The sequence below is a fragment of the Dictyobacter vulcani genome, from assembly GCF_008974265.1.
GTDB lineage: Bacteria > Chloroflexota > Ktedonobacteria > Ktedonobacterales > Ktedonobacteraceae > Dictyobacter > Dictyobacter vulcani.
Genome location: NZ_BKZW01000006.1, coordinates 1 through 57671, shown reverse-complemented (window position 1 = coordinate 57671; position 57671 = coordinate 1). Strand labels below are relative to the sequence as shown.

54 protein-coding genes and 4 pseudogenes are annotated in these 57671 nt (G+C 46.9%); 41 read left to right on the top strand and 17 right to left on the bottom strand.

From position 1 onward, the window contains the following. Positions 1-425: 425 nt before the first annotated feature. Positions 426-1204 (top strand): annotated as a pseudogene (locus KDW_RS31050) (TIGR01458 family HAD-type hydrolase). Positions 1205-1241: 37 nt separating this feature from the next. Here KDW_RS31050 and KDW_RS31040 read toward each other — a convergent pair. Then, positions 1242-1586, bottom strand: coding sequence for a hypothetical protein (locus KDW_RS31040; protein ID WP_151759756.1), 345 nt, complete (start codon positions 1584-1586; stop codon positions 1242-1244). A gap of 290 nt (positions 1587-1876) precedes the next feature. On the opposite strand from KDW_RS31040, the gene KDW_RS31035 reads away from it, so the two are divergent. Next, entirely contained in the window at positions 1877-2860 is a 984-nt protein-coding gene (locus tag KDW_RS31035; protein WP_162005791.1) for an energy-coupling factor transporter transmembrane component T family protein, read from the top strand. A gap of 639 nt (positions 2861-3499) precedes the next feature. Here KDW_RS31035 and KDW_RS31030 read toward each other — a convergent pair. Beyond that, the gene (locus tag KDW_RS31030; RefSeq protein WP_151759754.1) at positions 3500-4891 is read right to left on the bottom strand and encodes a glycoside hydrolase family 32 protein; all 1392 of its coding nucleotides are present in this window, start codon (positions 4889-4891) and stop codon (positions 3500-3502) included. Between the two features lie 466 nt (positions 4892-5357). Here KDW_RS31030 and KDW_RS31025 point away from each other — a divergent pair, with 466 nt between their 5' ends. The 4 genes from KDW_RS31025 (at position 5358) to KDW_RS31010 (ending at position 10523) form a co-directional block, all read left to right on the top strand. Beyond that, positions 5358-6323: a glycosyltransferase family protein gene (locus KDW_RS31025; RefSeq protein WP_151759753.1), complete on the top strand. Its 966-nt coding sequence runs from the start codon at positions 5358-5360 to the stop codon at positions 6321-6323. A gap of 59 nt (positions 6324-6382) precedes the next feature. Continuing rightward, positions 6383-7063 (top strand): hypothetical protein, encoded by a 681-nt coding sequence (locus KDW_RS31020; protein ID WP_151759752.1) that lies wholly within the window; start codon positions 6383-6385, stop codon positions 7061-7063. Between the two features lie 794 nt (positions 7064-7857). Beyond that, positions 7858-9366, top strand: coding sequence for a cache domain-containing protein (locus tag KDW_RS31015; RefSeq protein ID WP_151759751.1), 1509 nt, complete (start codon positions 7858-7860; stop codon positions 9364-9366). A 14-nt stretch (positions 9367-9380) separates the two neighbouring features. Beyond that, positions 9381-10523 carry a sugar ABC transporter substrate-binding protein gene (locus KDW_RS31010; protein ID WP_162005789.1) on the top strand — a complete coding sequence of 381 codons (1143 nt, stop codon included), beginning with the start codon at positions 9381-9383 and terminating at the stop codon, positions 10521-10523. Positions 10524-10578: 55 nt separating this feature from the next. Here the strand turns inward: KDW_RS31010 and KDW_RS32475 are convergent, their stop codons facing one another. Further along, positions 10579-10860, bottom strand: coding sequence for a hypothetical protein (locus KDW_RS32475; RefSeq protein ID WP_170296584.1), 282 nt, complete (start codon positions 10858-10860; stop codon positions 10579-10581). Further along, a pseudogene (locus tag KDW_RS36370) lies at positions 10773-11345 on the bottom strand (alpha/beta hydrolase); the annotation flags it as partial. The gene KDW_RS32475 and the pseudogene KDW_RS36370, both read right to left, overlap by 88 nt. A 1026-nt stretch (positions 11346-12371) precedes the next feature. On the opposite strand from KDW_RS36370, the gene KDW_RS31000 reads away from it, so the two are divergent. Next, positions 12372-13382: a glycosyltransferase family 4 protein gene (locus tag KDW_RS31000; RefSeq protein WP_151759748.1), complete on the top strand. Its 1011-nt coding sequence runs from the start codon at positions 12372-12374 to the stop codon at positions 13380-13382. Positions 13383-13420: 38 nt separating this feature from the next. Then, positions 13421-13624 (top strand): hypothetical protein, encoded by a 204-nt coding sequence (locus KDW_RS30995; RefSeq protein ID WP_162005788.1) that lies wholly within the window; start codon positions 13421-13423, stop codon positions 13622-13624. A gap of 382 nt (positions 13625-14006) precedes the next feature. Here KDW_RS30995 and KDW_RS30990 read toward each other — a convergent pair whose 3' ends face one another. After that, on the bottom strand, positions 14007-14864 hold the full coding sequence (locus KDW_RS30990; protein ID WP_151759746.1) for a DUF72 domain-containing protein: 858 nt from the start codon (positions 14862-14864) through the stop codon (positions 14007-14009). A gap of 416 nt (positions 14865-15280) precedes the next feature. On the opposite strand from KDW_RS30990, the gene KDW_RS30985 reads away from it, so the two are divergent. From KDW_RS30985 to KDW_RS30970, 5 genes are all read left to right on the top strand, one after another. Next, the gene (locus tag KDW_RS30985; protein WP_151759745.1) at positions 15281-15547 is read left to right on the top strand and encodes a hypothetical protein; all 267 of its coding nucleotides are present in this window, start codon (positions 15281-15283) and stop codon (positions 15545-15547) included. A 1003-nt stretch (positions 15548-16550) separates the two neighbouring features. After that, positions 16551-17702 carry a sugar ABC transporter substrate-binding protein gene (locus KDW_RS30980; protein WP_233098051.1) on the top strand — a complete coding sequence of 384 codons (1152 nt, stop codon included), beginning with the start codon at positions 16551-16553 and terminating at the stop codon, positions 17700-17702. Positions 17703-18131: 429 nt separating this feature from the next. Beyond that, a complete protein-coding gene (locus KDW_RS30975; protein WP_151759744.1) occupies positions 18132-18944 on the top strand; it encodes an ATP-binding cassette domain-containing protein in 813 nt (270 codons plus the stop codon). Then, positions 18941-19339: an ABC transporter permease family protein gene (locus tag KDW_RS32120; RefSeq protein ID WP_162005787.1), complete on the top strand. Its 399-nt coding sequence runs from the start codon at positions 18941-18943 to the stop codon at positions 19337-19339. The genes KDW_RS30975 and KDW_RS32120 overlap by 4 nt, the downstream gene beginning before the upstream one ends. Beyond that, positions 19336-20199, top strand: a complete 864-nt coding sequence (locus tag KDW_RS30970; protein ID WP_162005786.1) for an ABC transporter permease subunit — start codon at positions 19336-19338, stop codon at positions 20197-20199. Before KDW_RS32120 ends, KDW_RS30970 begins: the two co-directional genes overlap by 4 nt. A gap of 160 nt (positions 20200-20359) precedes the next feature. Here KDW_RS30970 and KDW_RS30965 read toward each other — a convergent pair whose 3' ends face one another. After that, complete coding sequence (locus KDW_RS30965) at positions 20360-20872, bottom strand: hypothetical protein (RefSeq protein ID WP_151759742.1); 513 nt, start codon at positions 20870-20872, stop codon at positions 20360-20362. A 278-nt stretch (positions 20873-21150) separates the two neighbouring features. On the opposite strand from KDW_RS30965, the gene KDW_RS30960 reads away from it, so the two are divergent. From KDW_RS30960 to KDW_RS30945, 4 genes are all read left to right on the top strand, one after another. After that, complete coding sequence (locus KDW_RS30960; RefSeq protein WP_162005785.1) at positions 21151-22038, top strand: alpha/beta fold hydrolase; 888 nt, start codon at positions 21151-21153, stop codon at positions 22036-22038. Positions 22039-22188: 150 nt separating this feature from the next. Then, positions 22189-23067 (top strand): alpha-amylase family glycosyl hydrolase, encoded by an 879-nt coding sequence (locus tag KDW_RS30955; RefSeq protein ID WP_151759740.1) that lies wholly within the window; start codon positions 22189-22191, stop codon positions 23065-23067. Beyond that, positions 23064-23783, top strand: a complete 720-nt coding sequence (locus KDW_RS30950; RefSeq protein WP_443092594.1) for an alpha-glucosidase C-terminal domain-containing protein — start codon at positions 23064-23066, stop codon at positions 23781-23783. Before KDW_RS30955 ends, KDW_RS30950 begins: the two co-directional genes overlap by 4 nt. A 58-nt stretch (positions 23784-23841) precedes the next feature. Then, the gene (locus KDW_RS30945; RefSeq protein ID WP_151759738.1) at positions 23842-24291 is read left to right on the top strand and encodes a hypothetical protein; all 450 of its coding nucleotides are present in this window, start codon (positions 23842-23844) and stop codon (positions 24289-24291) included. 194 nt (positions 24292-24485) lie between these two features. Here KDW_RS30945 and KDW_RS30935 read toward each other — a convergent pair whose 3' ends face one another. Together KDW_RS30935 and KDW_RS36365 are read right to left on the bottom strand one after the other, a co-directional pair. After that, positions 24486-25352 carry an SDR family oxidoreductase gene (locus KDW_RS30935; RefSeq protein WP_151759736.1) on the bottom strand — a complete coding sequence of 289 codons (867 nt, stop codon included), beginning with the start codon at positions 25350-25352 and terminating at the stop codon, positions 24486-24488. Between the two features lie 211 nt (positions 25353-25563). Then, a pseudogene (locus KDW_RS36365) lies at positions 25564-26243 on the bottom strand (NADPH-dependent F420 reductase). Between the two features lie 258 nt (positions 26244-26501). Between KDW_RS36365 and KDW_RS30925 the strand changes: the two are divergent. From KDW_RS30925 to KDW_RS30900, 6 genes are all read left to right on the top strand, one after another. Beyond that, complete coding sequence (locus KDW_RS30925) at positions 26502-26666, top strand: TetR/AcrR family transcriptional regulator (protein WP_198925726.1); 165 nt, start codon at positions 26502-26504, stop codon at positions 26664-26666. A 92-nt stretch (positions 26667-26758) separates the two neighbouring features. Continuing rightward, the gene (locus KDW_RS30920) at positions 26759-27079 is read left to right on the top strand and encodes a TetR family transcriptional regulator C-terminal domain-containing protein (protein ID WP_162005784.1); all 321 of its coding nucleotides are present in this window, start codon (positions 26759-26761) and stop codon (positions 27077-27079) included. Positions 27080-27177: 98 nt separating this feature from the next. Continuing rightward, on the top strand, positions 27178-27819 hold the full coding sequence (locus tag KDW_RS35535; protein ID WP_198925725.1) for a cellulose binding domain-containing protein: 642 nt from the start codon (positions 27178-27180) through the stop codon (positions 27817-27819). A gap of 109 nt (positions 27820-27928) precedes the next feature. Then, complete coding sequence (locus KDW_RS30910; protein WP_162005783.1) at positions 27929-28312, top strand: glucosaminidase domain-containing protein; 384 nt, start codon at positions 27929-27931, stop codon at positions 28310-28312. Between the two features lie 139 nt (positions 28313-28451). Further along, the gene (locus KDW_RS30905) at positions 28452-29702 is read left to right on the top strand and encodes a serine hydrolase domain-containing protein (protein ID WP_151759733.1); all 1251 of its coding nucleotides are present in this window, start codon (positions 28452-28454) and stop codon (positions 29700-29702) included. Positions 29703-29885: 183 nt separating this feature from the next. Next, the gene (locus tag KDW_RS30900; protein WP_162005782.1) at positions 29886-30449 is read left to right on the top strand and encodes a GNAT family N-acetyltransferase; all 564 of its coding nucleotides are present in this window, start codon (positions 29886-29888) and stop codon (positions 30447-30449) included. Positions 30450-30482: 33 nt separating this feature from the next. Here KDW_RS30900 and KDW_RS30895 read toward each other — a convergent pair whose 3' ends face one another. Then, complete coding sequence (locus KDW_RS30895) at positions 30483-30761, bottom strand: hypothetical protein (RefSeq protein ID WP_162005781.1); 279 nt, start codon at positions 30759-30761, stop codon at positions 30483-30485. 651 nt (positions 30762-31412) lie between these two features. Here KDW_RS30895 and KDW_RS30890 point away from each other — a divergent pair. The 3 genes from KDW_RS30890 to KDW_RS30880 all read left to right on the top strand — a co-directional run bounded on the left by KDW_RS30890 (position 31413) and on the right by KDW_RS30880 (position 33306). After that, complete coding sequence (locus KDW_RS30890; RefSeq protein ID WP_151759730.1) at positions 31413-31868, top strand: DUF4383 domain-containing protein; 456 nt, start codon at positions 31413-31415, stop codon at positions 31866-31868. Positions 31869-32063: 195 nt separating this feature from the next. Further along, positions 32064-32639 carry an enterochelin esterase domain-containing protein gene (locus tag KDW_RS30885; protein ID WP_151759729.1) on the top strand — a complete coding sequence of 192 codons (576 nt, stop codon included), beginning with the start codon at positions 32064-32066 and terminating at the stop codon, positions 32637-32639. Between the two features lie 58 nt (positions 32640-32697). After that, entirely contained in the window at positions 32698-33306 is a 609-nt protein-coding gene (locus tag KDW_RS30880; protein WP_233098050.1) for an alpha/beta hydrolase, read from the top strand. 24 nt (positions 33307-33330) lie between these two features. On the opposite strand, the gene KDW_RS30875 is transcribed toward KDW_RS30880, so the two are convergent. Further along, positions 33331-34215: a tetratricopeptide repeat protein gene (locus KDW_RS30875; RefSeq protein WP_162005780.1), complete on the bottom strand. Its 885-nt coding sequence runs from the start codon at positions 34213-34215 to the stop codon at positions 33331-33333. A gap of 217 nt (positions 34216-34432) precedes the next feature. Between KDW_RS30875 and KDW_RS30870 the strand changes: the two genes are divergently transcribed. After that, on the top strand, positions 34433-34999 hold the full coding sequence (locus KDW_RS30870; RefSeq protein WP_151759726.1) for a TetR/AcrR family transcriptional regulator: 567 nt from the start codon (positions 34433-34435) through the stop codon (positions 34997-34999). 90 nt (positions 35000-35089) lie between these two features. Here the strand turns inward: KDW_RS30870 and KDW_RS30865 are convergent, their stop codons facing one another. Both KDW_RS30865 and KDW_RS30860 read right to left on the bottom strand, forming a co-directional pair. Continuing rightward, on the bottom strand, positions 35090-35650 hold the full coding sequence (locus tag KDW_RS30865; RefSeq protein WP_151759725.1) for a TetR/AcrR family transcriptional regulator: 561 nt from the start codon (positions 35648-35650) through the stop codon (positions 35090-35092). A 3-nt stretch (positions 35651-35653) separates the two neighbouring features. Then, positions 35654-36367, bottom strand: a complete 714-nt coding sequence (locus tag KDW_RS30860; protein ID WP_151759724.1) for an MBL fold metallo-hydrolase — start codon at positions 36365-36367, stop codon at positions 35654-35656. A 201-nt stretch (positions 36368-36568) separates the two neighbouring features. Between KDW_RS30860 and KDW_RS30855 the strand changes: the two genes are divergently transcribed. From KDW_RS30855 to KDW_RS30835, 5 genes are all read left to right on the top strand, one after another. Next, entirely contained in the window at positions 36569-36982 is a 414-nt protein-coding gene (locus tag KDW_RS30855) for a MarR family winged helix-turn-helix transcriptional regulator (protein WP_151759723.1), read from the top strand. A gap of 85 nt (positions 36983-37067) precedes the next feature. After that, the gene (locus tag KDW_RS30850) at positions 37068-38057 is read left to right on the top strand and encodes a ring-cleaving dioxygenase (RefSeq protein WP_151759722.1); all 990 of its coding nucleotides are present in this window, start codon (positions 37068-37070) and stop codon (positions 38055-38057) included. A gap of 263 nt (positions 38058-38320) precedes the next feature. Beyond that, complete coding sequence (locus KDW_RS30845; RefSeq protein WP_151759721.1) at positions 38321-39022, top strand: type II toxin-antitoxin system HicB family antitoxin; 702 nt, start codon at positions 38321-38323, stop codon at positions 39020-39022. A 49-nt stretch (positions 39023-39071) separates the two neighbouring features. After that, the gene (locus KDW_RS30840; protein ID WP_151759720.1) at positions 39072-39905 is read left to right on the top strand and encodes an AraC family transcriptional regulator; all 834 of its coding nucleotides are present in this window, start codon (positions 39072-39074) and stop codon (positions 39903-39905) included. Positions 39906-40074: 169 nt separating this feature from the next. After that, positions 40075-40464 (top strand): VOC family protein, encoded by a 390-nt coding sequence (locus KDW_RS30835; RefSeq protein ID WP_151759719.1) that lies wholly within the window; start codon positions 40075-40077, stop codon positions 40462-40464. A gap of 86 nt (positions 40465-40550) precedes the next feature. On the opposite strand, the gene KDW_RS30830 is transcribed toward KDW_RS30835, so the two are convergent. The 3 genes from KDW_RS30830 to KDW_RS30820 form a co-directional block, all read right to left on the bottom strand. Further along, positions 40551-42107 carry a DNA-3-methyladenine glycosylase 2 gene (locus KDW_RS30830; RefSeq protein WP_151759718.1) on the bottom strand — a complete coding sequence of 519 codons (1557 nt, stop codon included), beginning with the start codon at positions 42105-42107 and terminating at the stop codon, positions 40551-40553. Positions 42108-42200: 93 nt separating this feature from the next. Next, positions 42201-43007: an MFS transporter gene (locus KDW_RS30825; protein WP_162005779.1), complete on the bottom strand. Its 807-nt coding sequence runs from the start codon at positions 43005-43007 to the stop codon at positions 42201-42203. Continuing rightward, entirely contained in the window at positions 43004-43375 is a 372-nt protein-coding gene (locus KDW_RS30820; RefSeq protein ID WP_151759716.1) for an MFS transporter, read from the bottom strand. Before KDW_RS30820 ends, KDW_RS30825 begins: the two co-directional genes overlap by 4 nt. Before the next feature lie 861 nt (positions 43376-44236). Here KDW_RS30820 and KDW_RS30815 point away from each other — a divergent pair. Then, entirely contained in the window at positions 44237-45928 is a 1692-nt protein-coding gene (locus KDW_RS30815; protein WP_162005778.1) for a GxGYxYP domain-containing protein, read from the top strand. A gap of 106 nt (positions 45929-46034) precedes the next feature. After that, the gene (locus KDW_RS30810) at positions 46035-47024 is read left to right on the top strand and encodes an LLM class flavin-dependent oxidoreductase (RefSeq protein ID WP_151759714.1); all 990 of its coding nucleotides are present in this window, start codon (positions 46035-46037) and stop codon (positions 47022-47024) included. A gap of 118 nt (positions 47025-47142) precedes the next feature. Here KDW_RS30810 and lipP1 read toward each other — a convergent pair whose 3' ends face one another. Next, the gene (gene lipP1, locus KDW_RS30805) at positions 47143-48069 is read right to left on the bottom strand and encodes a LipP1 family hormone-sensitive lipase (protein ID WP_151759713.1); all 927 of its coding nucleotides are present in this window, start codon (positions 48067-48069) and stop codon (positions 47143-47145) included. Positions 48070-48246: 177 nt separating this feature from the next. Between lipP1 and KDW_RS35530 the strand changes: the two are divergent. From KDW_RS35530 to KDW_RS30775, 6 genes and pseudogenes are all read left to right on the top strand, one after another. After that, positions 48247-49381, top strand: a pseudogene (locus KDW_RS35530) (IS630 family transposase). Positions 49382-49534: 153 nt separating this feature from the next. Then, a complete protein-coding gene (locus tag KDW_RS30795; protein WP_151757410.1) occupies positions 49535-49924 on the top strand; it encodes a secondary thiamine-phosphate synthase enzyme YjbQ in 390 nt (129 codons plus the stop codon). A gap of 640 nt (positions 49925-50564) precedes the next feature. Continuing rightward, positions 50565-50777: a hypothetical protein gene (locus KDW_RS30790; RefSeq protein WP_151759712.1), complete on the top strand. Its 213-nt coding sequence runs from the start codon at positions 50565-50567 to the stop codon at positions 50775-50777. Further along, the gene (locus tag KDW_RS30785) at positions 50768-51352 is read left to right on the top strand and encodes a methyltransferase domain-containing protein (RefSeq protein ID WP_151759711.1); all 585 of its coding nucleotides are present in this window, start codon (positions 50768-50770) and stop codon (positions 51350-51352) included. Before KDW_RS30790 ends, KDW_RS30785 begins: the two co-directional genes overlap by 10 nt. A 411-nt stretch (positions 51353-51763) precedes the next feature. Then, positions 51764-52891, top strand: a complete 1128-nt coding sequence (locus tag KDW_RS30780) for an AfsR/SARP family transcriptional regulator (RefSeq protein ID WP_151759710.1) — start codon at positions 51764-51766, stop codon at positions 52889-52891. Between the two features lie 160 nt (positions 52892-53051). Beyond that, on the top strand, positions 53052-55643 hold the full coding sequence (locus tag KDW_RS30775; protein WP_151759709.1) for an ATP-binding protein: 2592 nt from the start codon (positions 53052-53054) through the stop codon (positions 55641-55643). Between the two features lie 124 nt (positions 55644-55767). Here the strand turns inward: KDW_RS30775 and KDW_RS30770 are convergent, their stop codons facing one another. Continuing rightward, a complete protein-coding gene (locus KDW_RS30770) occupies positions 55768-56649 on the bottom strand; it encodes a Stp1/IreP family PP2C-type Ser/Thr phosphatase (RefSeq protein ID WP_151757407.1) in 882 nt (293 codons plus the stop codon). A gap of 821 nt (positions 56650-57470) precedes the next feature. On the opposite strand from KDW_RS30770, the gene KDW_RS30765 reads away from it, so the two are divergent. Next, a partial coding sequence (locus KDW_RS30765; RefSeq protein WP_151759708.1) for a hypothetical protein occupies positions 57471-57671 on the top strand: 201 nt, incomplete at its 3' end.

Genomic DNA, 57671 nt, shown 5'->3' with positions numbered 1-57671 from the left:
CACATTCCGCAGTTCAATATGATACTTTTTTGAATAACAAGGATAGCCATGAACTTTTACTCTTATTGCTTGTTATAATTCTTTTGCGAAAGAGAGGAAAAAGTAAAATGAACCAATTTGGATCAAACGTTCTTGTTTCTCGTCTTTTATCTACTATGAAAAAGATGCAAAAGCGTCATTTGTTGATATCAAAAAAGTCGTTTTTTAGGGTGCGGAATGTGGGGTACATACGATTTAATAATGTAATGAATTGAGTGCGCATTTTGAGCGTTCGAAAAAATTCGAACTTTTGTATTATACACCATTTGTAGTATTGCCAAAAAGCTTATCAAAACGAGGACGAAGAGAAGTTTTCCATCAGGTAGTAGAAGAATGAAATTGATTTTGTTGTAAGGTACTTCTGCAAAGAAAAAAGGAAAAGTAAGATGCCACCAATTCGCGGAATTTTACTCGACATTGATGGAGTACTACATGTAAGTATGAAGCCATTGCCAGGTGTGGTTAAGACTCTTTCATGGTTAGAACAGCAAGGTTACGCTACATATTTTGTGAGTAACACTACAACGATGGCACGTGCCACTCTGGCTCAGCGTTTACAGCAAATTGGCTTGCCTGTCTCTGAACAGCGCATCATTACAGCTCCTGTGGCCGCAGCTGGCTACCTTCGTCAACATTTTGCAGGTAAACGTTGTTGGCTGTTAACGAAAGGAGATACTAGCAGGGATTTTGTAGGTATTGAGCTGGTTGATAAACAAGCAGATGTTGTGATAATTGGTGGAGCTGAAGAATTACTGAGTTATGAGACAATGAACGCAGTATTCAGAATGCTCATGGATGGGGCAGCTTTATTTGCCCTCCATAAGAATATGTATTGGAAGACAACAGATGGTTTGCAACTGGATAGCGGACCTTTTGTGAGGGCATTGGAGATAGCCAGCGGACAGGAAGCTAAGGTGTTTGGTAAGCCAGCGCCAGCCTTTTTCCAGCAGTCTCTACAAGCTATTGGCAGGACAGCCAATGAAACTGTGATGGTGGGTGATGATATCGAGAACGATATCGGGGAGCACAGAAAATAGGGATGCGTGGAATATTTGTCTGTACAGGTAAGCATAAAGCAGACTCTCCTTTGCTTGCTCAGATTCAACCTGATGCTATTTTACCAGCACTAGTTGACCTTCCAAACTGGTTAGAGAGCCAGAAATAACCATAGTTGCGATTGTAGTAGAAAACGGAAAGTGATATTACGTTGTGGATAACCTTTTATCCTTCAGCTCTGTATGGAGAAAAAAGGCAAAGCGGTGAAAAATCCGTTCTCCCAGTGGTTTTCGTGGTGTTATACCTGTTACGGCAGGCGTATCCATACTCCATACTTGCTCATGAAGATTAATAATGGCTTTGACCTGTTGCTGTACCGATTCGGGGAGTAATTCAGTCACAAGCGATAAAGTTACTACGGTTGCTGCATCTATTTCAATCCGTTTTAAGGCAATATCTTCTGTATTGATTATGTCTTGTTCAATATAGAGCCTGGTAGCATTTAGTTTTTGGCGAATGCGCTCTTCTTGTTGGGCTTTAAGTTCTGTCATGACAAATGTTCCTCCTCTATTCCGATATAACTACCACAATCCTATACAATACACGTTTCAAGACAGAAAATCGATGGTGTTTGCACTCAATGAAATTTCATTACAAATACAAGTTTACACGCAAAATAATTTGAAGTACATAGGCAACGTATTATAATGGCGTTGAGATTTTTTGACATACCGATCCAGATATCTTAAATATGTACTGAGATTTATGCAGAAAATAGTAGTAGGAATATTTTATGCTTAAAAACATTTCACCTGGCACTTTTTACCCTGGAAACAGTTTGATGCATCGCTTGCAAGCGCGAACGAAATTGGTGGTAATTGCCTGGTTAGTCATAACATTACTGATTGCCAATCACAGGCAATGGCATTTTGTGCCCTACATCGTTGCGCTTGTTCTCGTGGTGAGTAGTGTGCTGCTCTCACGTGTCTCTTTGCGTGATTTTGGCAAGCGGCTCTGGTTTTTGATATTGATAGTTTTTTCAAGTTTACTTCTCTCCATTTTTGGTTCTACTGGTGATAGTCCAGTCATCTGGCAGTTGGGTCCCTGGGCTTCATCGTATGCAATTCTGAGTCATAATTTGTTTATAACAGGAAGTATTTGCCTTTTTCTGTATGCAACCAGTTGGCTTCCTCCTCTGCGTTCCTGGTGTCAACAAAAATTCTGGCTGCGATTGATGCGTAATCTCCTGTTATTGCTTATTGTCGCCAGTCTGTTTTTTTTCTGGCTTACAACTGGTTTTAGTTCCACCCATCAATTGAAGCTTGGTCCGCTTGTCGTGACCCAGCAAGGAGCCTGGTTGGTTATTATAATCTTTATGGTTTTTTTAGTGCTCTATTCCTTCTCAACAATATTAACCATGACCACATCGCCTATAGCATTAATAGAAGGCCTCACGTTACTTCTTTCTCCGTTGAGATATCTCAAATTACCCATTGACGACTTTGCACTGATGATATTATTGGCCCTACGCTTTATTCCAACATTACTTGATGAAGCGGATCAGTTGATGAAGGCGCAGGCGGCACGCGGAGCGGATATGATGCATGGAACCTTGCGCGAGCGCTTTCAAAGCCTGACGATATTTTTTGTTCCTCTCGTTCAGGGTACTTTACGTCGTGCTTCAGAATTAGCTACGGCATTGGAGGCTCGTGGATATCATGATGAAGGGCAGCGCACTCGGCTTTATGAAAAAAACTTAAGCAGGATCGATTATTATGTTTTATGTATTGTTATCTGTTCAACAAGCATGGCTCTCTTTGTATAAAATGCCTGATGCTTCTTCTTTTTAGCCGCTATTTTTTATATTATAGTAAAGGTAATAGATAGGATGGATGTATCATATGCTACTTCAATTGATTTTATGGTATAAGGGATGTGTTTTTCTCAACCAGAATGAAATGATTCGGATGAATCTCTACAAGATCTTAACATGTTATCAACTCTATCTCTCTCTCAATTCGGTATCATCAGTGGTGGGGAAATGGCATTACTAGAATGAGGCCTGGGGAGGCCAGTGTTCTAGCGTGTCTCGTTTTTCATGGGCATGGTACCGTTTTGTTCGGTGGGAACTAACGCCTGTGGACAGATCTGCTTGTATGGTGCACAGGCACGGATCTGGATGAAACAGGAACGGAGCATTTGTGGTTAGTCTGCCGATAAGTAGTCTAACCGTCAATATGGTCTGATGAACAAATTATATGCTAGGGAGATGTTTCGGGGGAGCATCTTAATCAGCTAGCATTAAGGAACTTATCGAGTCCTCAAGGATTTCATAGTTCCTGCATGATCCCTGGTCGGAGGGACCAATAAAGGAGAGTCGTTTTTTGACTCTCCTTATTGTTTTTTTTGATTACTTATGGACATGTGACAATGCAGATCCCTATCAACCTTTCTGCAATCTGTTCTAACTCCAGATAGAGTTCATTTCCCATATATCAAGTGTATGAATGTGGGCTTTACCTGCACTGGCAAAAATGGAGATGGCTAGCTGGTGTGGTCTACTTAAATAGAAGCGTTCGGTAAGGCACATTCGCTCGTCAATAAATAGTTCCAGCACCGAGCCATCCAGGAAGATCTGTAAGCGATGGCGATTTTCTTTGTTTGGTAAGAGCTCACATTGTTCTTTTTCGTATAGTTCTAAGCCTGCATTGAGAGAACTATGTTCGCTGATTAATTGTGATTTGTACACACTAATTTTTACTATTTCTTTTGAATAGGAACTATCCTGGATAGATATCCCCCATGCCGAAGCTGTACCAGTATCAACATCAAGCAAAATCTCCAATGCATTCGTAGATAAATCTGTAACAACAGTCTTATTATCGCTAATTTCCTGTGAGGGTATAGTATAGTATTGACGATGTAGTTGCTGAATTTCTGGAGCCGGCTCGATTTTCAAATGGCCATCTGTTGTCAATGATAGAATACGAGGTAGTGACATTGCGCCTGCCCAACCAGCAGTTTGTATTTCCTGGTCGCTTCGTCCCTCACGCAACCATCCAAATAGTAAACGCCGTCCTTGATCATCCCTTATTGATTGTGGCGCATAAAAATGGGTACTGGTATCCAACAGGCCCCAGGTCTCTGGTAAAAAAGCAAGGTCCTGATAAGAACCAACAAAATAGTAGACGTGGCCGTCAGGTATAGAAGAAACGATGAGTACATATTTAGTTCCAAGTGGAAAGAAATCAGGACATTCCCACATTGTTCCAGTCTCAGCTTTATTCCCTACGCATAACGGCTGTACATATTCCCAGGAGATGAGATCAGGGGAGCGATAGAGTAAAGCCGCCCCACCAATACCTTTGATACCTGAGCCAATCACCTGATACCACATATCACCTTCCTGCCAGACACAATGATCTCGAAATTCGACGATATCTAATCCTTCAGGCCAGGCCTGAATGACTGGATTACTCGTATGCTTTTGCCAGGTGAGTAAGTCGTCAGAACCAGTGGCAAGACATGGTAGTTGCCTACCATGGGCATTCCCACTATAGATCAGGGTTGGGATGCCTTTATTAATGACCAGGCAGCCAGACCAGCAGCCATCCTCATCAGGACTTCCTGGTGTAGGGCTTAAAGCGATAGGTAGATGAGTCCAGTGTAGTAGATCATGACTTATCGCGTGTCCCCAATGGATCTTGCCAAATAAAGGGCCTTCCGGATGATATTGATAGAAGAGATGATAGTTTCCTTTCCACTGCACGAGTCCATTAGGATCATTCATCCAATTCGTAGGCGATTGAAAATGATAGGTAGTTCGGTGATGATCATTGATATGTTTGTGTATCATGATAAATTACCTCTTTGTTCTTTTCTCTCTGGTTATAAATATGACCTGGCTGGAAGCAATTTACAACAAATAGCACAGCTTATATGGGTAGGCATATCGAGTGCCTACATTTATATGTATACAGTGTGAAAGAAAGTAGATATAAGTAAGGCAACCCATGCTAATTTCTCAATGAAATAATATCTTTGAAATGAGTCCAGTGTTTATCTAGGACCCCTAAATCGTTGGGTGACATTGATCATTGTCACTTTCTGACATGTTATATTTAAAGAAGAAGTGACTACTTATTTTTAACTGGTGTATATTTCAGACACTATCTGGACTATTTCCTTGACGGTTATTTTAAGGATGAGTAAAATGATAATAACTGGTAGTATTATTTGTCGTCATTCTACATAATAAGAGAATCAATGTACGCCCTTATTTTATGATAATTGAGGAGGCACCTTTGCCAGGTGTGCATATTTTGAAGTATTTAAAAAAGAATATTTACAGTGTGACCGCCGCCGCAATAATTACTTTTGCAGTTGGTCTACGCATGCTTCTGCTTTTCTTGCACTGGCCGCCAACCAATGGTGATGAAGGTATTATGGCAACCATGGCTTATAATATTGCTTACCATGGTGAACATCCAACGACCTTTTATGGTCAGGACTACATGGGTGTAATTGAGGCTTATTTAGGTGCGCTATTCTTTCATCTTACCGGTGGCCCATCTTTAACAGCGTTACGGACAGGTGTTGTGTCGATGGTAGGGCTTTTCTTTGTGTGTATGTATTTCCTGGTCAGCTTACTTTTTTCGAAAAAACTGGCTCTGGTAACTCTGGCTTTATTGAGCGTTGGCTCTATTCCGTACTTGACGCGCCAAACTATAGCTACTGGTGGTTCTTCACAAACCTTATTGTTTGGAGCACTGGCATTTCTCATTGCATCCTGGCTTGCGCTTTCTTATCGGCGTAAGGTTCCGTCCCGCACCCATCTTCTTCGCCTTCCACTATACGGTGCCTTTGGTCTGGTTGCAGGATTGGCTATGTGGAGTGATATGGTTGTGCTCCCATTTCTAGCCATGGCTGGATTGCTGCTGCTCGTATTTTGTTGGCGTGAACTATTGGTCTGGGGGGGCTGGTTAATGGGCCTTATCGGCGCACTTGCTGGCCTTTTTCCCTCGCTCTGGTATAGCATGAACAAAGGGTTAAATCCCTTTCTTACACTTTTCAATCTCGTACGAGGTACGGGAACCCTTAAAGATGATCCTATTGCTACCGTGGGACTCTGGCATAATATTGTCGAAACAGTGCAGGTAACGATACCCACTGCAACAGGATTTCCTTTTTGTCCAGTTATTGAATATCCTTTTTTAGGTGACAATACTCCACGCACTTTACAGTGTGGTATTGTTCAAACCACCTGGGGAGGGGGTACCTGGTATTGACCCTGGTTGCTTTGATCTTCACATTGTTTATGCTGCAATCTGTCGTCCGAAACAGGAAGATGTTAAATGAAGTTGAATATCATACATTATTAGTGAGGCGAATCGCTCAACTTCTGATGGTTGGTGGCGCTATTGGAGCTATTGTTGTCTTCATACACAGTACTGGCCCATTCAACCAACCAGGTTACCACGCACGTTATTTAATCGGTCTACTTATAATCCTGCCTGCTCTCATTGATCCTCTATGGAGTGCTGCGAGCCGAATGAAACCACAGGCCATCTGGTTGAGGGTTCGGGTCTATAGTAGTCGTTTTATCCTCGCTGCAGTTGCTGTTATCCTGATCATCGGAACCCTGATCGCATTTAGTGAGGTCCCTAAAGTCCAGGCTGCCAATCAACACCGAAATCATCTGATTACCCAGTTAGAGAGTATGGGGATCACTCATTTCTATACTGATTATTGGAGTTGTTATAGCCTGATTTTTGAGAGTCAGGAAAAATTACTTTGTGGCGTTGTGAATCATCATCTCAACCCATCGCATAATCGTTATCCACCGTATTATACTATCGTGCGCGCCGATAAAAAATCCTCCTGGTTGTGTCCCAAGGATCCAAACATGACAACAACGGAATATGATTGTCTGGATTGGTTAGAGAAACGCATGGCGAAACAGCCCCCTGGTAAATACAAACGTTATGAGATAGACAACTATGTGCTCTATCGCTACATGCTGAATTAACATATGAAAAAGGCAGGTCTAATATAACCTGCCTTTTTCATACCCTGTTCTAAAATTCCTCCAATTGATCCATTAGAATGATCCCCTTTTTTCTTATATCATTTTTTTTGCGACTAAAAGAAATTATCACCTGCATTTAAAGTATATAACTACTTTGCTAATTTAGCTTAAAATAAATATTTTGTTACAATAGAAAATGATAGAGAAATGGATAAGTATTGGAAATTATGTAGTTTAAAGTGTTTGTGATTGCTAGATTGATATGCTCCTCATTGAAAAGTCCTAATTTTCTTGTTAAACATTGTATATGCTGGCTTATCTAGAGTATATTATGTGTAGTAATTTTTTTATGGCGATTAGATTAATAATATAGCGTATATTTTGTTAGATGAATGAGTGTGAAGTTGAAGAAGATCTCGCAAAGAATGATGGTGTTATCTGCAAACCTGATTTTTAATGATTCCACCTTCCTTAGTGACCAGCAAAAGTGAGTGTAGCCTGTTTTATCAGTATTAAAGGTATAGAATATTTTTTGTGGATAATATATCCTTTTCTATACAGATATTGAAATATTTTTTATATTCATTTTGTCTTCTAAAAGAGCTAGCAATAGCTCAGTTGTTGCTAAGATTTTTCTCTGTGCCAATGTTGTCGCATATCTTCAAGCCGTTTTTGTATCCTGTTCGAATCACATGATGTTTATCCTCTGTGTTTAATTGCTGCATGGGTGCACCAGGATTAAAACTGCAGAGTTTTTCGTAACTCGTAGATATATGCTCAAAAGGAAATAGTAGATGGCCTTATTTAAGAACGGACCCTCAAAGAAGAGAGGGTTTACGCTCACAGCAAAAGTATCTGGCTTGCTTGTACTGGCTGTATTTATTCCGTTGCTCATAACTGTCGTTGGCAGTGAGTTATTTTTAAGCCCAACTCTAGTATCTCAAGCCAGCGGTCAGATGGCGACCGATGCAACGACGCATGCTCAAGCGATTGATGCTCTTCTGATAGCTCGTTTGCAAGACTTACAATATATCAGTCAATATCAGGCTATCCAAAGATATCTTGCCGGGGATGATAAATATAAGCAGCAAGCCAAAAGTGAACTGGCAGTGGGTAACCACCTGGATACTAATTATGGAAACTGGACCTTATTTGATCAGGGTGGCAACCTCCTGCTTTCTTATCCTACCGCATTGCAACGAGGGGAAGATAAAATCCCACGATCATTATTATCCCAATTGCAAACCCTCAATAAATCATTTATTTCTGATGTGCATCTCGATAAACAGACACACATGGCCTACGTTGATATGTATACCTTGATCTCATCTGAAAAGAAACATATAGTTGGCTATGGACGTGCAACTTTTCATCTTACTGACATCTGGACTGCAGTGAATAATGCAACGAGCGCTGCTCCCCGTAGCTATGCAATGATCGTAGATGGTAATGGCATTCGTATTGCATATACCAATCCTGATAAAACATTGACGACGTTACCTGCACCTCTTTTCACATCTGTAGGACCTATTAGTGACAGTTTGCGAAAGCATATTGCTGATGAAGGTCTGTATGGAGATCCGATGACAACGGTGAAGACATTACCTGATCCTGAGTTATTGAATACAGCACATGGGGATAGTTCATTTAGTTTTAATCCAGCAACTAAAGGTGAAGCGTATCAGGCTTATCAAGCGAAGATCCATGTAGTGCCATGGTCCTATATTGTTCTGAGACCAGTGAGTACAATTACAAACGCGGCAACTCAACAGGCCGTCTATCTTGTGGTTATCACGGTTGTTGTTGCGTTATTGGCGGCCCTGGTTGGACTTATCGTTGGGCAAAGAATTACGAAGCCTATTTTGTTCTCAGTTTCATCTCTCTCTAGCAGTAGTAACATGCTAAATACTCTGGCTTCCCGTGAGCAAGTAACTGCAACTGAGCAGAAATGGATTGTTGAATCTTCACAAACGGCTCTACAGTCAGTACAGTATTATACTGAAGCGACCAGTGTCGCGGCTCGTAAGCTTGACGAGGTTGGAACAGAGCTTCTTCGTAACTGGGAGCATCTTGACTCTAATCAAGCTCAGCAGCGTTTAATGGAGATTTTAGCAGCTGCGCAATATATTGAAAAAGTCGCAGTGCATCAAGAAAAGAGCAATCAAAGTTTGTCGACGGCTATTCGGATTGCCACTCAGGTAACGGATCAATTAATCGAGGGTGCAACGTCGGCAAATGGAGCTGCTATGCAGTTGCAAGAAGTTATCAAACAGTTGCGACAGGTAGTAGGAGAAACTAAATGAAGAAAAACTTATGGATGAGACATGCAACGCGCCAACTTTTACCCTGGCACAAATTAGTCGGCACTCTTTTGTTCTCTTGCTTGATCTTAACCTCCTGCTCCTTTGGTGATGCTGGTAGTACCACCAATATTCCTTCTGGAAATGATGGGAAGAACTGCAATCGTGTAGGCGTATTTTTGCCAGATAGAACCACGTCAGATCGTTGGGAGCATAATGATCATCCGTTGCTAGAGGCAGCTATAAACAAAGCCATTCCTGGAGTGAGCATTGATTATCATAATGCTAATGGGGATAGCGATGCGCAGATAACGCAAACGACCACAGGAATGGTAAATGGCGACTGTATCCTGGTGGTAGCGGCCCATGATAGTATCGCAGCAGAACCAATTGTCGTCCAGGCCAAAGCTCATAACATACCCGTAATTGCGTATGATCGCCTGATCCAATCTAAAGACGTGAATTATTATGTCTCTTTCAATAACACCAGAGTAGGAGTTTTGCAGGCGCAATATATTGTTGATCATTATCAAGAATATAAAACAGCTGGTAACCATGTCCATATGGCAATTATTAGTGGTTCGCAGACAGATACAAATGCTCTATTATTCAGTATCGGGGCACACTCAATTCTCGATCCTTTGTTGGCGACCAATGAACTAACGACCGTTAACGAGGTCTTTACTCCTGACTGGAGTAATACTACAGCCCAGACGGAGATGGAAGCGGTCCTGGCAGACAATAAGAATGATATTCAGGTAGTCTATGTAGCAAATGATGGTATGGCTGGCAGCGTCATTACAGCTCTAGAGAGTGCGAATTTAGCAGGTAAGGTGCTTGTAACTGGTCAGGATGCAACTGTCGGTGGCTTACGGAATATTCTCCAGGGCAAGCAAAGCATGACAGTATATAAACCAATTGCGAAAGAAGCTCAATCAGTTGGTGATCTGGTCAAGGCTCTCCATGACGGGACGGATGTAAAAGGACTTACCAGAGGATCTACCACACCTACCTATAATGGTGGCCTCATTCCCTCTATCCTGGATGATCCGATATCTGTCAACGCCCAGAATATTAAGCAAACTGTTATTAAAGATGGTTATGTTTCTAAATCTGTCCTTTGTGCGAATTTGCCACCTGGAACTGGAAATTTTTGTTAACCGATAAGCATAGTGCAGGGGGCAAAAATTCTTGCCCTCCTGCATTATAAGTAATTTATTCCTGGGATGTTTTGCGTAAAAAAATTTCAGCGGATGGATAGACAACGTTGATTTCGCTGATTTCCTGTGCGTGGTCAAGATGATCAAAAATACGCAGTGTAATGCCTTGCGCATCAATTTCCTCTTGCTTCTCCAATAGCGGTTTTGTGATACGTTGGTCATCTGATCCTGCATAGATATAAAGTGGACAACGTATCTGGTCGGGGGCACAATGGGCCAGTCCACGGTAGCTTGCCAGCAGGCGATCAATGCTGGAATAGTGCGTTGTTCTACCCACTGCATATCTTCATTATCAAAACCAAGTTGTTTAAGTGTGCCTTCTTGTTGTGCTTTATACATGATACGCAGTTCTGAAGTAATCTGATTGATACGTTCCTCAAAATAAATACGGCCAAAAAAACTACCAGCAACGACTGCTCCCATCACACGAGATGAGCGTGAGGACAGCAATAAAGCTAGTGTTCCGCCAAAAGAGTGCCCCCACACGAGAAATTTCTCGGCATCGCATGCATCAGCTACAGCACAAATATCTGCAAGCATCTGTTCAACATGATATGACCTGGGATCAAGAGGGCGATCACTCTCTCCAATACCTCGGCGATCCATAGTCACGACACGGAAATGGTGACGTAGACGTTCAACATATCCAGTTTCATGCCAGATCTTACGCATCTCGTCAAAACCCTGGAGCAGCAGCAGCAGTGGCCCTTCTCCCTGCACATCATATGCAATTTTTGTGCCATCAGTTGAAGTAAGAAACATCCATTCCTCTGTTCTTGTCAAATAGTATTAAATATGTATCTATGTTATGCCAAACTTCTTGGTAGAAATTTTGTCGAAATTGTTTTTACTACTTCATTTCTTTTAAACCAAAAAGCAAGGCATTTCTTTATTATAGATGATTTTATCATCTATCTATAGTGTACCATTTTTAGCATTCAATCATATGATTTTAATAAGTAACTGGTAAATTAGCCCGTCCGTGTTCCACCTGTGAAGTATATATAGTTATTAATAGGTGATAAAAGCCTTTTAAAGATTATTATATTTATTATTATATTTGTAGAGTGTTGATGGACTGGTAATTTTTTTGCTTTACTTTATTCTTCTATATATTTCATATTCTCCTGGAAAAAATGGTATTTATAGGGTATACTATAAATAGGTAATGGATATATTATTGCATTACCAGAAAAAGGAGCATCCATTCGTTCCAGTATAGAGTGAAAACGTTATGGAACGTATTATTTTTCCTCCTTCACACGATTGCTATTTGAAATGCAGATCGTTCATATGCATTCTTGATATTCATTAAAACCTCACATTGAGCGCATAAATTGAGATTTTATGTGGCCGGACATAGCGGGGTAGTGTCTGCTGTATGTCCTCTGAGTGATTATGTAGAGCAATATTGCCGCTAAAGTTCTTATAGTAAGAGCCTTTTTTTTCTAGCTTCAGGCATGTTCTTTTGATATGTATTTATGTGCCAGATTGCGGCATTGTTTTTTTGAGATTAACCATGGTAATACATAGACTGTTTATCTTGCTGCTTTAACTCCTGTCATAAATTTGTTGTAGATAAACGGCATTTGTGCTGTAATTCATCAAACGTATGATGTGGTTCTAGTTAAGAACTAATGGAAAAGGTGCGCTTTTAATAGCCCTGTGTTTTATTGTATGTAACTTTTTTTTGTTGGTAATCGTGTAACTATTGGGTGTAAAGAGCCCAAATAGATTGTAGAGCAACTTTGTAGCCTGACATATATAAGCTAAAGTAAAGGGTCCAGAATGAAAATAGCACATATTGCTCCGCCTTGGATCGCCATTCCTCCAAAAAATTATGGTGGTACCGAGAACGTCATATATAATATAGTTGAAGAGCAAGTTGCTCAAGGTCACGATGTTACTCTATTTGCACCCGGAGATGCTAAGACTTCAGCCCGTCTCGTGTCCTTTTTTCCTCGTTCTTTGATTGATGCAGGAGTGCCATGGCAAGCTCATCTCAAATCGTACTATCACACATATAAGTCGATTGAGTATATTAAAGAGCACCATTTTGATATTGTGCATTCTCATCTCTCTTCCAGTGCTGATATGTATACCTTTCCTCTATCACTGCAGTTAGGGACCCCACATGTGGCGACGCTCCATAGTCGTTTCCCATTCGATCGTGTTCAGGAGTGGTCAGGAGACGCTGATGATTTCTTTTTAGAATGGATTAAACAGACACCTCTGATTGCAATTAGTGAGAATGCACGGGCTGAGGTGAAGCTGCCGGTTAATATTATTGGTGTTGTTCCCCATGGTTTACCAATGCAACAGTTTAAGCCAACGGTAAATCAAGCAGAGGATTTTTTGGTCTGGCTAGGTCGATTTGTACCAGAAAAGGGAGCTCATCATGCGATCAGCATCGCCAAAGCGACAGGCATGCGCCTGGTGCTCGCTGGTACCATTGATCGTCATATTGCGTCATCGGTTGATTACTTCGAGCGAGCTATCAAACCACAGCTTGATGATAGACAGATCAAATACATTGGCCCTGTCAACACCAGAGAAAAAATTGATTTACTGAGTCGTGCCCGTGTCTTTTTGAATCCCATTGAATGGGAAGAGCCATTCGGAATGGTCATGATTGAGGCTATGGCTGTTGGTTGTCCAGTAATTTCATTTGCACGAGGAGCCGCCCCTGAAGTTGTTGCTCATGGGAAGAGTGGATATCTAGTGAAAGATATCAAAGAAATGAAATGGGCTATGTCCCAACTAGATAAAATCGACCGTAAGCAAGTACGGCCCATGTAGAAGAGAAATTTTCTGCTCGCGTAATGGTTGAAAAATATGTGAGTTTTTATCAGCAGGTTCGTGGTACTCAATTGTTGAAGACAGCATCGCTAAAGCGTTCAGTTGCAGATAGTATTGCGAAAATGCCAAGGATGGTGCCTACAGGGCCTTTGCAGCAATTGCCTGATCCATTAGCGGATAAATATCCTGTTTCTCTCATCTCGCAGCAGGCGCTAGAAGCGGATCCAGATATTATGCTTTAGTCGCCTATCATCTCAACATGCGTTACTGGCTTCAATTTTATCCACGCTGTATTCCAGATGCATGTTTATCGCAAATTTATGCACTTGCCATGAAGAGTAGGATGCGAGGAAGTACTTCATCGTGTTATTGGTGATAGGTGCTTCCCGGAAGACATTGCCATTTCCACTCGCGCTCCGGGAAGCCATTCCACTCACCCTATTAGTGAAACGCTATAGCTAATCTCTCAGGAAGGTAGGAGCGAAAATTCTGCTGGCTAATGGATCCCACCAACTGCTTGGCAAAGGAAATAGTGCTACTTTTATCATATACTTTTCCTGCTGGTTGTTTGAATTTAGTATAGATATGTAGCTCAATTTCATTCCTCTGGTTGCTTGTGGCGCGTTAGAACAGCGTCATTTGTTCTGGTCCCGGGCTTTGGTCGCCTGGTTGCCATGATAATGCAGGTAAAGAAACAATTTTTCGGACACGTTGATAGAGTTCGTAACAAATCTCCGGGGAATGTTTTTCATAAGGGCAATGACAGAAGGCATAGATAGTTAAACCTTGTTTATACCAGGTGGTAAGTTGCTGTGCCCATTGATCGAGAAATGGTGCGTTGACCTCCATGGTGGGATGGCCGATGTAGCGCACAAAGGCAAAATCGGTGGTGGTGGTGATATGAACGGGGAGATGTGGCTTGCGTTCGCGGGCCTGTAACTCCTTCTGTTCCTTTGGCGTGCCGGTGCGGATTGGGCGTGTATCCATGATGACGCGTGCTGCCTGGTGAGTTTTTAGCAGTTCATCCAGGATGCTGGCCTGGGGTTCTTGATAAAAGTCGGGATGGCGTACTTCGACTGCCAGCTGTACTTCTGTGGGCCAGTAATCCAGGAAGGCCTGTAACTGATCAAGCTGGTTTGGTCCAAAGGTAGGAGGCAACTGCAGGAAGATGGGTCCCAGGCGTTCGCCAAAGCCCTGCATGCGTTCGATAAAGGTCAGTGTCTCTTTCTTCTGCTGTGAGAGCAGCCCTTCATGGCTGATACTGCGCAATACCTTTGGGCAGAAGCGGAAGCTGCTCGGCGTCTCCTGTGCCCAGCGCGCCACAGTCTCGGCTGAGGGAAGAGCGTAGAAAACTGTGTTGCCTTCAACCGTCGTCAATTTTTGACTATAGAGACGTAAAAAATCATTGGCAGGTGTACGGGTAGGGAAGAACTCTCCCAGCCATTCTTTATATCCCCACATTGGACAGCCTATATAAAACATTTATTGTACTCCTTTAAAGATAGAATTGTATGATTAAATTTTGATAAAAGGAACGTCAAACATATTGTTGTTCTATCCTTTACCTATCAGGTATAACGTATTTAATGAATGACGTAAAAATACCTGTTAATGACAACACTCCTGATCATTACTGTTGTGCCAGAAGAAGGTGTCAATAGTGCATAGCTTTTTAAGTACTTACACCATGTTTACGCCCTACGATCCCTGATAGATCTTTCAATGTCCTATCATCGTGTTACATATACCGTTTGAATACAGAAAATTATTGGAGGATATGTCTATTCTGGTTGTGTAGGTAGGCAGACGGTGTACCGTACAAGGAAAAACTATTATATGTAGCGGTAGAAAGAAAAAGCAAGACCTATTCTCTAATGGAGGTGTACATGGAGGTTTTGATGGAAACTCGACTGCTAGGATTTGAGCATGCTGAGACAGTAAAAGATGTTGCCAACTGGGCAAACGGGATTATAGGGAAAGAAGTGCCTGGAGAGCCTGGTTATACAGTTGTTAAAGTTATTCAATTTCAACTCGTGCAGCTCTCAAATGGTTATGACGTTTTGGTGTTGGTGGAGGTAAAGGAAGAGCTTGAACCATTAAATCTAAGAGAGGCTGATGTAGAGGCGATTGTGAATATAACATCAGCGGTTGATGAGCGCATTTAAGACACACACACAACATAATAATTACGATTCAGCGGCATAGAGTGTCTCATATATAAATCACTTTATGCCGCTGAATCGTAGTATTTACAATATTTTTCAAGATTGAATCGAGTTATTTTATCAGATTATTATGAATAGGGAGATGAGGGGTAATCAGATAACTTACTGGTGATCGTCTGGACGATATACCGCTAATGCAAGCTTAATAATAATGTGATGCAAAAATTCTGTTCCTATATTAAAGAACACTTTGTTTTGTTGGTTGGAATAAAGCTGTGTGTGATAAAGGAATACATGTTTAAGGTTGCGGCTTTCGTTTTTATTGAGATTGTTGTAAGTTTTTTTTATAAAGTGAAAGTTGCTATTTTGGTTTATTGACAAACTATAATTGCTGTGATACATTTTCTCTGTTGGATATATCGTCCAGATTATCAGAAGCAGAGTTGCTTATTGATAGGTTTTTGTGACTTCTTCAAATGATGAGTAACTAAAACATAAGTATTTTTAAGGAACAGTTTCGTGGAATAGTTGTAAGTGTGTAATCCTGGTTTACTCTCAAAGTGACTTACATCCTTAAATGAAAGGCCATCAGTGTCGATAGCATTGACATATTGTGGATGTCAGTAAACCTCAATAGCTAACTCGGAATTGCACTTTTACATTGCAGAAAATCTGAGGACGTTATCGTCTAATGGTAGTATATAATACTTCCTCCAATATGGTAGCTAACTAACTTCACTGATGCTTATTTTATTGCGATAATTTCATTGTGCAATGTAGCAAGCTAGCGTGGATGTTATTTGCTATTAGTAGAAGAGATACTACCCTCAATTTTTATACGAAATTATAGTTTTTCATCAAAGCTATACCTGTCCCTTAATCATCCTATGCAAAGAAGCGTCATCGGCCGAGGGGGTTATGAAAGCGTTCATTTGAAATTCACCTGTGTATTGCTTTTTTTGAAGAAAAAGCAATGGTGTCTTTTAAGAAGGAAGGTTTCAAGATGAAACTCTCAAAGGGTCAACGCGGCAAATGGAGCCTGATGGCAGGTATCCTTTTATTTACACTCCTCTTATCCGCTTGTGGTAGTAGCAATACTGGTTCTACAAGCACATCCACTCCAACAGCAAGTGGTCCTGATGGCAAAGGCTGTAAAAAAATCGGCGTTTCTTTCCCGGAGACAAATACCTCATATCGTTGGGATAACCAGGACAAACCACTCCTCATCAGCTCATTGAAAAGTGCCTTGTCCATTGGTGATGACGGTATTATTTATAACAACGCAAACGGAAGTGCAGCCACCCAGCAGACTCAGGCAGAGTCCATGTTAACGCAGGGTGCTTGTATTCTCGTCGTTGCTCCAGCAGATAGCAAAGTAGCAGCAGCGATTGTTGACAAAGCCAAAGCAAAGCATGTGCCAGTCGTTTCCTATGATCGCCTGATCAATAACAAAGACGTTACTGCATATGTTTCGTTCCAGGGTCAGGACGTCGGTAAGTTGCAGGGTGATTACATTGCCAAGCACTACCAGGATTATACTAAGAAGAACGGCACCACCAATACCGTCATCATCAACGGTTCCCAGACAGACAACAACGCCATCCTCTTCAAAGAAGGTCTGCACACCTCCCTCGATCCACTGTTCAAAAATAACACATTGAAAAATGTGTACGAGCAGTTCACCGACTGGACCGGTCCAGTGGCTCAGAAAGACATGGAAGCTGCACTTTCCCGCACAGGAAACAAAGTAGCTGTTGCCTATGTCGCCAACGACAACATGGCTGAGTCCGTCATTGCTGCACTCAAAACCGTAAACCTGGACAAAAAAGTATTGGTCACTGGTCAGGATGCTGCCCAGGTTGCTATCACCAATATCCTCAATGGCGAGCAAGCCATGACTGTCTACAAACCTTACGGTAAAGAAGCTGAGTCAGCCGCAAAAATCGTTGCAGCCATCAGCAAAGGTGATGACGTCAAAACGCTTGCAACCTCCAACGTAACTGAGACAGTAAGCAACACGCAGATTCCATCACTTCTGGAAGAGCCAATTGCAGTTGATATCAGCAACGTGAAAGACACCATTATTAAAGACAACTTCTACACCAAAGATCAGGTTTGTAAAGGTGTAGCAGCTGGTGCTGGTGGTGTCTGCTAAATAGCGGTTGTAGTTTGTAGGTAGAGGTCACAAAATTCTGACTGCTGCGTAAATTTTTTATAATGTATGATAAGCAATAAGATACTTGTAACCTCCTAATCTGCAGAACACTATCTCGGACCTATGAATGAGCCCTGGTGCAGTGTTCACAAACCTGTACCAGGGTTTGTTTATTCTCAGTGATGAAGCTAGCACTTTGTCAAACTTCGTGTGATGGGTTGTGCGCCCGCGTAGCGGGCGGGATGGGGAGAAGCGGGGGCACAGCCCCCGATCCCCCAGTCAAGGGCTCGCCCCTTGCATCCCCGCCTCCCCAGCATATGATGTCTGACAGACTACTAGTAGCAACAACAAAATCACTTAGTAACGTCTGAAAACGTGAAATGTTCTAATGGAAGAATGTCCTCTTTTTTCTACTATTGAGAGGTGTACATGGCTGATAATCAACAACTGCCTGAGAGTCAGAGAGAGCCCTTGCTCCGTATGACAGGCATCGGAAAGACCTTTGGCGCTGTGAGAGCGCTTTCAGGCGTAGACTTTGAAGTCTATCCAGGTGAAGTTGTGGGGCTGGTGGGAGACAATGGAGCGGGAAAATCCACCTTAGTGAAAACTATTTCTGGTGTAGGCCCGGCGGACGAAGGAGAATGTTTCTTTGAAGGCCAGCCTGTCGTGATCAATAGTCCACAGGCAGCAACGAAACTGGGAATTGAAACCGTCTATCAAGATCTAGCTTTGTGTGACAACCTGGATGTGACATCCAACCTTTTTCTCGGACACGAGCTCAAGACTGCGTATGGTACGTTGAATTCTACAGAAATGGAAAAGCGTGCTCTGGCTGTATTGAAAACCCTGGATGTCAAGCTTCCTTCAGCACGTGCCCTGGTTGCAGCCCTTTCGGGTGGTCAGCGCCAATCCATTGCGGTAGCAAAAACGATTTTGCGACAAGCAAAAGTTGTGATGCTAGATGAGCCTACGGCAGCCCTGGGTGTAGCCCAGACGCGTCAGGTATTGAACTTGATCAAACGCTTGAAAGAGCAAGGGTTAGCTGTTGTGGTAATCTCACATAATATGGTTGACGTATTTGAGGTAGCTGATCGTGTGATCGTGATGCGCCTGGGTAAAAGAGTCGCAACCTTTGATGCTAAAAATGCCACATCTGGACAAGTAGTAGCAGCCATGACTGGCGCTGACTATAGTTCAGTGAATGGAGAAAAGACCAGCGTTATTGGAGGAAATGGAAAATGAGTGACATCATAGAGAAACATGGAGCTGATGCCAGCGCTGAAGAAGTGCAGCTTGCAGCCAGTTCCGTGGAAATACCTAGCTACCAGCCCAGGCAGACATTCAGACAAATGTTACGCAACGATCTTGGTTTTCTGCCTGTATTATTAACCCTGATCTTAATTATTGCCTTTTTCCAGATTCTCAATCCAATCTTTTTGCAAGGTGAAAATTTCACCAATATCTTATTACAAAGTGCATCGCTTGGTATTTACAGTTCTGGTATTGTGCTTGTGTTGTTGTTAGGGGAGATCGACCTCTCAGTTGCAGCTGTTGGTACCTTGTGTGCGGTTATTATGGCCGTATTGACAGAGCGACATGGTTGGGCCATTGCCCGGCAATCCTGGTTGCTCTTGTGACAGGTGCATTTGCAGGCTTATTGAACGGTCTCTTTGTCGCTGTCTTACGCATTCCATCTTTCATTGTGACGCTAGCCTTTTTTATTATATATTCAGGTCTCTTACTTTTCCTTTTAGGATCACAGACGACACAGAGTGTTGGAGACCCATTTATTTTAGCGCTGGCAGGTACCCGTGTAAGTTACTTTACTGATGCTTTTGGCGTAGGCTTACCGACATTAGCTGTACTGGCTTATGTTGGCAGTCTTGTGGCTGAGTACTTTGCACGCAAAAAAGCTGGACTGCGTACAATGTCTTTAACGCGATTGATCATCCAATCAGTTGTTGCAATTGTTGTTGTTGAAGCAGTGGTGGCTGTCCTGCAAAACTACCAGGGCGTCCCATATTCTATGGGTATTCTCTTCGGCCTTATTCTGCTGCTATGGGTAGTTTTGACGAGAACCTCCTTTGGACGGCACATTTATTCTGTTGGTGGTAATGCTGAAGCTTCACGCCGCGCTGGTATCAACGTGGTTTGGATCCGTATTGCAGTTTTTGTTTTATGTTCACTGATAGCTGCTCTGGCTGCTATTGTTGATACATCGCGCCAGAATGCTGTAGCCAGCGCGATTCCATCCATGTTGCAGTTAAATATCATTGGTGCAGCCGTTATTGGTGGTGTGAGCCTCTTTGGTGGCCGTGGCTCTATCTGGGCCGTAGTGTTAGGCATATTCATTGTGCAATGTTTGGATAATGGTTTGTCACTCTTAAACCAGACATCTGATGTGCAGCAGATGGTAGAAGGCCTGGTTCTCATCCTGGCTGTAACATCGGATGCATTAATCCGTCGCGCGCAGACCCGTAGCCGAAGCGGTCGTTGACGATCGTCCCATTGTATATGTGATGCTACACAATTCTTAAGAAAGCACTTTGCGAAAGTAAAGTGCTTTCTTAACATCCCCGCGAAGAGAAGTAGGTCAAATCATCCATCCCCTATGTTATGTCTCTTACTGTATGAATAATTCGCTGTACCAGCTTCCACTATGCGCCACAGAGACCTGTAGAGGCATGAAGATTACATAGTATGTGAGGATTATTTGATGAATCTTCAGTAAATTGTGCTGTCTGATTATTATTTATAGTTAACCGAACTATAGAGTTTTTGTGGTCAACTGTACTGTTTATGATCGTCCCATAGGCGTTACTCCCCTCGGTACGCGTAAAAACAATCTCCATATGTATTCCTGAGATAATCAAGTTTCCTTGCATAAGATCGCATGGTTTAGGGACATCAGGTCCACACCAGTTATACACTCGAGCGTCATAGGTGGCCTGGCCATTGGAATGCAGCACAAGGGCTGATCCATGGCTATACCAGGTACCTACAAATGCTTGTAACTGAGGATTGGGATTATACACGGTTTGTATGGTGTATGGTATGGGGTCAGAATGAAGCATTTGTCTGGTTGTCTGACTGCTCACAAAAAAGAGCGAAAAAAATAATGAGGTCATACATAAAGCCGCGATATGCGAGGGAAGGGAATGATATTTCATACTCTGTACCTGTGCTTATTGCTGAAGCCAACGGTTTACAATTACCACATTGCGAATGAACATTTTACAGTGATCGTACCCCTTCATAAGAATAGTATACGTTCGTCACCTCTGTTCTGCAAGGCATAAAATCCGTTTTGGATCGTAGCATTTGAACAATTTTTTGCTCCATAAGAGAATTTATATGTAAGTATTCGTTGAGCTCCTTTGCATGTTATACTATTCAGGGTTGTGTTTATTTAATGGTGATAAGCAAGAATGCAAAGGGGCAAAAACGTATGAAGCGTTATAATACGGAAAATCCCGGTGTATGGGGCGATATCAGTAAAAGCGAGCAAGGAACATATCAAGAAGAATATGTTACTCTTCCAGACGACTGTAAGCTTTTTTTACGCTCATGGAGACGCGAAAGTGGGGATGTGCTCTTAATCCTGCATGGCTTAGGAGGGCATGGTGGATGGTATGTGGATATGGCCAATGAATTATTTTTGCGAGGCCTCAACGTTTACACGGTGGATCATCGGGGGTTTGGAAATTCCCATGGAGATCCAGGGCATATTGACATTTATCAACAATATGTGCGTGACATTGCTCAGATTATAGATGAAATACAGAAGCGCCATCCAGACGCACATGTCTATCTACTAGGTCACAGTATGGGAGGTATTTTTGCAACCCATGTTACTGCGGACTATGGATCACTCCTGCGTGGCGTCATCTTTTTGAATCCCTGGATCCAGGATACCAGTCGGCTACCTTTGAAAACAACATTTTCTATTTTAGTGGGAGGATTGTTCAAATCCCGACGCTTATGGCGTGTTGGTGGCGGGCATGAGGGGATGACGATGAACAAAGATGCAGCGCATATGTTGGATGAAGATCCATACTGGGTGAGGGATCTCAGTGCTACATTTCTCGTGCAAATTCTACGCATGCGGTTAGCTACCATTAAGAAAGCCAGGCAAGTGAGCATTCCTGCGCTAGTCGTGCAAGCTGAAGGCGACAAAGTAGTTGTCCCGGCAGCGACCAGAAAGTTCTATGAAGCTTTAAAAAGTGCGGATAAAGAATGGAAAACCTATCCAAACTGGTACCATGATACCGAGTTCGAAGATGATCGCTCCGCGCTAGATGATGATATTGTAAAATGGATAGAAGCACATCGATAATATGTCACGCTTCGATCCAGGACATTATGCATGGAAGCGACGTACCAATGCATTGTATCACGCTATACATATATGTTGAATTTCAGATTATTTAATACGCTATGTGCATGATTACAATGCAAAAATTATACATGATAAGAGGAACCTTCAATGATAAATGCATATTCATGGTGGCAGTCAGGGGTTGTATACCAGATATATCCTCGTAGTTTCATGGATAGCAATGGGGATGGAATTGGCGATCTGGCGGGTATTCACCAGCGGCTCGACTATCTCCAATGGTTGGGCGTTGATGCCATCTGGCTATCCCCAATCTATCCATCGCCAATGGCCGACTTTGGCTATGATATAGCTGATTATACTAATATTGATCCTTTGTTTGGAACCTTACAAGATTTTGAGGTATTGTTACGCGAAACGCACAAGCGTAACATGAAGATGATTTTAGATTTTGTGCCCAATCATACATCCGATGAGCATGCCTGGTTTGTCGAATCGCGAGCCAGCCGTGAAAACGAAAAGCGAGATTGGTATATCTGGAAAGATCCTGCTGAGGATGGTGGACCACCGAATAACTGGACAAGTTTTTTTGGTGGCTCTGCCTGGGAATTCGATAATGCTTCTGGACAATACTATCTGCATATGTTTGACGTCAAGCAGCCTGACCTGAACTGGCGGAATCCTCGTGTGCGGCAGGCGATGTATGATGTGATGCGTTTCTGGCTTGAGCGTGGTGTGGATGGTTTTCGTGTAGATGTGATCTGGATGATGATGAAAGATGGGCAATTCAGGGATAATCCAAATCGACCTGAATGGAAGCCCGGAGATCCCCCTTACGCCAGACAAGAAGGAATATACACTGAAAATCAACCAGAAGTGCATGAGATCATTAGAGAAATGCGATCGCTCATTGATACGTATGGTGAGCGCGTATTTATTGGCGAAATTTATCTTCCAGTGCCTCTATTGATGAACTACTATGGAGAAACACTCGATGAAGTACATCTCCCTTCAATTTCCAATTTATAGAGCTTTCATCCTGGAATGCGCAGACCATTCGTGCGTGTGTTGATGGATATGAAAATGCATTACCAGAAGGGGCATGGCCAAACTGGGTGCTAGGAAATCATGATCGCTCACGTATTGCCACGCGTATCGGGAGAAAGCAATCGCGAGTGGCGCAACTACTTCTGCTGACTCTCCGTGGTACGCCCACTTGTTATTACGGTGACGAGTTAGGTATGCAAGATGTACATGTTCCGCTGGAAATGATGCATGATCCTCAGGGAAAAGATAATCCTTTACATAGCCGTGACCCACAACGTTCGCCGATGCAGTGGAATAACGAAGATTCAGCAGGTTTTTGTGCTCCTGGAGTTGTCCCGTGGCTTCCATTAGCTGAAGATTATCAGCAGTGTAATGTTGAAGTTGAGCAAAAGGAAGAACACTCACATTTGCTGGCTGTGCGTACCTTGCTTTCCTTGCGTCGTAGTATTCCTGCACTTAACATTGGAACATATGAATCTATCGAATTAAATTCAAAAGAATGTTTTGGATATGTACGTGAGCATGAAGGGAAGCGCTATCTTATAGTACTGAATTTCTCAGATCAAGAGCAATCACTGTCACTACCTTTTAAGGAAGGGGTGGTTGTGTTTTCAACTCACCTGAATCATACTGGTTCAATCGAACTTGCTGATTTTGTTTTACCAGGCAATGAAGGCTATGTGTTTGAGATTGTTTAGGTAGCGCAATCCCGAAAAAGTGTATTAGTCTGAACCGAAGCCTATGGAGGAGGAAACTATGGCCAGAGATCAACTTCTACAGGAATTCGCAAATGCATCTGAACACCTCATCGCAACTGTTACTGAAGCAGCACAATGTGGTGTTACCAGCAATGGAGAAACGTGGGGGTTACGTGAGGTTATGGCACATCTGGCAGGTTGGGAGGTGATGGCCAGCGTGCGTATTCCTCATATTCTTGCTGGCATGGCACCTCTTGAGGAGGTTAGCCCTGAGCGCCAGGAGGTGATGAATGATGCGGTCAACGCTACCATTATCACGATGGCTGGCGATCAATCGCTGGATACGATCTGTGGGATCTTTCGCCAGGTATATCAGCGTAATCTCGCGTTGCTCAGAACGGTGGACGAAAAGCACTTTCAACCAGGTGAATACCTGTACGAGCGCACGAAATCAGTGATTGAGCATTATCAAGAACATCTCCAAGAACTCGGGTTATCTGCCAGCTAAAAAATGACTTTGCCCCTTATCTGGCTACGTTTGCTAATTTTACAGTTGTGGGCAGTACGGCAACCCCTATCAGGTGATGGCAGCCAGAATCTGGCGCAGTTCTCTAATGTGAGCAATGCCAATATGGAATCACCAGTGGTATCCATATTGTGGAGAATCTACGCTAAGACCTGGTTGCCCGGGACGCCAGGAGATTATGCGCGGAACCTTGCCTGGTAATCTATCACGAACTGCTCAAAAGAAATCGGCTGTTTGTGGGTTACTTCTGCTACCGTGTTTGTCACGATTGCGGCCTGACCAGCAGCGAATACTCCCATGAGGCCAAGCAAATCATCGGCAAGCCATTCCGGCATACCGGATGCTACCATCGCCTGGCGAGCGGCTTCAGGTGGTACATTGACATAGGTTACGGGTTTTCCGAGAACCTTAGAGAACTTCTCTGCAAGGTCACTGTAGGAGAGTGCCTCAGGGCCGGTAATGACATAGATCTGGTTTTCGTGTCCGCTTTCCGTTAGCGCGGCCACTGCAACCGCAGCAATATCACGCGCATCAACTATTCCAATCTTGCCATCACGCATGGGAGCGTAGAAAACCGCATTGGGAACAATGGTTGATGCATTCGCCAGCAAGTTTTGCATGAATGAGTGCGGTTGCAGAACCGTGTAGGCGATGCCAGATTCGCTTAATTCCTGCTGGATCTGCGCATGCTGCCGAGCAATGCCGAGAGGCGAATCGGGACTCACACCCAGCGCTGAGATCTTCACGATGTGGGTTATCCCTGCTCGTTTGGCGCTTTGGATAACATTGCTTTCCCATGCAACCTTCTGAAGATCACTCGGCGAGTTCAAAAAGACTTTTGTGATTCCGTGCATCGCAGCTTCGATGGTCTCTGGTTTTCCTAAATCCCCGATGACGGCCTCAACTCCAGGGCCTGCAATGGACGCAGCCTTTTCTGGAGAATGGACGAGCGCTCGGACGGGAATCCCGAGGGTAGTTAATTGCTTGATAACTTCTTTGCCGATGGTGCCAGTGGCACCAATCACGAGAATGGACATTGCCATGATATTTATATCCTTTTATATTATGTGGTTTTGCAGTAATTATAGAGATTACTGTTTTTGTGTAGTAAATAGTGATCAAAGATCTCGATCTATTTGCTGAGGATAGCATGCTTTATGCACGTGTTCTGCTCAGCTATTCAACCAGCACAGAATTCTTGCGAGGGCGGGGTGCTGGGAATGGATAACAAGCCCGGCACCCACCTGCAGAATTCTATTGGACAATTTTAAAATTGAACATGGGGGTCTGTAGCGTTCCCCAGAGCCGCAGCCAGACTGGCAGGAGCATTTCGGTGCCACGAGCAGCGGTGATATCTCCCATATCCAGGATATTTTTCCAACCAAAACTGGTGAGTAGTTCGTTAACCTGCGCTTTGGCCTGTGTATCGTTACCACACACGAAGACGTGATGATCGCCGTCCGCTACCTGGCGTGGGTCTACCATAACCAGCGTATTCATGGTATTGAGTGTTTTGATGACTTTCGCCTGTGGGAAGGTCCGTTGGATTTGTTCTCCCAGCGAGTCGGTATTTACTACTGAGAGCGAAGGGGAAGGCCGCGAGAGAAATCCAGCGGGTTGGCGACATCAATTAGAATCTTGCCGTTGAATGCAGCGTTACCCGCCAGCTTGAGTGCCTCCAGCGAGGAGCCACCAGAGGTAGCGTTGAGCACGATTTCGCCAAACGCTGCCGCCTGTGCGAACGTGCCCAGTTGGATTTGTGTATGCTGCTGCTGCCAGGTACTGAAAGATGGATTGCCATACCCATCTAGCTCAGTGCGGGCCAGGGTAGTAGCAACATCACGTGTGCCAACCATTACCTCATGGTTCAATTCGGCCAGTTTGGCCGCCAGGGTTCTTCCTACAATTCCTGTTCCAATTACTCCAAATTTCATTGCTCTTCTGCCTTTCTCTCGAAACAACTCTGAATGTATTTCACGATCAAGAAGAGAAAAATCTTCCTGATCCTCGCTGGTTAGTATCAACGACGTTACTCTGCCCACCGTACTGATAGTGAATAGGCAAAACGGCGTTTACTCTGGACGCTTGCTTTTAGGTGTCTTATAGAACATGATAGAGACAGTTCTGTCTCTTATTTGTTGGTAAGTATACAGAACTGTCTCTATCATGTCAAGAGGGACGAAGGAAAGGTCATGAAAACTGGTTCGACTCGTTCCGCACGGCAGCAGATTCTGGATACCGCTGCGGATCTGTTTTTCCGCGAGGGTTATCGCGCCATAGGTGTTGATACTATCATCGAGAGCTCTGGGGTTGCGAAAATGAGTCTCTATCGGCATTTTTCGAGGAAAATGCCTTAATTGTGGCGTACTTAGAGCGCTCGAATGAATCATTCTGAGAATGATTTGAGCAGGATGTCAGCTCTTATCCAGACGACCCACGAGGCCAATTGGTGGTGGTCTTTGCAGCGCTAGAGAAGATGGTTTCCAATCCGATGTGTCATGGTTGCCCGTTCCTGCATGCGGCCACTGAGTTTCCCGAGGAAACACACCCAGGGCATCATCTGGCACTGGAGCATAAGCAAGCGGTTCGAGCCCGTTTCCAGGCGCTGGCGGCACAGGCAGGCGCACAATATCCAGAGATACTGGCAGATCAACTCATGCTACTTATGGACGGCGCTCATCTGCAATCGCGTATGTTCGGCCCTACTAATCCGGTAGTCTATGTGGCCCAGGTGGCGGTGGCCTTAATCGACGTCCAGCTTCCTGGATAAGCGCAAGGGGTTGTTTTCAAGTCCTCTAGAAAAATATGCCATTATCCACATCAAGTTGATCAAAGCCTGGCCAGGGCTTTAAATCCCACCTGGCAACATTGAACAATGGTGGCGGCGGTGGTGGTGGTGGATCAACTGTTACAGATCCTTTGAACGACTATAGTAAAATCTTTGCTCATTCCAGCAACCTGACCTTTGATAATACCAATACTGCCAACTTCAACAATGATGCCTCGCGCCTGACGCGTACCGCGACCTCGGCTGAATGGGCAGTGTGGAAACAAGCGGGCATGACCCAATTCATGGCGGATAGTTACTACTGGCCCACGCAGACGGTCAGCGATTTCCAGTTTTATACTTCAGCTGACAACAGCACCTACACGCAGGCAAGTCCGCAGAAGAATAATCTGGGAGGAAACTGGACGCATATCCAATATACCGTGAACGTCCCGACAGGAACAAACTACGTTAAAGTCATCTTTCCGACCGACGCCACCAATGCCTGGGATCCCCAGATTGCCCAGGTTGTCCTGACCTACTCTGGCAGTAGCGCGACGCCGACGCCGACACCACCAACACCGACCCCGCCAACGCCGACACCAACCAGTACACCTGTTGCTGGTGGAAGCTGTAAAGTTGTCTACAGCGTAACGAATCAGTGGGGTGGTGGTTTTAATGGTGATATCGTGATTACCAACACCGGCTCAACAGCGATCAACAGTTACCAGTCCACAAAATAAGGAAAATCCAAGTCCGGTAGACTCAAATAATCCCTACACTGTATTCAGGCAACCGACGCTCAATGCCCAGCAGATTGATAGCATCCTCAAAGCCTATCATTCGCCATTAGTGGGTAAAGGGCAACTTTTTTATAGTTTAGGTAAAGACCATAACATCGATTCCACGTTTATTCTGGCAATTGCGATGCATGATTCAGAGTTAGGTAAAACGACTCACGCCAATCAAACCCATTCATTGGCACCGCTCGGCTGCTATCAGGGTGTACATTGTGTTAATCATTATGCAGCTTATAACAATTGGGAGGCAGGTATTAGAGACCTGTATATCATATTTGAATATTATATCTATACGCTACATAAAACAACTGTAGACACGATTGTGCCGACTTTTGCAGGCCCACTTGCAAACACGTCGGCTAAGCAGCAAGCCTATGTAGTATTCGTAAAACAGGTGATGGATAGGTGGCGTTCGGGACAAGTGCTTGCTGATTGAAGCACACAGTAACTCTGGCCTTAATGGTGACATACAGTTGTCGCTATTCCTATGTTATACTCTCCTGGCATGAGAGAGAGGTGGAGTACATTACGCCTCTCTTTTTTTGAAATAGGATTATGTGATAGCAAGAGGTTTCATGAATAAAATGGACACTATTGAGCGTGGCGGGTTTTCCCAGGAACGTCTGGGTCGCCTGAGCAAGGTTTTGCAGGGCTTTGTAGAGCGTGGCGAGCTAGCTGGAATAGTAGCGCTTATTCACCGACACGGTGAGGAGGCCCATATCGAGACCGCCGGTTGGCAAGATAAAGAGGCGGAGATTCCGATGAAGCGCGATACGATCTTTCGGATCGCTTCCATGACCAAACCAATTGTGGCGGCCGCCGCCTTGACACTGGTTGAAGAAGGCAAGATTCGTCTCTATGATCCATTAGATGCCTGGCTGCCAGAACTAGCTAAGCAGATGGTGATGCGCGACCCCGGTGGCTCACCTGATGACGTTTATCCCTCACCACGCTCAATTACCCTGCACGATCTGTTGACATATTGTATCGGCATCGGATGGGGGAATTCCAGTCTGCGACCTCGCATTTTTGCTCTGACGGCTGGACCGGTCGCAGATGCGCTCCAGATCCCGAACCTTGAGCACCTGGGGTACGATGAATGGCTGGCTCGTATTGGCGAATTTCCTTTGGTCTATGAACCTGGTGAGCGTTGGATGTACCAGGTGTCCTCTGAGATTCTAGGAATACTGATTAGCCGGATTGCAGGCAAGTCGCTGGAAACGTTTTTGTTCGAGTGCCTCTTCAATCCTCTTGGGATGGTCGATACGAGCTTTTCAGTAGCCCCAGAAAAGCGTAATCGTCTGGCGACTCTCTATGCACCTGGACCTGATGGAGGGCTCACTGTACGAGATCATGCGAGTAGCACGAATTGGGCCGAGCCGCCAATCTTCCAATCCGCAGCAAGTGGTCTCGTCTCCACCATCGACGATTTTCAGCGCTTCGGGCGTATGTTGCTCAATCAGGGAGAACTGGATGGTGTGCGTATACTCTCACGTAAGACCGTGGAGGCCATGACGACTGATTATCTAACGCCTGAGCAACACACCCATCCCTTTGGTAATTTTGATCGCTGTGACGCGGATCGATCCAACATGTGGACCAACTGGGGATTTGGTTATGGGGTCGCAGTCAGGAACAGGCGGATCGGCTTAGGTCCAGGCGTCGGGTCCTTTTTCTGGCCGGGCGCGTTTGGCACGACCTGGATAGCAGACCCGCAAGAGCAGTTGGTGGCAACCCTCCTGCCGCAATTCGTGGGCGTAAACCCATTCTACACCCAGGTTGGCGAAGATTTTCTGGCTATGACCTATCAAGCAATCGCTGATTAAGGTGTGCAATAGATCGGGCTCAAGTTCGAAAACCAGAGGTATATATTCAGGATATATACCTCTGGTTTTCGATCAGGCCGGTTCTTCGTTGTTGACGGTCAGACCAGATTGGTGTACAGCGGCCAGGATGGCCAGCATCGGATGATTCTGAAGATGAAAGAGCAAGATGAAAGGTTTCCCATCATGACGATTCTTGAGACGCCACGCTTACTACTACGTCCAATGCATATAGACGACCTGCAAACAAAGCATGTGATTGATAAGCATCCAGATGTCTACCAGTTCCAGGGATTCTCACTGTTACCCAATGGAGAGAAGCGGCCCCGTACCCTGGAAGAGACACGCGAGAAACTGGAACAGCGCATCGGGGAGTTTGGTCTCCAGGGGTTTGGGATGTGGGCGGTAGTGCTCAAAGAAAGCAATACCTTTATAGGTTGGGCTGGCCTGCAGTTTTATCTCCTTGAGTACCACACCCATAGCACCCCTGAAATAGAGCTGTTTTATGCGCTGTCACGTTCCTATTGGGGCCAGGGGATTATTCACGAGGCCTGTCAGCAATTGATTGAGTATGGTTTTAAGACCCTTAAACTCACCCGTATCACCAGCGTCGTCCATCGTGAAAATACGCGCTCACTCAATGTTGCCAGACGCAATGGTATGCGCCTGATTGATTATCCCTCGGACGCACATAATCTGTTATGTATTCTTGACAATCCTGCTCTTGTCCAGGAAGACTTGCATGGCTGATTAGTGCCAGCCTGCAGGTCTTTTAGCTTGTCCTTATTTGATTGTACGGTTGACTGCTGGTACGATGAGCGGGATGAGCAGTCCGATGAGTAGTAAAGCGAGGCCGAGGCCGAAGCCGGTGTAGGTCAGGCCACGATCACCAAGCGCCCCAATGCAGGGATTGAGCGCGATACTGATCACGGAGCCGATCAGCCCAAGTCCTGATAGTGTGGTGGCACGAGATTGGTCGGAAATGTTCTGATTAAGCTGATATTCTACCAATGGTGCCTGCCAGGCCGAGAAGGAGACGAATAAAAGTAGAGGTCGGCACATAAGCGTGAGAGAACCAGCCAGCGAATAGACTGGACGTCTAGCACATCCCGAAATGGTAGCCAACGCAAGAACAAGCGCATCGTAAAAGCTCCTTTAAGCAGCAAAACATAGCTAAGCAGCAAAACATAGCAAAAAAACTCAAGTGGAGCGGGGAAGATCACGCATGACCTGGTTGTGGTGTCAGGAGAGTTTTTCTAACAAAAAAAGAAGCTGAAAAAAGGCATAAAGCAGCCATGGGCGATCGGTGGATTACTGTAGATGCGTTGCGCCTGAGGTGTCCACTGGTGAGTGGAGCATCCATGTACCGTTGTATCCAGAACTATTTGCCTTTTCTTATATATAGTAATTTCTGAAAAATGATAATCTCCATGCCTGAGCGTTAATATAGCAAAAAGGAACTGCTAATGTCAAATACTAAGTAATTAGAAAAACGTCAAATTTGAGGGCATGGCGTTTTCCTGGCACATACCTTAACAAGGTTAGAAATACATAAGATAAGTGCTGAAATGCATCCCTGGAAGCAAATGAAGCGTGCTATAGAGGTAATCAAAAATGAAGGCTTGAAATACAAAATTTTGTTTTAGTATTTCAGAAGCACTTATGTTTTATCATTTATTGAATTAACATTAAGACAGACGGAAGGAAATTAACATGAACAACTGGTCTATCAATCGAGTAGTTGCTCTCGTCATCGGCATCATTTTCCTCTTACTTGGTATCGTCGGATTTGTCACTCCACCTGAAAACAGTACTGGCGTCATTGCCATCTTTGGTCTGTTTGATTCCGACACGGTTCACAACATCCTGTATGTCGTAACCGGTCTGCTGGGTATCGCCTCTGCCTTCACCGGTTGGGAGCGTCGCTTTAACCAGGTGTTTGGTATCGTTTATGTACTGCTGGCCCTGCTGGGTGTGATCCCACAGTTGTACTTCCCAGCCGGTTCTTATGGTGATGACAAAGGTCTCTTCCTTGGTCTGACCCACATGAATGCTGGTGACCATATTCTGCACCTGATCACTGGTCTGATCGCTGCTGGCGTTGGTTTCTTCATGAAGGGTTCAGTACGCCATCCAGGACCTAACGCTCGTGCTCGTCAGGAAATCTAAATAAATTTCCCGTCATAGGGTTCTGAGTTGGTGCCAGGATTTTCTCTTAAAGAAGATCCTGGCATTTTTCATGCTTAAGAAATTATTGGTTGCGCGTGTATTGATGCTTTAACCTATGGTATAATAAAAGCTTAATATGAACACTGTCATGGTTTTTTGTCGTTAAAGGATTAATTATAGTAGAAAGAGGGCAAGATGCCTGCGTATACAAGCCCGCGTATTATGCAACTCAGCCAGGATTTAGAGACAGGGAAGTCAGATGTGTTGATGGCATTCTGGCGAGAAATTGAGGAACATGGTGCACCGATTATAGAGTCAATTACAGATGAGGAGACGCAGGATCGCTTAGTGACTGTGGTCTGGCGTGGTGGACCAGACACGCAGAATGTGGTGGTCTTGGGTGGATTGACCAATAATACTGAGATCAAAGAAAATATATTGACTCGGCTGGCTGAGACAGATGTATGGTATAAAACCTATCGTCTGAATGTTGAGGTACGCACAGCGTATTATTTTGCGCACAATGACTCACTGATTCCCTGGGATCAGGAAAAGGATATCCAGGCTCGCAGAAGGACTCTCCAACCGGATCCCTTGAATCCTCAACAGTTGGTCTACCCGGCTGATGAAGAGGATCCTAATGATTTCTCCACAACTTTGTCAGTGCTAGAACTGCCCGAGGCTCCCGAGCAACCATGGATCACCAGGCGGAAAGGGGTGCCAGCGGGTCAAGTGGAGAGACATACTTTTGAGAGCGCTATTCTAAAATAGTCGCCGTGTCTGGATTTATACCCCACCTGGATATAGCCAGGAACATGATCCCTATGGAGTGCTCCTATTGTTTGATGGTTCAGTATATGTTGACCTGGTCCCCACACCGACCATTCTGGACAACCTTCTAAGTGCAGGTAAGATTCCCCCGCTGGTCGTAATCCTGCCCGATAGCCTGAATGAGGAAACGCGTAATCGAGAACTGCCTTGTAATCCCGAACACGCCGCCTATTTACAGCAAGAACTGATGCCATGGGTACGGGAACATTATCATGTCAGCAGTGAACCATCACGTTGCATTGTCGCAGGATCAAGCTATGGAGGCCTGGCTGCTACCTATACTGCCCTGCAAGCGCCTGATGCCTTCGGCAATGTCCTGTCCCAATCCGGCTCCTATTGGTGGGGTAAAAAACATCCGAGCGAGCCCCAGCCAGAATGGTTAGCCAGGCAATATGTGATCAAAGATAGGCAAGCCATCCACTTTTACCTGGAGGTTGGCTTGCTCGAGCCATTGGCGGATATGGTCACCACTAATCGGCATATGCGTAATGTCCTTGAAGCCAAAGGCTATCGGGTTGATTACAGCGAATTTGAGGGTGGTCACGACTACCTTTGCTGGCGCGGCACCCTTGCTGATGGACTTATCAGTCTGACCTCTGGCTGGTAGCATGAAGCGATATATGAGCACATTTTACTCATTGTGAATAATGCCGCGGTCAGGAGTGGAATCGACCAGGCCTGGATAGCCCATTTCCACAGCGATAGTGCGGGCGGAGGTTGTATGCTTTTGCGCATTTGCTGTGTCCCCTTTAGCCTGGTAGATGTCTCTTAGTAGGAGATGATCAAGTGGCAGATAGGGCTTGAAGTGTGCGGCCTCACGTAGAGCCAGGGCTTTCTGGGCCAGGATGAGTGCCTGATCCAAATGTCCTTGTAATAGGGCATAGAGGGCACGATGGCGGGTCGGCTCAGTCTTTTCAAAGGCATAATTATGTTGCTCAGCGAGCTGGCTGGCCCGCGCATAGCATGTCTGGGAACGCTCATACTGCTGCCAGCGTTCATAGATCACTCCCACCTGAAAGCAGGACTCGCTGATGCCACGTGTATCCTGGAGGTCTTCGCGCAGCGCCAGCGCCTGCTCCTGATAGGCCAGAGACTGATTATAGTGGCCTGCTGATTGTGAACTGTTAGGAGATTGGCCAGCCTGTACTCTGGCCACGATAGTTGCAAAATAGTGGGCCTGTCCAAGTAAGCTCAAAGCATCCGCTATCCTCTGTGGATCCTGGCTTTCCTCGGCCAATTGGTGGGCCTGGCGTATGATTGCGAACATGTTCGTGGGATCTTCACGCGTGAGCAAGTGTTCGACGATTAGAACCTGGCCATAGATTAAGAGAAGCTTCAGCCTGAGTTGCGGTAGTGGCTGATCAACTTCCAGTAGCTGTAACGCTGTGCGAAGTAATTGTTGGGCCGATTTTAAGTTTCCATTGGTATAATGTGCCCGGACAATTGTACATAGTTCATCAATGGCTCTGGTATAGTGGCTGGTGAACTGTTCATGGTTGGATTGAGTTAACTGCATCTTTCTGTCTCCTTGCTGGATATTGAACGTATAGCGAGCGATTGCGTATCTTTGCATCCGTCAACTATAATAGTATGGCTCAGGCACGGCAGTAGCAATAATCAACTTTTCGTAGGTGTTGATTATGCGACAGAGAGAGCATTTTGTTGAGAACTAAAGAGCAGGAGAGAGGCAGGAAGCAGGTATGGAGATCTAGCAGAAGTGTAAAGATCGGCGTATCCAGCGTACCCGCCAGTTACTATTCACGGCGTTTAGAGATATCGCCAGACAAAAACGCTTTGCCGCCATCACGATTCAGGATATTACGGATCGTGCTAACGTCAATCGCGGCACATTTTATCTTCACTTCGCGGATAAATACATGCTTCTGGACGCCTTTGTACGCGAGGACTTCCAGCGTGTCCTGGCTACGTCCTTACCGGCTACTACCTGTTGGGACAGACAATCTCTGCATCTGCTTATTTGCACTCTCTTAGAGCACTTTGAGAAAAAATATCAGCATCAGAAGCATATCCCTGTAGCTATTGCTCCTTTAATAGAGCAGGCCATCCACGGTGAACTGACCACGCAACTTCTCTGCTGGTTACAACAAGGTGCTGGCCACCAGGCAAACCGACAAATTCCATTAGAAACCATCGCGCGCATCACTGGTTGGGCCATCTTTGGGCCGATAATCCAATGGAGCCAGGAAGAGAGCATAATCTCAGTTGAGCAGATGAGTAATGCTATTCTCCTGATCGTTCTGGATGGGGTAGAGCGTCTGGTACCTGATGCTTTAATTTGAGGTGAGAAAGCAAGAATAAGCATAGACAGATAAAAATGCAAGCTATACTGTTTTGTCAGGTGGTAGTGAATGAGGTGGTATAAATCTGGCCTACGTCTTTTCAAGCCCTGAAATAAACAGATTGAGCATCCAATTGAAACTGGCTTGTGGATCGACTGCCATGCGGAAACCGGAGGCTTGCTGTAGTGAGATAAAGCCGTGAATGAGGCTACGCAGGCTACGAATCGCATGGATTTCGTCTTGATAGTCGAGGTGATAGTGCGCGAGGATTGCCTGGACGATCTCTACCAGTTGCGTAGCCAGTTTCTGTACCTCCTGGTTATCGGGATCGGGGGCCAGTGTCAGGGTGTAGCGAGCAGGAGTTTCTCGCGCATAGGACAGGTAGGCGTTGGCAAAGGCCACGATAGCATCCGCACCTGCTTTTCCGATAGTTGAGCGTGCTGTACGTTCTAATACCTCGCGCAAGCAATAAGCAGCGAGATCATGCTTGAGTCCTGATAATCCATCAACATGGTTATACAGGGAGGGAGTTCGCACTCCCAGGCGCCGGGCAAGTTTGCCCAGCGAAAGTGCTTCAATCCCCTCTGTATCGACCAGTTGAAGTGCTGCGTCTGTGATGCTTGTTCGATCCAATCCTGCTCTTGGTGACATAACCTATTTCACTTTTTCTTTTGCCAGCACTCGTTCCATAGTCTGGATAGCGCGTTGCATTTTTGCTTGTGGTTGGCTTATCATACGACCATGCCCGACTGCCAGCAAGGAAGGTTGAAGGTTTAGTAGTTTGCGGGCACTATTCAGGCTCAAGCCTTTATGCCATGTTGCCATAGCTGGAAGTGGAAAGAGTGGCTGGAACTTCCCAGCGACTGCAATGCCGCCGAGAGTCTGGAAGGCATCTCCAACGATAATGGCACGATCGCGATGATCCAGAAATGCCATGTGGCCGGGAGTATGTCCAGCGGTCGCAATCACCTCAAGGGAGCCGATGCGGTCACCTTCATGGAGCAGGCGTGTTGGTGTGGTTGTACAAACTGGATAACCGCCGCGCAAAGTGTCCTGTGGCTCCGTAGGATCCAGGCTCTTATCACCCTTGAGGAAGCGCGCATCGCGCTCACTGATCATCACCTCAGCTTCTGGCAGTGCCGTATGAAGCTCATCCAGCGATCCCACATGGTCCGCATGGGCGTGCGTCAGTACAATACGTACGATTGGTTGACCCAATTTTCGGGCGGCCTGAATAATCGGCTGGGCCTGTCCACCAATCGTCGTATCAATCAACGTAAAGCCATCTTCTTCACGGACAAGATAACAATTCATGGCTCCAAAACAGGTTAACTGGAAAAGGTGCTGGCTGTTAGTATGTATTTTCATGAGAGCAACATCCTTGTTAGATGAATAAGTTTAATATCAAAACTAATATATATAGATTATAAACTAATATCATTAGTTTCGCAAGAGGCTAAAGCAGCTAATTTGTAGATGGTAATCAGATTCATTGATTGTAATCGGACTTGACATAGTTATGGTTTAGTGCTAAACTATGAATATGAAATGAGAAAGGAAGTGATCTAGATGGCTCGATCGTCGGTGCTAGCGTGGTTGCGGATCTTCCGGGTTTTTCAGAAGATTGATCGCATGTCGGATGTGCATCTGCGCACATGGGGATTGAGTACGGCCCAGTTTGATGTGCTGGCGCATGTGGGGGCGGCCAAGGGGATTACGCAGCAAGAGCTGGCAGATCGCTTGCTGGTTACAAAAGGTAACATTTCACAGCTGCTGGATCGTATGGAGAAAATGGGCTGGCTACAGCGTTGTCAGGAACGGCGCAGTAATAGTTTGAGCCTGACTGAGAAGGGTCAGGAACTCTATGAGCGCGTGGTTCCAGCTCAGGAAGACATGATAGCGACAAAGTTTCATGGCCTATCAACGGCGGAAATATCAACGTTATTGGGACTCCTGCGCAAACTGGATCATTCATTAGAGTAGTGCTTCCTTTTTTTTACACAGTAAGTTTAGTTGTAAACTCAATTTCGATAGATACGTCAAGACATATTCTCAAGGGAGAACAATCATGCAATTAGGTGGACTGCACCATCTCAGTGCAATTACTGGCAATGTTTCACAAAACGTCGCATTCTACACCCAGGTTTTAGGCTTGCGCCTGGTCAAGAAGACCGTCAACCAGGACGATGTTTCGGCCTATCACCTGTTCTATGGCGACGAGATTGGCCATCCCGGCACTGAACTCACCTTTTTTGACTGGCCGCAGTCGGGACCTAATCGTCCAGGTGTGGGTACGATTTCCGCGATTATGCTGGGTGTGACCGGACGTGAGGCTTTGGAGTGGTGGGTGAAACGCTTCGACCAATTCCAGGTCAAACACGATGGCATCCAGGTGCGCAGCGAGAGTCAGCCAAAATCGTTCCTGGCTTTCCGAGATCCAGAGGGCCAGCGTTTAGAACTGGTGGATGACGAAGGTCGCATGGGCGGTAAGCCGTGGCAGAAGAGTCCTGTGCCCGATGAAATGGGGATCCATGGCCTGTACGGTGTGCGCATGCTGGTGCGGGATAGTGTTCCAACGGCGAAACTGCTGACAGAGACCATGGGGTTTCGACCAACCTATAGCTATCAAGCCGAGCCAGGCTATACTGTTGAAGTTTTTGAAGTCGGTCCTGGTGGTCCTGGTACTGAAGTACATCTGGATGTGCGTCCCGACCTGCGTTTTGGTAGTCCTGGTATTGGTGGAGTTCATCATGTGGCCTTCCGTACACCGGATAACGAAGAGCATGAGCAGTGGCGCGAAAAGCTGGCCCGGGTCGTCCGCAACGTCACCCCGGTCATCGAGCGCTACTACTTCCATGCCATCTACTTCCGCGAGCCCAATGGTGTCCTGTTCGAAATCTCAACCGACGGACCAGGCTTTACCGGCGATGAAGATCCTGAGCATCTCGGTGAATTGCTGGCCCTGCCGCCTTTCCTGGAGCCCTATCGGCGCGAGATTGAAGCCAATCTCAAACCGATCCAGCCCATCGTGCTAGAGCCGGTGGCGCAAGAGAAATAAGTCACAAGCCAGAAGTGGGTCCCTGTAACTTTCATTAGTTATGGGGACCTTTATTTTTGATCGCTAATGGCCAGGCCAGAAAGCGATATATTTTGACGATGATACCAGCGAATGTAATACCTGCTTTGACGGTTGAACTCTTGTATGGTACATTCGTATCCGCCTGGTGAATTTCTTATATTAGTTTGACATGTGCTGTCATTATCTGTACCATCTGGAACAGGAGTGTATGGTAATTTTGTTCGAAACTAGAGGAGTGGCTGGTGCTTTATCATCTCTATTTAGAGTCTGGTCCGCAGCGTAAGAAGACGATGGTACATGTATTGGAATTGCCAGGTTGTGTGGTGACTGGTCCGACAACTGAAGAGGCGATGGCGCGGACACCGGATATTATCCGAGAATATCTACGGCTGTTGCAGCACCATGGAGAGGTGATAGATGCTGAGATCCAGTTGGAGGTAGCCCAGCATATTACTGAGGGCTCCTGGCTGGGTAATGGAGATCCAGCGTTGCTGTTGCCAGGGGATCTGGAGCCATTGACTATAGAGCGTCGGGAAGAATGTCTACAACTCTCGCAGTGGATACGCCAGGAGATGCTGGCTATGGTGCAGAGTTTGAGTGATGAACAGTGGCAGGAGAAGCCAGCCAGGGGGCGGACGATCCGCGCCATCCTGGAGCATGTCTTTAATGCCGAGTATTCGTATATCCGAGGGTTTGGCAAGCTCGAAGGTATGGCTGGACCCGGTTCGGTTGAGCGGAAATCACGAGATGAGTTTCTGGCGTGGATGGAGTATGTGCGGACGCGTGAGAATGAAAAGATCCGTGCGCTGACTGAGTCGGAGCGTAGCGAGCAAACTCAGCATGGCCAGCAGATCAAGACCGCCAGCAAAGTGATGCGTCGCATGCTGGAACACGAGTGGGAGCATCTGATGGAGATCAAGGTGCGGCTGGGATATCCTTTATAAGAACTGTATAGCTTACGTATGAGGGCTAGTGGGGGAGAGGAGCCAGATCGTGTTCATTCATCATCATGCCGTACCTGCCCTACCACTGGCAGCGTTTATCGAAAATTTCTGGATGTATGCAGGTGAGCCACCTACCCATATGCTGGAACGTCGCCTGCCAGATGGTTTAATCGAACTGATTATTAATCTGCATGCCGACCAGATTCAGGTTGCTGATCTGTATGCGCCTAACCGGCTCCGAAGCTATCCTGGCGCAATTGTCAGAGGCGCTCATGCTATACCGACCTTTATTGCTACCAGTTGTATGATTACCGTTATGGGAGTGCAATTTAAATCTGGTGGGGCACTACCATTTTTATCATTGTCAGCTTCTGAGTTGTGCAATCAGGTCATAGCTCTCGAAGATATCTGGGGGGAGACTGCCCACAAACTTTACGAACAATTGCAGACAGCGATAGAAGTGGAGGAACGCTTTGCTATTCTTGAGCATGCGTTGTGTCTGCGCCTCAACGTAGCATATAGTCCTCACCCCTCTGTTCCCTTTGCACTCACACAATTCCAGCGAAATCCAGGTAGCACCAGCATCGCTAGAATTGTCGGACAACTCGGTATCAGCCAGAAGCATTTTATCCAGGTCTTTCGTGATGCCACTGGACTCGCCCCCAAGCAATTCTGTCGTATCCAACGCTTTCAACAGCTTCTACGTTCCATTGCAAACTCCGCTGACGAGCTTAACTGGACTCAAATAGCGCTGGACTGGGGCTATTTCGATCAGTCTCACTTGATCCATGATTTCCAGAACTTTGCCGGGCTCGCGCCGGGAGCTTATCTAGCCGGACGTAGCCAGTTCCATAACCATGTTCCACTGCTTGAGCAGGTGTAATTTTTACAAGACAGCCGTATCTCCAACCAAGTACATTCATAGATGAGTGGCTTTTTCCAGAAAGGATTATTGCTAAAGAGTCGCTTCGGAAGCAGGCAGCGTCCTTTTGCTCCTGTTGATCCGTTTTTTTGTTGGCAATGATTATGCTACTGAAAGGATTGTACATACTATGACAAACACAAATATCGCTATGCGCCATGGAATGGGCACGGTCCGTCCATATCTTTATGGGAAGCTGGATCTGCTGGATTTCGTGAAGAATGTCTTTGGAGCAGAGGAATTAGAGCGTGCGTCTACAGGTGAGAACGGAGTGCACGTTGAGGTGCAGATTGGTGACTCGGTTGTGGTACTAGAGATCGGTAAGGATTTCACTGCAGCCACGCGGGCCTCTACCTATGTTTATGTATCCGATGTAGATGCTGCCTATCAGCGTGCTATTCAGGCTGGTGCAACCTCGCTGAGCAAGCCCGAAGATAAACCCTATCATGAGCGCGGTGCTGGTGTGCGGGATACCTTCGGGAACATCTGGTGGATTGCCACCTACGCTGGTAAGAATTAATAGTAGCATTGATGGGCATCCAATACCAGGAGCCCATCAATGCCTGGACAACGCGTCTATTCTTCGGATATATGGAAGATACGTCTTTATCTTCCATTGATAACTTCTATAACTCGTTCCTGAGGGATGGCTGAGGGTGGAACGGTAATTGTTGGGATTGAGGGTTTCAATTGTGACTCTGGTTGCGCGAGGCTGGCCCACAGGTGGTGGGTGGCATAGGCGCGCCAGGGGCGCCAGGCTTCGGCACGCTTTTCGATATTTTTGAGGTCAGCGGGAATTTCATGTTTTTCCAGGGCGCGGCGCAGACCGAGGTCGGCGGCCGGGAAGGCGTTGGGATCACCCAGGGCACGCATAGCAATATAGGATGTGGTCCAGGGTCCTATACCTGGAAGCTGCTGTAAGTGGGTAGTGGTCTGTTCACGATCGGCGGTGCGGTCAAGTATCAGGCCTTCTTCAGTGACCGCGTGTACCAGGGCCTGGAGAGCCTTGATGCGACCGGTGGTTAGTCCAAGTCCTTGTAGATTAGCCTGAGCGATAACTTCGGGTGGGGGAAACAAATGGGTCAGGGAGCCCTGTGGCTGCTCAAGGGGCGTCCCCAGAGCGGTCACCAGTCGTCCTGCGAGGGTACGTGCGCCTGCTACCGAAACCTGCTGGCCTAAAATTGCTCGCACAGCCAGCTCAAAGCCATTGACGGCTCCTGGCACACGCAGCCCAGGGCGAGTAGTGATGAGCGGTGCCAGTAACGGATCTCTGGCCAGGACCTCTTTAATGGCTCCAGGAACCGCATCCAGATCAAAGAGTTGACGTGCACGTTGCACGACGAGATTCAGGTCATCCAGGTTAGTTAGCTGTAAGCGTAGCTGAATGGCATTTGCCTGCTTCAATGGTTCCATTTCGATGATGCCATGTGAGTGTGGAAGCGTCACGGTTCGTCGATACAGGTTGCCTGCTACTTCCTCGACGCCTGGAATAGCCCGCTTTGCAAAATAAGAAAGCAGGTGATCGCTATCAAATGGTGGACGATACTGCAAGCGTAAATGTAGTTTACCCTCGCCCTGTTGTTCTGATTGGCCATTACGCCGAAAATTTGAGGGTGGGCAGCCAAAGGCCGCCTGCATTGAGACATTGAACTGGCGAATACTACTGAAACCGGCTGTAAAAGCGATGGTGGTCAGTGAGAGCTGCGTTTGATCGATCAGCAAGCGGGCTGTCTGGGTGCGGCGAGAGCGAGCGATCGCTAGTGGTCCGGCTCCTACCTCGGCCACCAGCTCACGATGCAGATGGCGTTCACTGACGGCCAGACGCGTGGCCAATCCGCTCACACCCTCACTATCTACGATTCCGTCGGCAATCAAACGCAACGCCCGCGCAACCAGACCAGCGCGCACATTCCATTCAGGTGAACCTGGACTCACCTCTGGATGACAGCGGCGGCAAGCTCGAAAACCTGCAGCTTCGGCGGCGGCGGCACACGAATAGAAGCGCACATGTTCCGCAAAGGGAGTGCGCGCCGGACAGATCGGCCGGCAATAGATCCCCGTGGTCGTAACCGCCGTAAAAAACTGTCCATCGAAGCGTGCATCGCGGCTGCAAATGGCCCGATAGCACAGATCAAAATCGCTGATGAGATGTCGTGTTTCCATAGCACAATCATACTCAAACTATGACCACAATGCTAGCACTTTTCGGACATTACCACCTGCCGCATCTATTTAAGCAGCCATTGTCCTACACGATTATGCTGGTTCATAGCGCGAGCATAAGGCGGCTACGAGACACAGGAGGACCACGAGAACGAGCGCGAGGCGGAGTCCAAGATGGTCGGCGATGAAACCAATGGTAGGTGGGCCTACAAAAACGCCACTATAGCCCCAGGTGGTAATAGCAACAAGCGTATTCTCTCTATTCTCGTTGGCGATGCGTCCAGCTGCACTCAGAGCGAGTGGCGATAATACTGAGAGACCGAGCCCGATCAGCGTCAGGCCGAAGAGCACGATCGGGGTCCAGGCTATGGCGAGCGCCAGACTCAATCCAGCGGCCGCGGTCAAACTTGCCAGGAGTATCAGCCTGGGGCTCCCAATGCGTGTGGTGAGATAATCGCCAAAACTGCGGCCAAGAGCCATCGAGAGCGAGAAGAGCGCAAAACCTGACGCGGCCACCCCTGCTCCGGCGTGGACGATACTGGAGAGATAAAGGACACTCCAGTCAAACATTGCACCTACACTGAAAAGGGTACAGAAGGCAAGCAAGCCTAAGAGGAGTAAGGCAGGTGATAGATGAAATGCTAATGTGCCTTTTGCTGCTTGCTGTAGACGTGTCTTTCCTATAGATACGGGTGGTAAAAGGAAGCGGGCACTGAATAGGATGATCAGGTCAGTGATTAAAGCAATGATGGAAAAGTGTAGTTGCGGACTGATATTATAGGCAGCCAGGAGACTACCGAGGATCGCAGCAATAAAACTACCGATACTAAAATAGGCCTGGCACGAGTTGAGTAGGGGGCGCTGATAGATTTGCTCAAGAGAGGTCCCCTGCAGGCTCATAGTGACCTCCATCGCGCCATTGGCTGCTCCGGAGAATGTGAGCCCAGGAAAAGCAAAGGTAAGTTGGGTGCGTAAGCCAGCAAGGGCAATTCGCTGCACATACAGAGCGCCGCTGTTATGAGAACGCCCCTGCTGCCAACAGAGCGGGACAAGCGACCAGTGATATTCATCGCGATCAGTGCCCCAATCGGACCTCCCAGTAATGCCAGTCCTAGTTGTCCTGGTGGCAAGAATAAGTGGGCTTGGATCGCTGGAATACGTGCTGGCCAGGTTGCCGTCTGGATGCCGTTGATAAAGAAAAAACTGCTTACCGCAATGCGAGCCAACCGTAAACGTCGTTTGTCATCTAACAGAATATTTGATTCCATGATAAAACCTGCGCTTCTATGTATAGTACCGATATTTGGGGAGACATGACGGGGCCATGGATGTGAAGAGGACAGACGCGCGTGAAGTGGGAGCAGCGGCGAAAAAATGGGCATAGAGACCCGCACAAACGTTATCCCAGGATCACCTCGTGCGTGCGAGATGTCCGGCGATACACGCCGCTGAAAAAAAGAGGAGAAATGGCTAATTCAATTACCTGTTACAATAAGGTAATTTAGTGCATAGATTGCTTGCCTGTATTTACTCCTACATAAGCCTGGCGTGATCGCTTATGCAGGATATTTGTCTGCGAAGATAAGGGTCCAGACGCTTTTCACTATATTTTCTTCCTTTGATAGACTTAGCAAGAATTCTAGCAGCTTAATCTAGTCACGTCAAGTATTATGAAGAGTACTCAGGGCTTTTTACTGTCCATCTCAGCGCTTACTAGTAATCTTCCCGTGAACTCTGGGAGAAATGAAAAAGCCCTGGAGTACTACCTGTTTTATGCGTGAATTTTTGTATTTTAGTTGCTAAAACCTGAGTTTTTATGAGTTTTTTGGTAAGCTGAAAAAGCGGAGCAATTGGATTATCTTGTTGGCAGAGAGGGTGTGAATTTGTATTGATGGGTTTAAAATACTTTATACTCTACTTTATACCGGTGACTGGACTATTCAGGTTTCCTATATTGCTTGCTTGTTAATGGTGTGCCTGAGGGCAGACAAAGGCGAGAAGGTATGTTGTACCCCAGTGCCTCATTGATATATTTCCATTTTTGGCAAGAGGGACAGGATCGATCTGAAGGCGAGAGACGGGACTACCGGTGCAATGGACGTTACGTCGCAGTGATGAGGAGTATACCGATGTGGAGAAAATTTACAACGCCCATATTACGCCTGGCACGAATCCTCTTTTGCCTTGGCATTGTCTTAATCGATTTTGCTGGATGTTCTGTTCCTTCTTTAGACCGGGCTACATTATCGCCAGTGCTGCGCCATGCGATGGCCAGGGCGATAATACCAGGAGATAGCAGTGGGGGAATGCGGTGGCCGCAAGGACAGGCTTTGCCAACGTTCGCCAGTCCACAGTCGCTGGACGTGGCAGAAGTTAATGATACGCCTGGAGATCTGTGCTTGTTGCTGGCAACATTACAGGGACTGGTCAATCGTTCACGGCCCCAGATCTACCTGCTGGAAGGTCTGCCAGCAGAGGGAACCGAGACCTGGCTGCAGAATTTACATGTTCCCTATCAGATGCATAGCGATCCCTGGGAAGTAGTGGATAAATACATTTATGCGGCCCGTGGGGTGATCATCTATGATTCCAGGATTATGAATACTGTAAATGTTGCCACGACCATGGCCGGACTGGATGACGGTCTGGTGGTCAGTCCATCACTGGCACGGCGTTTAACTGCGGACCCCTATAATCTGCCAGTATTGACCGACCTGCGGGGAAAATTTGCCAATGATACCGAGGCCAACGTCTGGCAGGTTCAGCATCTGTGGCCGCGTGTCTCACATCGTATGCTGGTCGGACTCCTCCCGACCACACCCAGTAAGCTTGTTGGTCATGTCACCACCTATGGCTACCTGCGCGACTATGTCGTAGCCAACCGTGCTATGGTCTTCTGGTACTCCTTGTTGAATCCGATTGAGGTAGCCCTGTTCAGGCAGATACTCGCAGATGTCGAACCGGGCACACCCTATCTAGGCTGGTACGACAAAGAATATCGAGGCGTGCGCCTGACTTCCAGTTATGGCGTCTACACGCTGGCGGCTGACTACTTCTCCAATCTCACCGTTTTTTCAGGGATTAAAACGCGGACATATGTGCAGAAGAGCAGGCCGGCTCCACCGCTTAAGAACAAAATTTACCTCACTATGACTATGAGTGAAGGAGACAATCTGCAATATACCCAACACACTATGCGCAAACTATGGGAAGATCCACAGCGCGGTCACGTTCCACTCAATTGGTCACTCAATCCCATTTTGCTGGATGCTGCTCCTTCAATTTTGAGCCATTATCAACGGACTGCCACCCCTGACGATGACCTGATCTCTAGCCCCTCTGGATCAGGTTATTATTATCCATCTTGCTGGTCGGCAGACAATTTAAACCGCTTTTTGCAGCGCACCAATACCTACTTAACGCGCACTGGCATGCACGTCATCTTTATTCTCGATAACCAATATACGCTGCCTCGAGCGGTTTCGCAGGCCTATAGCCAGAAATTACACGCCAGCGGTATCCTTCTCAATTGGTGGAACACATTTAGTCAGGCTATTGTCTCTGCAGGCAATCTGCCAGTCTCCACCCAGGTCACCGCTACCGAGCGTGTACAGATGTTGCGTGCCATCCGTCAAAGCGCCGCAAACTGGAACCGGAAAGTCCCGCTCTTCATTTCTGCCCTGGCAATTTCCTGGAATCTTACCCCAACCGACATGAAATATGTGGCTGACCACCTGGGTTCTGACTATAGTATCGTTAGAGGCGATCAATACTTTGAGCTGTTTCGTAAGGCCAACCACATGACTGCGGCACGTTATTAGCCTTTGCTTCTTTGTGGCATATAACTATATAATGATACAAGTTGAAGTAGATGTAAGATGCGCCGGCTCGTCAACAACGATCTGGTGTGTATGAGGTAGATAATCTATGCAAGACAAAACTGTAGAGCCGACTCCAGCCATTCAGGCAATTACAGGTGGTCCAGCACGTGAGCGCGTTGGCCTGGTTGTCAACGGCGCAGTCGCCTCCAGGGCCGTGCAGACCATTGTAGAGGCTGAGGCAGCAGGCGTACGACAGATCTGGATGACCCAGATGCCGCTCGCCCCCGAGACCTTGTCCATTTTTGCGGCTGCTGCCATGCAAACCAGCACGATTCGCCTGGGGAGCGCGATTGTGCCCACCTATCCGCGGCATCCGCTAACGATGGCCGCACAGGCATTAGCAATTCACGATCTGGCTCCTGGCCGCCTGCGCCTGGGCATCGGTCCTAGCCATCGACCCACCATGGAAGGTATGTATGGTTTCAAGATGGAAAAGCCACTGGAGCATTTGCGCGAGTACGTAGAGATCTTACACGCTGGACTCTGGCAAGGCAAGATTGAACATAAAGGGCGTTACTTTAACGTGTTTGCAGACCTGCCACGGACAGCCAGGATTCCGATTCTGGTTTCCACACTGCGTGCAGGAGCCTTCAAGCTGGCAGGTGAGATCTCCGATGGTGCCCTGCCCTGGCTATGTCCTATTCCCTACCTGCTCAAAACCGGTTTGCCAGTCCTGCGCCAGGCTGCCGCGGAGCAAGGACGGACCCCGCCTCCACTGGTGGCTCATGTTCTGGTTGCTATGAGTGAAGATCGATCAGCCGTCACCAGCGCTACACGGAGCCAGATTAGTCGTTATGGCAAGCTTCCTTTCTACGCCAACATGTTCGCCGACGCTGGTTTTCCCGTCGCGGCCGATGGAACCATGTCCGATGACCTCATCAGCAGCCTGGTTATTTCAGGTAGCCATATCGAGATCGTCCAGCGTTTCAGTGAACTTCTGGCAAGTGGCCTCGACGAACTGCTCGTACTTCCTGTTGCCGTACATGAGCCCGATAGTGAACTCACACGCCTGGCTCAACTAATCGGACAACTCTAAGAGAGCCTTGCTGTTTTTTTGCATACGAAAAAAGTGGGGTGTAACAACGTTTGATGGAATAAGCGGCCAACTACAGGGCGATTTCAATGCTCTCTCCCTGTAGCTGGCTGTAATTATGTTATTCTGTAGCAAAGGCTTTAGTGAGAGCCGCGACCGACTGCTCCAGGACAGGTTCCATTTGAGTGGGCACCATGAAACCGTGGATGGCTCCGGAACGGCGTGAGATCGTGGTCGGGACGCCAGCAGCCTGGAGTTTCTGCCCATAGAGCTCGCCTTCATCGCGCAAAGGATCGTACTCGGCCGTAAAGATCAGTGCAGGCGCGAGGCCAGCCAGAGACTCAGCAAGAATAGGGGAGAGCAGTGGATTGCTCTTGTCTGTCTCGCTATTGATATAGTGATGGCTAAACCAGTGCATATCGGCTTTTGTCAGCATATAGCCATTGGCATTCTCTTCGATCGACGGACTATTCATATAGCCATTGGTCGCAGGTACATAAAGTACCTGCATCGCAAGACGTGGGCCCTGACGATCGCGGGTCATCTGTGCCACCACCGCCGCTAGATTGCCTCCTGCACTGGTCCCGGCGACTGCGATGCGCGTAGGATCGCCATGGATCTCGTCTGTGTGGGTTGCCACCCATTGTAAGGCTGCATAACAATCCTCAGGAGCAGCCGGAAACTTGTGCTCAGGAGCCAGCCGATAATCCACCGACACCACCACGCATCCCACATGATTGGTTAGACTGCGGCAAATATCATCCTCGGAATCCAGATCCCCAATCACCCAACCACCACCATGGAAATACAGCACAATTGGAAAAGGACCACTGCCCTCTGGTGTATAGACCCTGATAGGGAGTTCACCCCCAGGGCCTGGAATGGTACGATTTTCACTTTGTTTCACTGGTTCAGGTGTGTATGACAATGCCTGCAACATTGTTCGCACTAACTCGCGCGCCTCTTCTGGCGTCTTATTGCCGGTCAAAGAAAAATTAAAAGCCTTCAACTGATCAAGCATGATCTGTGTCTGGGAATCGACTGGCATACTTGCCTCCCTTGGATGTTGTTGGCGAAATCACGTCATGATAATGTAGCGCATCGGGATTGCGTTGGAGTGAGGATGGCATCGGCTCTAGTACTCTGTCATCCTTGATTTGATAAATGGGAACAAAAGGAGTATCCTTGAGTCACGAATCAAAAAACCGATCTCAAGGAGGCATCCATGAAGAAGTATAGCATCCAGTTAGACGCAGAACAACGCAAGCTGTTAGAGAGTATGCTCACCGGAGGCAAAGCTTCAGCGCGCAGCCAGACCCATGCGAGGATTTTACTGAAAGCCGATCAAGGAGAGCATGGAGCGGGTTGGGAAGATCAGCAGATTGCTGAAACCCTAGGCGTGGGAACGGCAACCGTAGGACGGGTCCGTCAACGCTTTGTGGAGGGAGGGCTGCTGGATGCACTCGTGCGGCGTCCCCAGCCGGAACGACCGGAGAAACGGAAAATGAATGGGGAACTGGAAGCGCAGTTGGTCACGCTCGCGTGTAGTCAGACGGAAGGAGGGCAAAAGCGCTGGACGATGCGCATGCTCGCGGACAAATTGGTGCAGTTGGGGTACGTCGATCAGATCAGCCACCAAACGGTGTGGGTGACGTTAAAAAAAATGAACTCAAACCGTGGCTAAAGAACCAGTATTGTATTCCCCCGGAGGCTAATGCAGATTTTGTGTATCATATGGAAGATGTGCTGGAGGTGTACCAGCGTCCGTATGATCCAAAGCGTCCAAAGATCTGCATGGATGAGGGAAGTAAACAGGTGTTGGCCCATACCCGCGAGCCGATTCCGATGGAAGCGGGTGAACCCGAACGCATCGATTATGAGTACGAACGGAAAGGAGTGTGCAGCGTGTTTGTGGCGATGGAACCCGAAACCGGGACCTGTCAGGTGCGTGTGAGTAAGCGGCGCACGAAAAAGGATTGGGCACTCTTTTTGCGCGAGATCATTGACGTCCAGTATCCCCATGCGGACAAGATTGTGTTGGTGATGGACAATCTCAATACCCATACCCCTCTTCGTTTTACGAGACGTTTGAACCAGCCGAGGCCCGCCGATTGACCGAGAAACTAGAAATCCACTACACGCCCAAGCATGGGAGTTGGCTGAATATGGCCGAGATCGAACTGTCCATTTTAGCGCGTCAATGCTTGTCCGATCGCTTTCCAAGCAGAGAGGCGCTTGCCGCTCAGGTGGATGCCTGGCAACGTGAGCGCAACCAGGCAAAAGTAACGATCAACTGGCGTTTTACCACCGCGGATGCGCGCATCAAACTCAAACGCCTTTATCCATCAATTGAACAATGACAAACTACTAGCCACTGCAACCAATGGACATCTGAGCAAGAAGCGCTAAACATTGACGAGCGGAAAGGCGAAGCGTTTCTGGACACGTCAACGTGTGCCCTATATAATTCACACGATGTTCACATCCAAAGGAGGCTTACAATCGATACGCAAATGAAAACGCTAACTATTCATACCAGGAAGAAAGACGAGATCAAGGATATTACCGAGACGGTTGAAGAATATGTACAGCAAGGCAAAAATGATAGCGGTCTCTGCATGCTCTTTGTGGCCCACACCACCTGTGCTATTACGACAGCTGATCTCGATCCAGGAACGGACCTGGATTTTCTGGATGCTTTAAGAGCCATTTTGCCTGATCTCAACTATCGCCATCCGCATGATCCGGAACACGCTCCTGATCATATCCTCTCCTCCCTGATCGGGCCTTCCCTGGTTATTCCCTATACAAACCGTCGCCTGTTACTTGGCATCTGGCAGCGCATAGTGCTGGTTGAGCTTGATGGTCCCCGTCAGCGAACGGTCCAGATATCCTGCCTCTAACAGCATTTCGTCTATTCCTCAAAATCCCCGAAAGAAAGAGAAACCTTCGGGGATTTTTGCTACCCACGGTTCTGCAGATCACTCAATCGTAACTATTAGACTGTCAGACATTATGTGATGGGGAGGCGGGGATGCAAGGGGCGGCGAGCCCCTTGACTGGGGATCGGGGGCTGTGCCCCCGGTATTTCCCCCCCCTCCCGCCCGCGTAGCGGCGCACAGCCCATCAAACGAAGTTTGACAAAGTACTATCGCTTCTTAGGCATGGTTCATGGTGAGCTTGAAACAATGTGACAGTTTGGAAAGTCAAAGATCATCCTTGCCAGGCTCAAAAAGCTTTTTTATGGCCTGGCACTACTGTTCAAAGTGTCACATTGATTTGAACCATGCCTTATATTAAAAAGGAAAATGTCGATAAAATTATATTGCAATTTTAGAATATATTAATGCTTTTTTGATGAAATTTACATGCATTTTCAACTTCTAAAGCTTTATAATCCTTACAATAAATACCAGTAATATATGTGCTATGACGAAAGGCTTATCTTTTATGTTTGGATTTCGGCCTGGCAAACAGGCAATTATAGATCAAGCAGTTTCGAGGTCCGTGCAGAAAAATGGCATGAGCGTAAGGCCTTCAAATATGTCTCATATATTTGCTAAAGATGCGAATGAGATCAAGCGTTTGGATTTTCAGCACTTTATTTTGCGCACCGCACTCGGCGGCAATTATCTGGCCCCGATTGTGGCGATGCAGAAGCCACATATGATTCTGGATGTCGGCAGTGGCACAAATTTGTGGGCTGTGAAGTCTGTCGCGTTTTTCCCGAGGCAAAGATCTATGGATTGGATCTAGAGTTGGCGCCACGGCCGGATATGCCCGCGAATTATCGTTTGATAAAAGGCGATATCCGGCAACGCTTACAGTTCTCACGTGGAACATTCGATTTTATCCATCAACGTTTTGTGCTTGGCTCCGTGCCTGCTCAAGAGTGGCCTGTGATTATCAGTCATTTCTTGCAGATTACGACTCCAGGAGGATGGATTGAACTGGTTGATACTGGCAGTGAGCCATTAAAATCTATGGGGCCAATGACCGCGCAGATGATGGATAATATGGCGCAACTGGCTCCTATCCAACGTAATGATATGCTTTCAGGCAGTAAAATGGACGATCTCCTGAAGAGGGCGGGTATGATTAACCTGCATAAAAAGGTGGTGTATTTGCCCGTGGGAAAATGGGGAGGCCGCATGGGATCCCTGATGGCGACAAACCTGACGGCTGCTTTGCAATCCTTCAAAGATGTCTCTATGACATACTTTCACTATGCTCCCGAGTACTTTGATATTTGCCTGGCTTCCGCTGTCAGAGAATGGGATGAATATCATCTGCAATTTCCCGTCTATATATGTTTTGCCCAGAAGCCATAATCATCCTTTCCAGCTAGCATAGAAATAACATGAGGAAGCAAACCCGGACAATCTGTCCGGGGTTGAAAAGAAAGAAAAAAGAAGTGGATGTGTTCCTTTTGTTAAAGTAGAAGGCGTTACGTCCGTCATAATAGTACCTATTTTTTGTATTTTTCAATAAAATAGTAGTAAAATTGTTTTATGGGATAAGAAGATAGATATCAATCTGTAGATCAAGGCTGCCAGTGCGCACGATGGCGTAAAGATTGGGGCCCGAAAATATTGATGATTTTAAAATAATATGATACCTTCAAGAGTCTAGGCGTAATGCGCTCTGGTAGCAGCAATCTGTAACACCGTATCATTTTTTTGCTCTGGCAAAGATTTTGTGGCATACAAAAACGATATGGATCTGAAAGAGGAGCATGTGGCATGACCCAGCATGGTAATAGGATCACTTATCATCAGCAAGTGACGTATTGTGGTAAGCCACGGTGTCGAAGATGTCGGGAGGGGATTGGACATGGTCCATACTGGTATGCTTACCAGACGGTGAATGGGCAGACTACACGCACCTATATTGGCAAAAATCTTCCGTCCGATATGCAATCAAATCCGGAAACACCATCTACCACTGCAGGAGATAGTGCTATGGACTCAAATCTCTCTTCTGTTACCTCGCAGCCAACGGCGGCAGAGCATACAGTATTGCGTATCTCAACGTTGGGCCAGTTTCGACTGGAGGAACGTGCTCAGGCGCGTAGCAAGCAAAAAAATCGTAGCTGGCATGTCATTGATGATGCTGCCTGGCAGCAGCGTTCCGTTCGTGCCTTGCTTGCCTATTTGATCTGTTGTCCAGGACGACGTTCGACCAGATCACAGGCTATTGTGGCCCTCTGGCCTAATGATGATGTCAGTACGGCCAGAAATACCCTGAATAAGACCCTGAATGTGTTGCGCAAAGTGTTGGGACATGCATCGGTCAAGCCTGGACAGGTGTCTCAGACTGATCAAGTTGAGCGCTTTTGGACGGATGGTGATTGGTTTATTCTGGGTGATCAAGAGCGTGTCTGGCTGGATGTGGATGATTTTGAGAAGCTGGTAGAGCAGGTAGAGCAGACTGATAGCCAGTCACCAGGGTATGAAGAGTTGCTCCAAAAGGCCATTGCTCTGTATAGTGGTGATTTTTTGCCTGAAGAGCGCAGTGCTGAATGGGTTATGACGCGTCGGCAGGCTCTACGCCGGAAGTGGATAGAGCTTCTCCTGACGCTCTCCAGCTGGCATATGGCGCATGATAAGTATTCGCAGGCGATCAATGTCCTGAATAGTCTGCTGGTAAAAGATCCGACTAATGAGCTGGCAATTCAGCAACTCATGATTGCGTTGATGTATCTGAAGCGCCGTGGTGAAGCTTTGCGGGCCTATCAACGTTTTGAGAATACGTTGTCGCGTGATTACAAGGCGACGCCAGCGCCGGAGACGCTCAATCTGTATCAGGTGGTGCGTTCAGGTGAAGGCCTGACAAATGGAAATCTGCTGACAACGTTGCCCTCACGCTGAGTTTAAGTACAACCCCGCAGCAGGGGAAGACTTCTGAGCATGCGTCGCCTTTCTCCGGTTTGCGCCATCTCCTCACTCCCTCGGCCCACATGAGCCGATTGGACGTATCCATTCCGGTCGGTTGATTGGTCGCGATACTGAATTGCAGCTTCTGCGGACAATGTTGCAGAACATTGAGCAGAACGCACGCTTGCAGCTGGTGGGATCGCGTCGCGCAGGCAGTATTCCATTAGATACCCAGCGCCAGCCGCAGTTGCTGTTCTTGAAGGGTGATGCAGGTATCGGCAAAACCCGTCTCGCTGAGGAAGTAGGACGCGAGGCCCAGCAAAGTGGCTGGAGCGTAATCTGGAATCATATCTATAACCAGGAGAGCGGCGTCCCTTATCGCGTCTGGATTGAGGCCCTGCGCAAGATCCTGAGCGCAAGCACTAATGTGGTATCCCTGTTAAGCATGGAGTCTTTGCGCGCACTCTCAACCTTGCCTGGATTACTGGACCTGCTTCCGGCTGGTATCGACGCGGATTCGACTCCCCATCCCCTCCTGCCTCAACAGGCCAAATATACGCTCTATAACGCGGTCAGTGAGCTCCTCAAACAGACAAGCGAGAATGGACCCCTGATGATCGTCCTGGATGATATTCAGTGGGCTGATGTGAGTAGCTACGAATTGCTAGGACACCTGGCACGTCAGCTGACAGGCTATCCCATCGTGTTTTTCGCCACCTGCCGCGAGAGTGAGGTTCCCAAGGATGTCTCGCATCCGCTGCGTAAACTCATCCTGGAGATGCAACGCGAACACACCATCAAAACGCTGGATATCGAACCACTGTCTCGTGAGCAGATCAAGCTCCTGGTGACCAATCTCTCAACATTGTCTGAAGAGACTGTCACCCATATTCAAACGTATGCGGGCGGCAATCCCTTCTTTGCTGAGGAACTGGCCCGTTCACAAACGGCAAACTTGCCGCTGACGATTACAGAGGCCCTTGGCTATCGTATGAAGCATCTGAAGCCGAAGTGCCGTGAATTGCTTGCCCATGCGGCCGTGCTGGGAGGCTCATTCGAGCTACCAATTATTTGTATGCTGGAAACAGGTTCAGTTATCGACGAAGATGATACGATCCTGCCATTATTAGAGGAGGCTCTGGAGGCACAGGTGCTTGCGGATGAGGGGAGTGGTACCCGCATCAGCTATCATTTCTGGCATCCTTTGCTGGTCACCTATCTGTATGAAGAAGGCTTATCCTCGATGCGTCGCGCCCGTCTGCATCGCCGGGCTGCCGATGCTATTCTGCATATGAATAAGGGTCGCGAAGATGATGTGGCGGCTACCGTCACGATGCACCTGGAGAAAGCCGGAGCCGAAGCCGAAAAGATTGCTCACTATGCGGAACTGGCTGGCAATAGTGCCTATATCATTTCGGCTTATGCGGATGCAGCCACCCATTATCAAAAAGTGGTTGATTATCTGGAAGCAGACCTGGAAGCGGAGGCGGTTCCGCGTTTGATTTCTCTGTTGGAGCGTCTGGCTGAATGTACGGTCAACAGCGGTGGCAATTATGGGCAGGTCTGCGAAATTTTTACTGGTATTCTTGAGCTGCGCCGCCGCTATACGCTACCAACTGTGGATCCTCAAGAAGAGGCACTGATTCAAGCCCTGCTCTGGGATCAAATCAGCTGGACCTGGCGCTATCGTGGGAATATCCGTCAGGCCTGGGATTGCCTGGATCAAGGCGAGCAGCTTTTATCGGCCGCTAACATTGCCGGTGGCCCTGTCTGGGCTCGCCTCTACTATACGCGAGGGAATCTCTATCAATCAGAGGGCTTGTATGATCAGGCGTTGAGTAGTGCGCAGGAAGCTGCTACCCTCTTTGAAGCTGATCAGACGCAACGTATCTTGCCTGTTGCCTCTAATCGCAAGATGTGCAAAACTCAGATTCAACGCATCATCGAAGGTGATCCTGAGCTATTTGGACGCATCCAGCGGCATATGGGCGCGATTGCGGTCGATATGGGACAGCTTAGCCAGGCGCTGGCATATCATAATAAAGCGCTGGCCTTTTTTGAGCAGTCAGACGAATTACGGCAGATTGCGCATATCTCTACCAATATTGGCTTTATCCATTTGAAAATGGCCCAGTATGAGGAAGCTAATGCCGCGCTGCGACGCGCCTTGAACCTGGCAGAGAAAATTGGTGACCTGGCTTTAGTATCCCTGGTGCATAGTAATCTGGGAGAACTCGGGGCTGCTGTCGGCAATCTCGAAGAGGCAGAGGCGCAATACAACAGTGCCTTAAAGCTGAATAGTCTGCTGGAAGATCCGCAGTATATGAGCAAATGGAACTCGGGTCTGGCTGGTATATTACAGGCACGTGGCGATCTACAAGGGGCCACTCGTTGTATCCGTACCGCTTTTTTTGTGGCTCGTTCTGTGTCGAATGCACCATGTATTGGACGGGCGCTGGTTGCTCTTGGCAATATACGGATTGCCCAGGCCATGCTGGCACGTCCAGGTCAGAAGCAGCGGACGCTCCTCCTGTCACATGCACAGCAAGATATCGAGCGTGCATTGGGTCTGGGGGTAGAGGCAGAGATCCGTATGAAGGGGGAACTGGCATTGGGCCAGATCATCTTGTTGCTTGGTCAAGCGCAAGAGGCACGAGAGGCCTTTGAGCAGGTCCGGGGAGAAGCCAGGAAGTCAGAGCATTTACAAATAGTAAAACAGGCTGAACAGCTTTTAGCGCAACTCTAAGTACAGCAGAGCACGACGTAGTGTTCTGCTTCTGGTCACAAACTGACCATGTATAGTAAATATCCTGCGCGATAGTAACAAGCCAGTTATCATGGTCAGGTAGCTTGTGTTGATGTTTTTATGTTTAGCGTTGATAGACACGAGCAACAATGGCTGTGATATTGTCGATCCCACCTTGAGCGTTGGCATATTCAACCAGGTGATACACACTTTCCTGCGGACCAAATTGTTCCACGATACTGGTGATTTCCTGATCGGTGATCATCCCGCAGAGACCATCGCTACACAGTAGCAAGGCATCGCCTTCTTCAACTGGCTCAACGAATACATCCACCTCCACCTCCGGGAAAGGTCCGAGGGAACGTGTAATAATATTGCGCATCGAGTGCAGTTGAGCCTCTTCCTCGGACATTTGACCCATCCGAACCTGCTCGGCGACCCAGGAATGATCCTGCGAAATCTGTCGTACGCTGCCGCGATGAACTAAATAAGCACGGCTATCACCGACATTGGCAATATAGGCCGTCGCCCCGCGTAAGACGGCCACCACACAGGTGGTACCCATGCCGCTGTGTTGCGCATTTTCCGTGGCGCGCTGGTAGATAGTAGCATTGGCATATTGAATAGCTCTGGTGATACTGGCAGGCACATCGGTATCCGCATCCTGGTAATAAAGCGTACACACCGTATCGACAGCGATCTCGCTGGCAACCTCACCGGCCGCATGTCCTCCCATACCATCCGCCACGATAAAGAGCGCACCCTTGTGTTCCAGTAACTGCTGATCCTTAGGAATAATATATGCCACACTATCTTCGTTATGCTGGCGCTTGCGCCCAACATCTGTACGTTGCGCAACATTCAGACCGAGGGGCCTGCTTTTCTGCCTGGCCTGTAATGATTCTGACTGCTTGAAGAAGCGGTTCCGAACACGCGAGATAACACCCTGGCGTGGCTCTTTCTGTATGGATACGTCATGAATGGTATGCGAAGGAAATATCTCCATGATGTTGCTCCAATTCCCATCATTTATGGAATATATGTGCTATATTGCTCGCTTATTATCTACCATATAATGATTGTGATCATGCTACTCACTTAATCAAAAGAATATCACAATTGCCGCAATTTCCAAAATTTTAGCCAGCGATCCTCTCAAAATACCAGTATACTCTTTAAACCAAGTTGAAATTATTCTATCCTTGAATCGCAGTATGCCAATGTTTATAAGATATGCAAGCTGCGATCAAGAATACAGCAAAAATCCCGTAGGCTATACAGTATTTACGCTGATTGGTGCGTTTCTATATAGAAATATTTTATACTACGAGGAGGTGAATTAGTATACTCTAACCCTCCCAAAGTACTACCTGTGTGTATGTTTTTGTTGCTTAGAATGATCAGGCGTCCCAAATTTTGACGATGTGCTGACACAGATTCTCGGTCACCAGGTCCAAATTTGTAATGGCTTTCTAGTTTTGCTCCGCTAGCATGCACAGGCAATTTGTAGACGAATCCGCCCCATTGCTTGCCTGCCCTCAAGTATACTTTTGACAGGGTGTGTGAATAAGAACTTGAGAAGCGTATCGGATTACTGGAACAGGTTCGCTCATTGGGTGTTTCTGCTTTCTCGTACATCATCATACGGTACACCGCTTCCTACCGCCTTACGCCTGTTAAGTTCTTTGCTCAGATTGGCTGCGCTCTAGCTATCTGAGACGCCCATGCACCCCATGATTTTTGCATATCTCATGTATTGAAATACTTCAAGTGATAGATGTTTACTCATGGTGAAAATAGTAGCTGCACTATAAGGTAGGTGTCCTTGTGAAGAAATTGAAATGGCTGGCGATCATCGCCTTTGTGCTCAATACATTTCTCTTTGGCTCCTATTACTCTGTTGGAAAAGCGATGCTGGGGCGTATCGATCCCATTGTCTTTACTTTTCTCACCATGATGACGCTGGTGCCTGCTGCGATCTGTATTTTGATTTTCTCCAGGCGACATATTACTCGCGAGGCGGTCAAG

What these genes read in the sequence shown, in the direction of transcription:
- KDW_RS31015 (WP_151759751.1), top strand. Translation starts at nt 7,858, where the DNA reads ATGGCCTTATTTAAGAACGGACCCTCAAAGAAGAGAGGGTTTACGCTC.
- KDW_RS30815 (WP_162005778.1), top strand. Translation starts at nt 44,237, where the DNA reads ATGTGGAGAAAATTTACAACGCCCATATTACGCCTGGCACGAATCCTC.
- KDW_RS30955 (WP_151759740.1), top strand. Translation starts at nt 22,189, where the DNA reads ATGATAAATGCATATTCATGGTGGCAGTCAGGGGTTGTATACCAGATA.
- KDW_RS30990 (WP_151759746.1), bottom strand. Translation starts at nt 14,864, where the DNA reads ATGTTTTATATAGGCTGTCCAATGTGGGGATATAAAGAATGGCTGGGA.
- KDW_RS30905 (WP_151759733.1), top strand. Translation starts at nt 28,452, where the DNA reads ATGAATAAAATGGACACTATTGAGCGTGGCGGGTTTTCCCAGGAACGT.
- KDW_RS30965 (WP_151759742.1), bottom strand. Translation starts at nt 20,872, where the DNA reads ATGAAATATCATTCCCTTCCCTCGCATATCGCGGCTTTATGTATGACC.
- KDW_RS30960 (WP_162005785.1), top strand. Translation starts at nt 21,151, where the DNA reads ATGAAGCGTTATAATACGGAAAATCCCGGTGTATGGGGCGATATCAGT.
- KDW_RS30835 (WP_151759719.1), top strand. Translation starts at nt 40,075, where the DNA reads ATGACAAACACAAATATCGCTATGCGCCATGGAATGGGCACGGTCCGT.
- KDW_RS30850 (WP_151759722.1), top strand. Translation starts at nt 37,068, where the DNA reads ATGCAATTAGGTGGACTGCACCATCTCAGTGCAATTACTGGCAATGTT.
- KDW_RS30795 (WP_151757410.1), top strand. Translation starts at nt 49,535, where the DNA reads ATGAAAACGCTAACTATTCATACCAGGAAGAAAGACGAGATCAAGGAT.
- KDW_RS30770 (WP_151757407.1), bottom strand. Translation starts at nt 56,649, where the DNA reads ATGGAGATATTTCCTTCGCATACCATTCATGACGTATCCATACAGAAA.
- KDW_RS30780 (WP_151759710.1), top strand. Translation starts at nt 51,764, where the DNA reads ATGACCCAGCATGGTAATAGGATCACTTATCATCAGCAAGTGACGTAT.
- KDW_RS30925 (WP_198925726.1), top strand. Translation starts at nt 26,502, where the DNA reads ATGAAAACTGGTTCGACTCGTTCCGCACGGCAGCAGATTCTGGATACC.
- KDW_RS31030 (WP_151759754.1), bottom strand. Translation starts at nt 4,891, where the DNA reads ATGATACACAAACATATCAATGATCATCACCGAACTACCTATCATTTT.
- KDW_RS30775 (WP_151759709.1), top strand. Translation starts at nt 53,052, where the DNA reads ATGTTGCAGAACATTGAGCAGAACGCACGCTTGCAGCTGGTGGGATCG.
- KDW_RS30830 (WP_151759718.1), bottom strand. Translation starts at nt 42,107, where the DNA reads ATGGAAACACGACATCTCATCAGCGATTTTGATCTGTGCTATCGGGCC.
- KDW_RS30985 (WP_151759745.1), top strand. Translation starts at nt 15,281, where the DNA reads ATGGAAACTCGACTGCTAGGATTTGAGCATGCTGAGACAGTAAAAGAT.
- KDW_RS31000 (WP_151759748.1), top strand. Translation starts at nt 12,372, where the DNA reads ATGAAAATAGCACATATTGCTCCGCCTTGGATCGCCATTCCTCCAAAA.
- KDW_RS30895 (WP_162005781.1), bottom strand. Translation starts at nt 30,761, where the DNA reads ATGTGCCGACCTCTACTTTTATTCGTCTCCTTCTCGGCCTGGCAGGCA.
- KDW_RS32120 (WP_162005787.1), top strand. Translation starts at nt 18,941, where the DNA reads ATGAGTGACATCATAGAGAAACATGGAGCTGATGCCAGCGCTGAAGAA.
- KDW_RS31010 (WP_162005789.1), top strand. Translation starts at nt 9,381, where the DNA reads ATGAGACATGCAACGCGCCAACTTTTACCCTGGCACAAATTAGTCGGC.
- KDW_RS30900 (WP_162005782.1), top strand. Translation starts at nt 29,886, where the DNA reads ATGACGATTCTTGAGACGCCACGCTTACTACTACGTCCAATGCATATA.
- KDW_RS30790 (WP_151759712.1), top strand. Translation starts at nt 50,565, where the DNA reads ATGTCTCATATATTTGCTAAAGATGCGAATGAGATCAAGCGTTTGGAT.
- KDW_RS30810 (WP_151759714.1), top strand. Translation starts at nt 46,035, where the DNA reads ATGCAAGACAAAACTGTAGAGCCGACTCCAGCCATTCAGGCAATTACA.
- KDW_RS30820 (WP_151759716.1), bottom strand. Translation starts at nt 43,375, where the DNA reads ATGGAATCAAATATTCTGTTAGATGACAAACGACGTTTACGGTTGGCT.
- KDW_RS30865 (WP_151759725.1), bottom strand. Translation starts at nt 35,650, where the DNA reads ATGTCACCAAGAGCAGGATTGGATCGAACAAGCATCACAGACGCAGCA.
- KDW_RS30855 (WP_151759723.1), top strand. Translation starts at nt 36,569, where the DNA reads ATGGCTCGATCGTCGGTGCTAGCGTGGTTGCGGATCTTCCGGGTTTTT.
- KDW_RS30860 (WP_151759724.1), bottom strand. Translation starts at nt 36,367, where the DNA reads ATGAAAATACATACTAACAGCCAGCACCTTTTCCAGTTAACCTGTTTT.
- KDW_RS30980 (WP_233098051.1), top strand. Translation starts at nt 16,551, where the DNA reads ATGAAACTCTCAAAGGGTCAACGCGGCAAATGGAGCCTGATGGCAGGT.
- KDW_RS31040 (WP_151759756.1), bottom strand. Translation starts at nt 1,586, where the DNA reads ATGACAGAACTTAAAGCCCAACAAGAAGAGCGCATTCGCCAAAAACTA.
- KDW_RS31020 (WP_151759752.1), top strand. Translation starts at nt 6,383, where the DNA reads ATGTTAAATGAAGTTGAATATCATACATTATTAGTGAGGCGAATCGCT.
- lipP1 (WP_151759713.1), bottom strand. Translation starts at nt 48,069, where the DNA reads ATGCCAGTCGATTCCCAGACACAGATCATGCTTGATCAGTTGAAGGCT.
- KDW_RS30825 (WP_162005779.1), bottom strand. Translation starts at nt 43,007, where the DNA reads ATGAGCCTGCAGGGGACCTCTCTTGAGCAAATCTATCAGCGCCCCCTA.
- KDW_RS30945 (WP_151759738.1), top strand. Translation starts at nt 23,842, where the DNA reads ATGGCCAGAGATCAACTTCTACAGGAATTCGCAAATGCATCTGAACAC.
- KDW_RS30885 (WP_151759729.1), top strand. Translation starts at nt 32,064, where the DNA reads ATGCCTGCGTATACAAGCCCGCGTATTATGCAACTCAGCCAGGATTTA.
- KDW_RS31035 (WP_162005791.1), top strand. Translation starts at nt 1,877, where the DNA reads ATGCATCGCTTGCAAGCGCGAACGAAATTGGTGGTAATTGCCTGGTTA.
- KDW_RS30875 (WP_162005780.1), bottom strand. Translation starts at nt 34,215, where the DNA reads ATGCAGTTAACTCAATCCAACCATGAACAGTTCACCAGCCACTATACC.
- KDW_RS30935 (WP_151759736.1), bottom strand. Translation starts at nt 25,352, where the DNA reads ATGGCAATGTCCATTCTCGTGATTGGTGCCACTGGCACCATCGGCAAA.
- KDW_RS30890 (WP_151759730.1), top strand. Translation starts at nt 31,413, where the DNA reads ATGAACAACTGGTCTATCAATCGAGTAGTTGCTCTCGTCATCGGCATC.
- KDW_RS30975 (WP_151759744.1), top strand. Translation starts at nt 18,132, where the DNA reads ATGGCTGATAATCAACAACTGCCTGAGAGTCAGAGAGAGCCCTTGCTC.